General features: G+C 67.6%; 49 protein-coding genes, 1 tRNA gene and 1 pseudogene (1 of these 51 running past the window's edge). 30 read left to right on the forward strand and 21 right to left on the reverse strand.

The features are described from left to right. The 4 genes from P6F26_RS12275 to P6F26_RS12290 all read left to right on the forward strand — a co-directional run. Positions 1–541 (forward strand): COG4223 family protein (locus P6F26_RS12275; protein WP_278028988.1); only part of this gene is annotated, 541 nt, incomplete at its 5' end. A 13-nt stretch (positions 542–554) separates the two neighbouring features. After that, positions 555–2,099: a heme biosynthesis protein HemY gene (locus P6F26_RS12280; protein ID WP_278028989.1), complete on the forward strand. Its 1,545-nt coding sequence runs from the start codon at positions 555–557 to the stop codon at positions 2,097–2,099. Positions 2,100–2,140: 41 nt separating this feature from the next. Further along, positions 2,141–2,216, forward strand: a tRNA-Thr gene (locus P6F26_RS12285). Positions 2,217–2,459: 243 nt separating this feature from the next. Next, positions 2,460–2,930 carry a hypothetical protein gene (locus tag P6F26_RS12290; protein WP_278028990.1) on the forward strand — a complete coding sequence of 157 codons (471 nt, stop codon included), beginning with the start codon at positions 2,460–2,462 and terminating at the stop codon, positions 2,928–2,930. 60 nt (positions 2,931–2,990) lie between these two features. Here the strand turns inward: P6F26_RS12290 and P6F26_RS12295 are convergent, their stop codons facing one another. The 12 genes from P6F26_RS12295 to P6F26_RS12350 form a co-directional block, all read right to left on the reverse strand. Beyond that, positions 2,991–3,329: an Hpt domain-containing protein gene (locus tag P6F26_RS12295; RefSeq protein WP_278028991.1), complete on the reverse strand. Its 339-nt coding sequence runs from the start codon at positions 3,327–3,329 to the stop codon at positions 2,991–2,993. A gap of 36 nt (positions 3,330–3,365) precedes the next feature. Further along, complete coding sequence (locus tag P6F26_RS12300; protein ID WP_278028992.1) at positions 3,366–4,304, reverse strand: response regulator; 939 nt, start codon at positions 4,302–4,304, stop codon at positions 3,366–3,368. A 116-nt stretch (positions 4,305–4,420) separates the two neighbouring features. Continuing rightward, on the reverse strand, positions 4,421–4,801 hold the full coding sequence (locus tag P6F26_RS12305) for a response regulator (protein ID WP_278028993.1): 381 nt from the start codon (positions 4,799–4,801) through the stop codon (positions 4,421–4,423). Between the two features lie 37 nt (positions 4,802–4,838). Continuing rightward, entirely contained in the window at positions 4,839–6,515 is a 1,677-nt protein-coding gene (locus P6F26_RS12310; protein WP_278028994.1) for an ATP-binding protein, read from the reverse strand. Between the two features lie 148 nt (positions 6,516–6,663). Continuing rightward, positions 6,664–8,646, reverse strand: coding sequence for an ATP-binding protein (locus P6F26_RS12315; RefSeq protein WP_278028995.1), 1,983 nt, complete (start codon positions 8,644–8,646; stop codon positions 6,664–6,666). 303 nt (positions 8,647–8,949) lie between these two features. Further along, the gene (locus tag P6F26_RS12320) at positions 8,950–9,879 is read right to left on the reverse strand and encodes a metal ABC transporter permease (RefSeq protein ID WP_278028996.1); all 930 of its coding nucleotides are present in this window, start codon (positions 9,877–9,879) and stop codon (positions 8,950–8,952) included. Positions 9,880–9,883: 4 nt separating this feature from the next. Then, positions 9,884–11,095 (reverse strand): metal ABC transporter permease, encoded by a 1,212-nt coding sequence (locus P6F26_RS12325; RefSeq protein WP_278028997.1) that lies wholly within the window; start codon positions 11,093–11,095, stop codon positions 9,884–9,886. Then, positions 11,092–11,838 (reverse strand): metal ABC transporter ATP-binding protein, encoded by a 747-nt coding sequence (locus P6F26_RS12330; RefSeq protein WP_278029049.1) that lies wholly within the window; start codon positions 11,836–11,838, stop codon positions 11,092–11,094. The genes P6F26_RS12325 and P6F26_RS12330 overlap by 4 nt, the downstream gene beginning before the upstream one ends. Before the next feature lie 83 nt (positions 11,839–11,921). After that, a complete protein-coding gene (locus tag P6F26_RS12335) occupies positions 11,922–12,836 on the reverse strand; it encodes a metal ABC transporter solute-binding protein, Zn/Mn family (protein ID WP_278029050.1) in 915 nt (304 codons plus the stop codon). Between the two features lie 1,401 nt (positions 12,837–14,237). Beyond that, the gene (locus P6F26_RS12340; RefSeq protein ID WP_278028998.1) at positions 14,238–16,187 is read right to left on the reverse strand and encodes a methyl-accepting chemotaxis protein; all 1,950 of its coding nucleotides are present in this window, start codon (positions 16,185–16,187) and stop codon (positions 14,238–14,240) included. 66 nt (positions 16,188–16,253) lie between these two features. Then, positions 16,254–16,781, reverse strand: a complete 528-nt coding sequence (locus P6F26_RS12345; protein ID WP_278028999.1) for a chemotaxis protein CheD — start codon at positions 16,779–16,781, stop codon at positions 16,254–16,256. Continuing rightward, positions 16,778–17,791, reverse strand: coding sequence for a chemotaxis protein CheB (locus P6F26_RS12350; RefSeq protein ID WP_278029000.1), 1,014 nt, complete (start codon positions 17,789–17,791; stop codon positions 16,778–16,780). The genes P6F26_RS12345 and P6F26_RS12350 overlap by 4 nt, the downstream gene beginning before the upstream one ends. A gap of 139 nt (positions 17,792–17,930) precedes the next feature. Between P6F26_RS12350 and P6F26_RS12355 the strand changes: the two genes are divergently transcribed. The 7 genes from P6F26_RS12355 to P6F26_RS12385 are packed head-to-tail and all read left to right on the forward strand — an operon-like array spanning position 17,931 to position 23,123. Continuing rightward, positions 17,931–18,344, forward strand: a complete 414-nt coding sequence (locus P6F26_RS12355; protein ID WP_278029001.1) for an STAS domain-containing protein — start codon at positions 17,931–17,933, stop codon at positions 18,342–18,344. Next, a complete protein-coding gene (locus tag P6F26_RS12360; RefSeq protein ID WP_278029002.1) occupies positions 18,341–18,709 on the forward strand; it encodes a response regulator in 369 nt (122 codons plus the stop codon). The genes P6F26_RS12355 and P6F26_RS12360 overlap by 4 nt, the downstream gene beginning before the upstream one ends. A gap of 2 nt (positions 18,710–18,711) precedes the next feature. After that, the gene (locus tag P6F26_RS12365) at positions 18,712–20,982 is read left to right on the forward strand and encodes a chemotaxis protein CheA (protein ID WP_278029003.1); all 2,271 of its coding nucleotides are present in this window, start codon (positions 18,712–18,714) and stop codon (positions 20,980–20,982) included. Positions 20,983–20,985: 3 nt separating this feature from the next. After that, entirely contained in the window at positions 20,986–21,456 is a 471-nt protein-coding gene (locus P6F26_RS12370) for a chemotaxis protein CheW (RefSeq protein ID WP_278029004.1), read from the forward strand. Then, on the forward strand, positions 21,453–22,370 hold the full coding sequence (locus P6F26_RS12375; protein WP_278029005.1) for a CheR family methyltransferase: 918 nt from the start codon (positions 21,453–21,455) through the stop codon (positions 22,368–22,370). The genes P6F26_RS12370 and P6F26_RS12375 overlap by 4 nt, the downstream gene beginning before the upstream one ends. Before the next feature lie 25 nt (positions 22,371–22,395). Beyond that, positions 22,396–22,785: a response regulator gene (locus P6F26_RS12380; protein WP_278029006.1), complete on the forward strand. Its 390-nt coding sequence runs from the start codon at positions 22,396–22,398 to the stop codon at positions 22,783–22,785. A 59-nt stretch (positions 22,786–22,844) separates the two neighbouring features. Next, positions 22,845–23,123 carry a hypothetical protein gene (locus P6F26_RS12385; protein ID WP_278029007.1) on the forward strand — a complete coding sequence of 93 codons (279 nt, stop codon included), beginning with the start codon at positions 22,845–22,847 and terminating at the stop codon, positions 23,121–23,123. A gap of 566 nt (positions 23,124–23,689) precedes the next feature. On the opposite strand, the gene P6F26_RS12395 is transcribed toward P6F26_RS12385, so the two are convergent. Both P6F26_RS12395 and P6F26_RS12400 read right to left on the reverse strand, forming a co-directional pair. After that, the gene (locus tag P6F26_RS12395) at positions 23,690–24,031 is read right to left on the reverse strand and encodes a hypothetical protein (protein ID WP_278029008.1); all 342 of its coding nucleotides are present in this window, start codon (positions 24,029–24,031) and stop codon (positions 23,690–23,692) included. After that, entirely contained in the window at positions 24,028–24,366 is a 339-nt protein-coding gene (locus P6F26_RS12400) for a rod-binding protein (RefSeq protein WP_278029009.1), read from the reverse strand. Before P6F26_RS12400 ends, P6F26_RS12395 begins: the two co-directional genes overlap by 4 nt. Positions 24,367–24,479: 113 nt before the next feature. On the opposite strand from P6F26_RS12400, the gene P6F26_RS12405 reads away from it, so the two are divergent. After that, entirely contained in the window at positions 24,480–26,513 is a 2,034-nt protein-coding gene (locus tag P6F26_RS12405; protein WP_278029010.1) for a flagellar hook-length control protein FliK, read from the forward strand. Between the two features lie 15 nt (positions 26,514–26,528). After that, positions 26,529–27,191 carry a flagellar hook capping FlgD N-terminal domain-containing protein gene (locus tag P6F26_RS12410; protein WP_278029011.1) on the forward strand — a complete coding sequence of 221 codons (663 nt, stop codon included), beginning with the start codon at positions 26,529–26,531 and terminating at the stop codon, positions 27,189–27,191. A 1,185-nt stretch (positions 27,192–28,376) separates the two neighbouring features. Here the strand turns inward: P6F26_RS12410 and ubiB are convergent. Beyond that, the gene (gene ubiB / locus P6F26_RS12415) at positions 28,377–29,906 is read right to left on the reverse strand and encodes a 2-polyprenylphenol 6-hydroxylase (RefSeq protein WP_278029012.1); all 1,530 of its coding nucleotides are present in this window, start codon (positions 29,904–29,906) and stop codon (positions 28,377–28,379) included. 1 nt (position 29,907) lies between these two features. Beyond that, complete coding sequence (gene ubiE, locus P6F26_RS12420; protein ID WP_278029013.1) at positions 29,908–30,705, reverse strand: bifunctional demethylmenaquinone methyltransferase/2-methoxy-6-polyprenyl-1,4-benzoquinol methylase UbiE; 798 nt, start codon at positions 30,703–30,705, stop codon at positions 29,908–29,910. A gap of 110 nt (positions 30,706–30,815) precedes the next feature. Here ubiE and mutM point away from each other — a divergent pair, with 110 nt between their 5' ends. The 9 genes from mutM (at position 30,816) to gyrB (ending at position 41,044) form a co-directional block, all read left to right on the forward strand. Continuing rightward, complete coding sequence (gene mutM / locus P6F26_RS12425) at positions 30,816–31,682, forward strand: bifunctional DNA-formamidopyrimidine glycosylase/DNA-(apurinic or apyrimidinic site) lyase (RefSeq protein WP_278029014.1); 867 nt, start codon at positions 30,816–30,818, stop codon at positions 31,680–31,682. 76 nt (positions 31,683–31,758) lie between these two features. Beyond that, positions 31,759–32,535, forward strand: a complete 777-nt coding sequence (locus P6F26_RS12430; RefSeq protein ID WP_278029015.1) for an enoyl-CoA hydratase — start codon at positions 31,759–31,761, stop codon at positions 32,533–32,535. Between the two features lie 177 nt (positions 32,536–32,712). Beyond that, complete coding sequence (gene rpsT, locus P6F26_RS12435) at positions 32,713–32,979, forward strand: 30S ribosomal protein S20 (protein WP_278029016.1); 267 nt, start codon at positions 32,713–32,715, stop codon at positions 32,977–32,979. Positions 32,980–33,604: 625 nt separating this feature from the next. Further along, positions 33,605–35,053, forward strand: a complete 1,449-nt coding sequence (gene dnaA / locus P6F26_RS12440; RefSeq protein WP_278029017.1) for a chromosomal replication initiator protein DnaA — start codon at positions 33,605–33,607, stop codon at positions 35,051–35,053. A 176-nt stretch (positions 35,054–35,229) separates the two neighbouring features. Next, entirely contained in the window at positions 35,230–36,348 is a 1,119-nt protein-coding gene (gene dnaN / locus P6F26_RS12445) for a DNA polymerase III subunit beta (protein WP_278029018.1), read from the forward strand. A 37-nt stretch (positions 36,349–36,385) separates the two neighbouring features. Beyond that, positions 36,386–37,492, forward strand: coding sequence for a DNA replication/repair protein RecF (gene recF, locus P6F26_RS12450; protein WP_278029019.1), 1,107 nt, complete (start codon positions 36,386–36,388; stop codon positions 37,490–37,492). Then, a complete protein-coding gene (locus P6F26_RS12455; protein WP_278029020.1) occupies positions 37,489–37,929 on the forward strand; it encodes a VOC family protein in 441 nt (146 codons plus the stop codon). The genes recF and P6F26_RS12455 overlap by 4 nt, the downstream gene beginning before the upstream one ends. Beyond that, the gene (locus tag P6F26_RS12460; protein ID WP_278029021.1) at positions 37,926–38,552 is read left to right on the forward strand and encodes a LysE family translocator; all 627 of its coding nucleotides are present in this window, start codon (positions 37,926–37,928) and stop codon (positions 38,550–38,552) included. The genes P6F26_RS12455 and P6F26_RS12460 overlap by 4 nt, the downstream gene beginning before the upstream one ends. Positions 38,553–38,626: 74 nt before the next feature. Continuing rightward, entirely contained in the window at positions 38,627–41,044 is a 2,418-nt protein-coding gene (gene gyrB / locus P6F26_RS12465) for a DNA topoisomerase (ATP-hydrolyzing) subunit B (protein ID WP_278029022.1), read from the forward strand. A gap of 557 nt (positions 41,045–41,601) precedes the next feature. On the opposite strand, the pseudogene P6F26_RS12470 reads toward gyrB, so the two are convergent. Next, positions 41,602–41,792 (reverse strand): annotated as a pseudogene (locus P6F26_RS12470) (succinyl-CoA--3-ketoacid-CoA transferase); the annotation flags it as partial. 245 nt (positions 41,793–42,037) lie between these two features. Next, positions 42,038–43,615 carry a winged helix-turn-helix domain-containing protein gene (locus tag P6F26_RS12475; protein WP_347403043.1) on the reverse strand — a complete coding sequence of 526 codons (1,578 nt, stop codon included), beginning with the start codon at positions 43,613–43,615 and terminating at the stop codon, positions 42,038–42,040. 153 nt (positions 43,616–43,768) lie between these two features. Between P6F26_RS12475 and P6F26_RS12480 the strand changes: the two genes are divergently transcribed. Continuing rightward, positions 43,769–44,128: a hypothetical protein gene (locus P6F26_RS12480; RefSeq protein WP_278029023.1), complete on the forward strand. Its 360-nt coding sequence runs from the start codon at positions 43,769–43,771 to the stop codon at positions 44,126–44,128. A gap of 445 nt (positions 44,129–44,573) precedes the next feature. Here P6F26_RS12480 and P6F26_RS12485 read toward each other — a convergent pair whose 3' ends face one another. The 3 genes from P6F26_RS12485 to P6F26_RS12495 form a co-directional block, all read right to left on the reverse strand. Continuing rightward, positions 44,574–46,925, reverse strand: coding sequence for a heavy metal translocating P-type ATPase (locus tag P6F26_RS12485; RefSeq protein WP_278029024.1), 2,352 nt, complete (start codon positions 46,923–46,925; stop codon positions 44,574–44,576). A gap of 48 nt (positions 46,926–46,973) precedes the next feature. Continuing rightward, entirely contained in the window at positions 46,974–47,705 is a 732-nt protein-coding gene (locus tag P6F26_RS12490; protein ID WP_278029025.1) for a TVP38/TMEM64 family protein, read from the reverse strand. 139 nt (positions 47,706–47,844) lie between these two features. After that, positions 47,845–48,384, reverse strand: a complete 540-nt coding sequence (locus P6F26_RS12495) for a TOBE domain-containing protein (RefSeq protein WP_278029026.1) — start codon at positions 48,382–48,384, stop codon at positions 47,845–47,847. Between the two features lie 206 nt (positions 48,385–48,590). On the opposite strand from P6F26_RS12495, the gene P6F26_RS12500 reads away from it, so the two are divergent. From P6F26_RS12500 to glsA, 7 genes are all read left to right on the forward strand, one after another. Next, a complete protein-coding gene (locus tag P6F26_RS12500; RefSeq protein WP_278029052.1) occupies positions 48,591–49,586 on the forward strand; it encodes a pyridoxal-phosphate dependent enzyme in 996 nt (331 codons plus the stop codon). Then, entirely contained in the window at positions 49,579–50,742 is a 1,164-nt protein-coding gene (locus P6F26_RS12505; protein WP_278029027.1) for a M24 family metallopeptidase, read from the forward strand. Before P6F26_RS12500 ends, P6F26_RS12505 begins: the two co-directional genes overlap by 8 nt. After that, complete coding sequence (locus P6F26_RS12510; RefSeq protein ID WP_278029028.1) at positions 50,739–51,482, forward strand: maleate cis-trans isomerase family protein; 744 nt, start codon at positions 50,739–50,741, stop codon at positions 51,480–51,482. The genes P6F26_RS12505 and P6F26_RS12510 overlap by 4 nt, the downstream gene beginning before the upstream one ends. Positions 51,483–51,599: 117 nt before the next feature. Next, complete coding sequence (locus P6F26_RS12515; protein ID WP_278029029.1) at positions 51,600–54,806, forward strand: PAS domain S-box protein; 3,207 nt, start codon at positions 51,600–51,602, stop codon at positions 54,804–54,806. Continuing rightward, positions 54,793–55,185 carry a response regulator gene (locus tag P6F26_RS12520; RefSeq protein WP_278029030.1) on the forward strand — a complete coding sequence of 131 codons (393 nt, stop codon included), beginning with the start codon at positions 54,793–54,795 and terminating at the stop codon, positions 55,183–55,185. Before P6F26_RS12515 ends, P6F26_RS12520 begins: the two co-directional genes overlap by 14 nt. A gap of 44 nt (positions 55,186–55,229) precedes the next feature. Continuing rightward, positions 55,230–56,930, forward strand: a complete 1,701-nt coding sequence (locus tag P6F26_RS12525) for an ATP-binding protein (protein ID WP_278029032.1) — start codon at positions 55,230–55,232, stop codon at positions 56,928–56,930. 186 nt (positions 56,931–57,116) lie between these two features. Next, a protein-coding gene (gene glsA / locus P6F26_RS12530; RefSeq protein ID WP_278029033.1) for a glutaminase A crosses the window boundary here: on the forward strand, positions 57,117–57,671 show its 5' end (the start). The gene runs 1,278 nt beyond the window's last position; only the first 555 of its 1,833 coding nucleotides appear in the window; the start codon lies at positions 57,117–57,119; its stop codon lies off the right edge, out of view.

Here is a 57,671-nt window from a genome sequence, read left to right on the forward strand (position 1 = left end):
CGACGCCGCGGCCGCAGCCGCGCAGGCCGAGGCCGAGGCAGCCGCCGCCGAAGCCCGCGCCGAGGCCGCGCTGCAGCGCCTGCGCCTCGCCGTGGCCGAGGGGGGATCCTTCGCCGACGCTCTTGGCTCTGTCGCCGAAGTGGCCGAAGTGCCCGAGGCGCTTTCGGCAGCCGCCGACAGCGGCGTGCCCGGTCTCGAGGAGCTGCAGGAGAGCTTCCCCGCCGCCGCGCGCGACGCCCTTCCCGTCGCACTGCGCGAGACGGCCGGCGACGGCGCGATGGACCGCATCGGCGCCTTCCTGCAGGGTCAGATTGGCGGCCGCTCCATCGAACCGCGCGAGGGCGACGACCCCGACGCCATCCTGTCCCGCGCGCAGGCCGCCGTCTCGGAGGGGGATCTGCAAGCCGCGCTTGCCGAGATTTCCGCCCTGCCCGATGGCGCGCGCGCCGCGATGGCCGACTGGATCTCCGCCGCCGAAACCCGCGTCGCGGTCACCGACGCGCTCGACACGGTGGCGCAGTCCGTCACCGGCGCGAACTGAGGGAGGCGGGATCATGCTCTGGTCGTTGCTGAAAGTTCTGATCTTCATCGCCATCGTCGCGGGTCTCGCCATTGGCGTGGGATACCTGACCGAGTTGGACGAGGCCGCCATGCTGACGGTCGCGGGGCGCGAATTCGTCCTGACGCCGATCATGGCAATCGTCCTCGCGCTGGTGCTGCTGCTGGCCGTATGGCTTCTGTTCAAGGCGGTCGCGCTTCTGGTCGCCACGCTGCGCTTCCTCAACGGCGACGAGACGGCGATCAGCCGTCACTTCAACCGCCGCGCCGAGCGCAAGGGGTTCGAGGCGCTGGCCGAGGGGATGATGGCGCTGGCCGCGGGCGAAGGGCGCCTGGCCATCCGCAAGGCCGAGCGGGCCGAGAAATACCTGCACCGCCCCGAACTCACCAAGCTCATCCTTGCGCAGGGCGCCGAGATGACCGGCGACCGCAAGCTGGCGATGGAGACCTACAAGGCTCTGGTCACGGACGATCGCACCCGTTTCGTGGGCGTGCGCGGCCTGATGAAGCAGAAGCTCGAGGCGGGCGACACCGACACGGCGCTGAAGCTGGCGGAGAAGGCCTTGGCGCTGCGCCCCCGGAACGAGGAGGTGCAGACGACGCTCCTGCAGCTTCAGGCCCGCCACGAGGACTGGGCGGGCGCACGCGCCACGCTGTCCAAGGCACTCAAGGCCGGCAACCTGCCGCGCGACCTGCACAAGCGGCGCGATGCGGTCCTCGCGCTCGCCCATGCCCGCGAGGCGATGGCGCAGGGCAAGATCGCCGAGGCCACGCGCGACGCGACCGAGGCCAACCGCCTCGCTCCCACGCTGGTGCCGGCCGCCGCGATGGCCACGCGTCTCGCCATCGCCGAAAAGAACCCGCGCAAGGCGGCCAAGATCCTCAAGGCCGCCTGGGCGAACGAGCCGCATCCCGACCTCGCCGCCGCCTTCGCCGAAATCGAGCCGAACGAGACGCCTGCCGCGCGGCTGAAGCGGTTCCAACCGCTTCTGGCGAAGCATCCCGGCCATCCCGAGACGAAGCTTCTGGAGGCCGAGCTTCAGATCGCGAGAGAGGACTTCCCGGCCGCCCGCCGCGCGCTGGGCGACCTGGCCGAGACGAAGCCGACGACGCGCTCGCTGACCATCATGGCAGCGATCGAGCGCGGGCAGGGCGCCGAGGACCGTGTCGTGCGCGCATGGCTCGCACGGGCCGTCACCGCGCCGCGAGGCCCTCAGTGGCTGTGCGGCAACTGCGGGCAGGTCCATGCGGAATGGCGCCCCGTCTGCGCGAATTGCGAAAGCTTCGACACCCTCGCATGGGCGGAAGCGCCGCAATCCGAGGCCGCCCTCGCCGGCCCCGCCCAGATGCTTCCGATGATCGTCGGCGCGCTGGAGGACCGGAGGGACACGCAGGCCGAGGACGCCGAAACGGTGGAGGACGCCACGCCGCCCGAGACGGACGGCACGCGGGCGGCGGACGCCACGGCAGGCCCGGACGCGACGGGCGCGGAGCCTTCGGAAGACCGTTCTTCGGACACGGCGGCGGCCGAGCGAAATTAGGTCTCGCCAAGCGGCGCGGCCCTTGCTATGTCGCGCCCCGTGCCGGTGTAGCTCAGCTGGTAGAGCAACGCATTCGTAATGCGTGGGTCGGGGGTTCGAGTCCCTTCACCGGCACCATCCTTCCAAAGACGCCGATCCCCCTCGCGGGATGTGTCCGCGCTTCCGGAGCGGCGGCGATCTTCGCCGGGCTCAGGTGTGGCGTCGGCCTGCACGCGGCATTCGTCGCGGAGGACGCCGCCCGTGAGCTTGGAAATGTTGGCCCCCGGCCGGCTTCGCGACCAGTTTCCTTAACTTTGATAAAGGTTCGGAATTATTGGATTTGGTAATCTCCTCCCGTGCAACCACAGGAGACTTATCCAGATGAAGCGTATCCTGGTCATGGGCGCGACGCTGGCCGCTGCGGGCGTCGTCGCGGGGGTGGCGTCGGCCGAAACGGTCGGCGTCAGCCGTTGCGACAGCCAGATCGACGGCGGCTATTTCGCGCCCGGCCTGATGACGGTGGATGCCTCGGGCAACCGCCAGTTCTTCCCGGTGGGAGAGAACGACCTTACCGAAGCCATCGTGTTCGAGAGGGCGCTTGCCTTCGCATGGGTCGAGGCCCAGGGCCTGTTCCCCGAGGGCACGGTTTTCACGGACTATGACGGCTACATCTGCGGCGTGGCCAGCGAAGATGCGGGGAACCGGGGCGGAAACGATGCCGGGACCGACAGCGACAGCGATGGCGACGACACGTCCACTGACCCAGACGACGACGGCTCGGACGACGGTGACGACCGGGGCAACCGGAACCAGAACGAGAACAGGAACGAAAACAGGAACACCGGCGGCTGAGACCGGTGGCACCCACCCCTCGCCGGTCAGGTCCGGCGAGGCCAGGTCAGGCGGATCGCCTCAGGCTTCCTCGTCGAGGACGCGCTCCATCTCGTCGAGGAAGGCGTCGATGATCGGGCGCGAGGCATCCCAGCTTGGGGTTCTGCCCGGTGACATGAGGCGCTCCACCTCGAGCGCGCGGGCGCCCAGCGCCGCATAGCCGAAAGTCGCGGCCACGCCGACGGTCTTGTGGGCGTGCTGCGCGATCTCGGCCCGCTCGGCTTCGGTGGGGCAGATGCTTTCGGCACCGGCGAGGATGCACTCGATGGTCATGCAACGGTCCGCGACACGCTCGAGGAAACCTGCGCGCAGATCTTCGAGACCGGCCTTCATTCTGATGGTGGCTGCGGTGACGGTCACGGCGAAAGCTCCTCCTGGTGACGAGGCGGGACGGGATCAGGCGCTGGTGGCAAGGCCGAGGTTCTTGGCTTTCACGCTCGCGATCGCCTCGTCGATGATCCGCGTGGGCGACCCGAGCTGCATTGCGCGGATGTTTATCGGCGGACCGACCGAGATGGTGGGCAGCTGGATGTCGAGATCGCGGTAGATCTCCTGGAATTCCATGATGTACTCGCGCAACTGCGCGGCCAGCAGTTCGGGATCCTGTATCTCGGCGCGGGGCAGCAGGCAGACGAAGACGCCGCCGCCCGCATAGGCGATCATCCGGTTCGTCGGCTTCAGGCAATCCGCGAGGCAAGTGGCCACGTCGATCATCACCTCGCCGAAGACGTAGCCGCCCTCGAGGTCGTGGATCTGGCGCGCATTGGTCACGCGAACGCCGACCGCACAGACCGAAAGCGCCCGGAACATCCCGAGGGTCTTGAGGTAGTTGCCCATCGCGAAGAGATCGATGGCGCCGTCCACGCGCTTCAGCGGGATGCCGTCCATGAACCCGTAGGAGGGCGCTGCGAAAGCGTCGGTGCCAGGGCTGGAAAGGGCGATCTGCGCGCGCAGGCGTTCGCTGACCAGCCGCTCGATCACGCCCAGCCGGGCCTTGATCTCGACCGCGTCCACGGGCTTGGTCAGGTAGTCGGTCGCGCCAGCGGCGAACGCGGCGTCGATATGCTCGCGGTCGCCCATCGCGGTGTTCATGATGACGGGCGTGTCGCGGTATTCCTCGATCGAACGGATCTTGCGGCACAGCGCGATCCCGTTCATCTCGGGCATCTGGATGTCGAGAATGAAGCAGTCGAACCCGGCGGGCGTCTTCTCGATCAGGTCGAGCGCCTCCTGGCCGGACCCGGCCAGCACGAGGTCCTCGTGACCGAGACCCTGAAGGACCGTCTGGAACACGGCGAGGAAATCGGGATCGTCATCTACTGCAAGAATTTTCATTGCCGAAACCCATCTGCGGGGCGGAACACGGTTTGCATCCAAAGACCCATCAATTTGAATCGGTATCGATTAAAGCTGTCGGAAATTAGGCATAACTGGGGTCATGCAAGGCCTGCTCAGAGCCGCGCCCACGCGGTCCTGATCTGCGCCCCGAGCGTCATCGGATCGAACGGCTTGGTCACGACATCGAGCGCGCCGCGGTCGCGCAGGTCGCTGGTGACGCGGCTTTCGGCCTTCGCCGTCACGAAGATGACGGGGATGTCCGCACGCCCGGGTCGCGTACGGATGCTTTCCCACAATTCGGGCCCGGTCATGCCGGGCATCATCACGTCCAGAAGCAGGAGGTCGGGCTGCGTCTCGTCCACGGCTTCGAGCGCCGCGGGACCGGAATCGAACTGACGCAGCTCGAAATCATCCACGATCTGAAGCGCCATCCGCGTGATCTCGAGGATGTCGCCGTCATCATCGACGTGCAGGATCTTCTTCAGTTCTCGCATGGTGGTTTTTCTCGCGTCCATCCCGTCCGGCGAGCGGTCAGGCGACACTGGCCGCCTGATCCACCGTGTGAAGGCCGGCGGCAAATTCCTTTTCCAGTTCGAAATAGAAGACGGATCCCTTCCCGACCTCGGTCTCGAACGCGATGTGTCCCTTGTGGCGCGCCATGATCTCGCGGCAGATCGCGAGGCCGAGGCCGGTGCCCTGCTGCTTCTTGGAGTCGACGCCTTCCACCTGGGTGAAGCTGTCGAACAGGGTCTTGCGCGCATCTTCGGGGATGCCGGGACCGCTGTCCTCGACGCAGACGCGCCAGACCTCGCCGCGATCCTCGATCCGCAACGCGATGCTGGAACCCGGCGGCGAGAACTTCGCGGCATTCGACATGAGGTTCGACAGGACCTGCATCAGGCGATCGGGATCGCCGTTGACGAAGGCCGGCAGGGCCGGGTCCTCGACCACGAAGCGCACCTCGCATTCCGCCGCGAAGGCCGCGTTCGCCTCGGAGGCCTCGGCCAACAGGTCGCGCAGGTCGACCTTGCGCGGCGCGATCGCTATCTCGCCCGAGGAAAGCTTCTCGAGCACCAGGATGTCGTTGACGATCGCGAGCAGCCGGTCGCTGTTGCGCCGGGCCACGTTGACCATCCGCGCGGCGTCGCGCGACAGCTCGCCCACGACGCCCGACTCCATCAGGCGCAAGGCCCCCTTGATCGAGGTCAGCGGCGTGCGCAGTTCGTGGCTGACGGTGGCGACGGAGCTGAGCTTCAGGTGCTCGGCCTTCTTGCGCGCAGAGATGTCGCGCACGACCGACACGAGATTACGCCTTCCATCCGGCCCGCAATCGACGTGGGTCAGGATTTCGACGGGGCCCGCCATGTGATCGATCTCGATCCTCGAGATGTCCGTCTCGCCGGACAGGAGCGGGGCGATGTGGCGGCGGAACCGGCTTTTCTCGTCGTCCGTGAAGAAGTCGGACAGGGTGGCGCCACGAAGCACGCCAAGCGGCTGGCGCAGGCGTTCGCGCCCCTTCGCGTTGACGTAGGTGATGCGGAAGGTCTTGGCGTCGTAGATGTAGACCTCGTCGGGAAGCCCCTCGACGACCGCGTTCCGCCCCTCCTCCGCGCCTTCGGCCATTGCGCCCGAAAGGTCGGTCCGGATGGTGATCGTGTTCTCGAAGGCGCCGGTGTCGTCGAACCTTGGCAGGACGGTGGTCTCCATGGCGATCAGGCGCCCGTCCTTCGCCCGGATGCGCTCGGTGCCCTTCCAGATCTGCCCCTTCGAGACGATCTCGCGGACGCGGTCGCTTTCGGTCTGGCCGGCCTCGCCGGGGAAAAGCATCGTGGGCTTGCGGTTCATCACCTCTTCCGGAGCGTAGCCCAGCGTGTTCACGAAGTTCTCATTGACCAGCAGGATGGTTCCGTCGGGCTGCGCGACGCTGACGATGGTGTGCTCGTTCAGCGCCTGCTCCCGGAGGTAGATCGCGAGATCGCGCGCCGCGATCACGCGCTTGGCGGCGGCGTTGGGCTTGGCAAAGGACAGGCTGACGACGGTCACGAGCGCGACGACCGCCGATGTCACGACGAACAGGACGACGAACCCCTGCAGGCCCAGCGCGCTGATGCTGGGGGCCCATGACACGACGAACATCGTGACCACGAAAGAGATCGTGACGTCACTGAGCACCAGCGTCAGGGAGGACATCGCTTTCATCTTCGTCATTGACAGGCCCAAGGCTGGAAACGCGGTCTGTGTCGCCCGCGCGCCGACAGAACATGGCCCGAAAATTGAGGAAAATTCGGGCTTAAATAAGACACAACCGGCAACACATACGGGCATTGTTGAGGGAAGCGGGTGTCTGTTCCGGGGCTCAATCGGGCCGTCGATGGGTGCGCAACTCCAGTCGGAAGACGCTGCCTTTTCCGAGCTCGCTCTTCGCCTCGAGACGCCCCCCCTGCAGCTCCGCAAGCTCGCGCGCGATGGCAAGTCCGAGGCCGACGCCGCCATGCCTGCGGCTATCGGAATGGTCGGCCTGCCGGAAACGGTCGAAGATGAACCCAAGGTTGTCCTCGGCGATGCCGCAACCCGTGTCCTCGACCTCGACCCACGTGCGATCCGGCCCGCCGACGGCGCGCACCGTCACGCGCCCGGCCTCGGTGAACTTCAGGGCGTTGTCCATGAGATTGAACAGGATCTGGCGCAGGCGCATCGGATCCGCGACGACCTCGGTGCAATCGGTCTCGACGCTCAGGGCGACGCCCTTGCGCCTCGCGATCGGGCAGAACTGCTCGATCACGTCCCGCACGAGCGGGCCAAGCGGGATGACATGAGCGTTCAACCTGAAGTTGCCGTCTTCGAGCGATGCGAGATCGAGGATGCCCGAGATCAGGTGCAGGAGGTGCTGCCCGGACCTGTCGATCTGGTCGGCGTGACGGACGATCTCGGCCCTCAACGCCTCGAGCTGGATCAGCGCGGTGGCCCGGTCGCCCTCCTCGATCGCCTGCTTCAGCGCGACAAAGCCCGGCATGGTCTCGGGGTGCCCGAGAAACGCGTTGTAGCCAAGCACGACGGTCAGGGGCGTGCGCAATTCGTGGCTGACGGTGTTGAGGAACGTGGTCTTCGCGGCGTTCGCCGCCTCGGACCGCTGAAGCGCCTGTTTCAGCGCGGTGATGTCCACGCGGAAGCCCACGATGCTCCCCGAGGGGGTCCTCCGCTCGACCACGCGCGTCCAGCGGCCGCCGGCCAGTTCCTGCTCGATCGGGTCGCCGGGATCGCGGTGCTGCTCGAGACGCTCTTCGATCCAGTCCTCCTCGCGGCCGATGGCATCGACGAACTGGCCCGAGTGGGCCGCGTGGCGTATGATGTCCTCGAACCGCGCGCCTTTACTGATGGCGCCCGCCGCCTCGGCGTAGAACTCCTTGTACTTTCCGTTGAACATCAGCAGGCGGTCGTCGACGTCGAACAGCGCGAAGGCGTCCTCGAGCGCCTCGATCGCCTCGGCAAGCTGGGTCTCGGCCCTCTGCTTCCTGCCAAACGCCCAACTGAGCGCCCAGGTCAGCGTGAGGACGGCGACGGCGATCGCGGCGACGATCGCCCACATCCGGTTCGACGTCGGCGAGACCGTGGCCCAGCCGCCCACGGGCATCGCCGAGACGCTCCAGCGGACCCCCGGCCCGGTGACGGCGGTCCGCATGGGCGCGGCGTCCTCGGTCATGTCGGGGCCGAACAGGAGGGCACCCCGCGAGTCGTGCACCGAGATCGCGATCGTGGGCGGCACCCGGTCGAGGCCCGCCTCCTCGAAGAGACGCCGGGCATCGATGGCCAGCGAGATCACGCCCCAGGTCTCAAGCCCGTCCTGCGGCGCCGCAGGATCCGGCACGGCGGCGCGGGTGATGAAGCCCAGACCCCCCTGCACCAGCTCGAACGGTCCAGTGAGGATCGTCTGCCCGGTGCCGATCGCCTGCTCGACGCCCGGCCAGAAATCGGGTCGCGCCGCGAGGTCGAGGCCGATCGCGGCCCTGTTCGGTTCTTCGGGGTAGACGTATTCGATGACGAAGCCGGGCGCGGCGGCGACGTTGATGACGTCCGGCGCACTTCTCGTGAGCTGGCCCACGAGTTCCACGAAACGGCTGCGCGACAATTCCGCATCGGCGAGAAATGCGGCCGTCACGCCTTCCGAAATCAGGATCTTCTCCGCGATCTCGCGTTCGATCGCGGCGGCGGCGGCCGCGCTCATGCGCGTCATCTGAAGCTGCTCGCGGGCGCGATGGCGCTCGGCTGCCATGGCATCGAGCCCGATCCCGACGGCGAGAGCGACGAGGACGATCGCTATGTATCTGCCATTCCGATCCATACTGGTCACCGCACTTGCCGACCGCACGACGCCTCCGCATCAGCTCCGGCGACGGTCCGGACATTGGACAGCCGCCAGTGCGGAGTCTCTCCACCAATTCATGACGAATCGATGGCACGGACGTTGTTCAGGAAATCGTCGGCGTCACCCGCTTCGGCATTCCGAAAGACGAGTGACGGTCTGCTTGCTCCGCCGTACGCGGAATTCCGCCTTGGCCCGATCTGGCCGCATCAGAAATTCGCGGGGCTTTTGGATCCAATGCGAATGAGCGTCAAGTGAAAAAACGCATTGCCTTGAAAAGGGCTATTTTGAGTCCGGACCCGCCCCGGCCCGTTTCCGATGCGGGCCGAAAAGGCACGCAAGCCAGAGGATCGCGCCCGCAACGACTGCCGTCATGCCGGCCGCGCTGACGGCGTCCGTCCCGCCAAGCCAGAGGGGTCCGTAACCCGCCAGCACATACCCGAGCGTCGCGGAAAGCGCGGCGAAAAGGACCGACCACAGGACCTGCGTCTCGAGCCGCGATGTCATCAGGCGCGCGGCGGCGGGAGGGCAGATGAACATGGCGATCACGATGATCGAGCCGACGGCGTCGAACGCCGCCACCGCCGCCAGCGCCGCCGCGATCACCAACCCGAGGCCGAGCGCCGCCGCCGGAATGCCCAGCGCCTCGGCGAACCCCTCGTCGAAGGTCGAGATCTTCAGCCAGCGCCAGAACACCAGCGTCAGCACGGTGACGATGGCGCAGGCGACCGCCATCCGGCCCAGCTCGGGCGGAAGCGTCGCCAGCGCCTCGGGGTCGAGCAGCGAATGCCACCCCTCTGCCCGCAGCCAGATGAGCGACTCGAGGTTGCCCATCAGCGCGTGCTCGACGTCGAGATGCACCGAGGACGTGTCGGTCTGCTCCAGCAGGAGAACGCCGGCCGCGAAGAGCGTGGTGAAGACCACCCCCATCGCCGCGCCCGGCTCCACGCCGCCGACCCGCTTCACCAGCTCGATCAGGATCACGGCGACGACCGCCGCGCCGGCCGCCCCCAGCAGCATCGGGATTGCCGAGACCACGCCTGCCACGAGGAAGGCCACCACGATGCCGGGCAACACGACGTGACTGATCGCGTCGCCGATCAGGGCCTGCCGGCGCAGGATCAGGAAGTTGCCCGGTAGCGCGCAGGCGATCGCGGCGAACGTCCCGATCAGGATCGGCGTCAGCGAGAACTGGACGAAGTCGGCCCCCATGCCCCTAGCCTCCGACCGGTGCGGGCGGGCCGAGCCTGCGGTCGAACTCCCGGATCTCGTCGGCGGTGAACACTTCCTCGATTGGGGTCAGTCCGTCGTAGCGCCCGGTCAACCCGGCGTCCTGGTGCACCTGCCGCGCGACATCCCAGCGCCGCTCGTCCCGCGAGACCTTGGCGGCGGCGGCCCGCCCCTTGTCGGTGGGCACCCCGTCGCGCCGTATCAGCCGCTCGCGCTGCAGCAGGCGCAGCGTGTAAGGCTCGCGGACCGGATCGTGCCGTGCAAGCGCCAGAAGGCCCTGCCGGCGGTGGACGCGCGCCTGGAACTGCCTGCGTCGCAGGAGGGCGGCGGCAAGCCCCCGAACCGGCGCGAACAGCAGCGAGACCGTGAAGATCGCGGCCGCGACCAGAACGATGATCGGCCCGGTCGGAAGGTTCGGCGCAGAGGCCGAAACCGCCGCACCGACATAGCCCGAGACGCCGCCGACGAGTCCCGCGATCCAGAACATGCGATGCACCCTCTCGGTCCAGAACCGCGCCGCGACAGGCGGGATCACCAGAAGCGCCACGATCAGCACCAGGCCCACGACCTTCAGGCCGATCACCGTCACGGCAAGCACCGAGGCCATCATCATCAGGTCGATGCGCGACACATCGTAGCCCGCCGAAGCAGCGTAGTCCGCATCGAAGGAGACAAGCGTCATCGGCCGCCGCATCACCCATGTCGCCAGCACCGCAAGCGTGCCACCGGCGGCGATCACCATCGCGTCCTGGCGCAGCATTCCGGCGGTCGAGCCGAGAAGGAAGTCCTCCAGCCCCGCCTGCCGCCCTGCATTCATCGTCTGGATCACCGTAAGAAGGACGATCCCGATCCCGAAGAAGACGCCGAGGACCGCGCCGATGGCGGCATCCTCGGCCAGCCGCGTCCGCCGCACCATCCACTGTATCGCCAGAAGGCCCAGCGCCGCCGTCACGGCCGATCCGAGCAGGAGGCCCGGAAGGCTCCGCCCGTCGCCGCCCAGCGCGACCATCGCCATGAACGCGAGCCCCACTCCGGGCAAGGTCGCATGTGCCACCGCATCCGAAACGAGCGCGCGCTTGCGCAGGAACAGGAACGTGCCAGTGGCGCCCGCCGCCAGCCCCAGGAGACCGGCCCCGATGGCCACCAGCGCGGCATTGTATCCGGCCTGCAGCAAAAGCGCGTCGAGGACTGCGCTCAAACCGGCCCCCGCGCCATGGCGAGCTGATCGAGATGCGTCGCCTGCAGCCGGCCGCCATAGGCCGCGGCCAGCGCCTCGCCGGTGAAGGCCTCGGCGACGGGGCCCTCGGCGATGGCGCGCACGTTCAGGAGGAACACGCGATCGAAGTAGTCGGCCACCGTCGCGAGGTCGTGGTGAACCGCGACGACCGTCCTTCCCTCGGCCTTGAGGTGCTTCAGCACATCGACGATGGCGCGCTCGGTGGCCGCGTCCACGCCGGCGAAGGGTTCGTCAAGCAGGTAGAGGTCGGCGTCCTGCGCCAGCGCCCGCGCAAGGAACACGCGCTGCTGCTGACCGCCCGAAAGCTGCCCGATCTGCCGGTCGGCGAAATCGGCCATGCCAACGCGGCCAAGGCAGTCGCGCGCCGTCGCGTCCCAGCGCCCGGACAACCGGCCGAACAGCCCCACCTTGCGGTAGAGCCCCATCTTGACCACGTCGAGGACGCTTGTCGGGAAATCCCAGTCGACGCTCGCGCGCTGCGGGACATAGGCGATCCGGTCGCGCGCCTCGGCGAAGGGACGGCCGTGAACGCGCACCTCGCCCGACAGGCGGGGCACGATCCCGAGGCAGGCCTTCAGCATCGTGGACTTGCCCGCGCCGTTCGGCCCGACGATCGCCGTCATCGTGCCCTTGGGAAACGTGGCGTCGACCGAAAAGACCGCGGGCTTCTCGGCATATGTCACGGTCAGGCCGGCGACGCTCATCGCCGCGTCCGCCGCGGGCAGGCTTCCGGCGGCGGGTCCGATGCGCGCGGCGACGATGCGGCCGGCTTCGGGGCGCGGGGACGTCAATTCAGCAACCCCTGCATCCCCCGGTCGGGCACGTCGCCGCCCAGCGCCGCCGCGATCGTGGAGGCGTTGTGGTCGATCATGCCGATGTAGGTGCCCTCGTAGGAGCCCTCCTCGCCCATCGCGTCCGAGAACAGCTCGCCGCCGATGGCGACCTCGTGGCCCCGCGCGGCAGCTCCCTCCACGAGGGCGCGGATGTTTCGATCGGACACCGAGCTTTCGACGAAGACCGCCCCGATGCCGCGCTCGACCAGCATGTCGACAAGCTCCGCGATCCGCTGCAGGCCCGCCTCGCTTTCCGTGGAGATGCCCTGGATCCCCGCGACCTCGAAGCCGTAGGCTGATCCGAAATAATTGAACGCGTCATGCGCGGACAGGAGCACGCGGGCGTCCACGGGCACCGTCGCGAGGATGTTGGACGCGTATTGCGCCAGTTGCGCGATCTCCGCGAGATGCGCGTCGGCGTTGGCCCGGAACGCGGCCTCGGCCTCGGGATGGACCTCGATCAGGGCGTCGCGGATCTCGAGCACGACACGGGACCAGAGGTTGGGGTTCATCCAGACATGCGGATCGTATCGCCCTTCGTAGTCGTCGTGCCCGATCAGCAGGTTGCGCGGCAACGCTTCGGCGACGGCGACGACGGGCATCGTCCCGGCGAGATCGGCGAGGAAATCCTCCATCTGCGCCTCGAGATAGAGGCCATGCCAGAGCACGATGTCGGCGTTGGCCGCCGCGACGATGTCGCTGCGCGTCTGGCGGTAGGCATGGGGATCGACGCCGGGGCCCATCAGCGCCCGGACGTCCACGAGATCGCCGCCGACCTCGCGCGCGGCGTCCGCGATCATTCCGGTGGTGGCGACGATCTCCAGCCGCTCCTGCGCGAGCGCCGGCCCTGCTGTGGCCGAAAGCGCCATGGCCGCAACGGCGGCGAAAACCCGTGATTTCCGAAAAAACACCCCTTGCTCCTCTTCGTCATGCTCTTGGTCGCGCCAGAACCGCTGCCGTCAATTAGTTTTTAGTGCGACGCATTCGCAAAGTCAATGTTATTGCGAGTCATTCTCATAAAGGCCCGCTCATGATGGGCGGGGGGGAAAGGCACGCGAACAGCGCGACTGTCGGACCTTCCGCTTCACGGACTGTCCCGCGGCGACCTCAATGGGAAACGGTTAGAAAAGGTATGGCGGTGGATGCGGCCCCGACGGCGGACGATCCCTCAGCCATCGGCCGGAAACGACCGGTTCGACAGGCCCGAGGAGACACCTTGCGCACCCTCGATGTGCCGAGCCGCATCGCACCGGGACGATGCGCGCGGGACCCCGGCACTCACGATCAGGCGTCGCGGCCGCCCTCGCAGCGGCCTCGGCTGGGAAGCCGACGCCGCATGTCCATCCGACCTGCGATGCCGCTCTCCTGGCCCCGGCGCTTTCGATGGCAAGGAAACAGGCGGTTCGACAACGCAAGGGAGGCTTTCGCGCCATGTACAAGAGGCGAGCCGCGGCACCGCATCTGGGCGCGCGACCCGCGGCCAACTCACGAACCGGCGTCTTGGTCGATCCTGCATCGGTCCGGGCTCCGGGTCGGACCGCGCACGTCCACCCGGCCGGCGTTTCGAGGTGCTCTCGTCAGCCGGGTGAAATGCCTTGGAAGGAAACCCATGTTCGATCGACAAGATGCGGCACCTTCGCCGTGTCAAAGCGTTCAGCCGTGCAGTGCCGGGTCTGCGCGCGAACCACGGCCAGCTGATGAACCGGCATCTTGGTCCATCCCGCACCTGTCAGGGCTCCGGAGGGCACCGCGCGCACCCACCCGACCGGCGGTTCCAGGACTGTTCGAGTGCGCGGACATATGTCCCTGAGGAAAGACACTGGCTCGACAAGGCAAGGTGACATCCGCGCCATGTCGAGGGCGCGAGCCCTGCCCCTTCGGATCGACGCTTGCGGGTAGCGCGAACCACCTGAGAACACGCGGCCCGGATGGTCGGGCATCGGGAGGAAGCCGCCAGTTCTGTCAATCAAATCGGGCCTCTGCGCCATGTCAACGCGGTCGGCCCTGCCACGCCCGGTCAACACGCACCGCGAACGCGATGCCCGCGACGGCGTCGCATTCCGTCTCGCACCGGTCCCCAGCCCGAAGCAGCCTTTGCAGGTCCATCCAGACCGCACTTGCACGACCCGCCTTCGGTCCCGGCATTTGCCCTCTTGGCCAGTCACCCCGAGTGGACCCGCCAACGGCAGAGGGGCTCAGATCGCGGCGGCAACTGCCATCGCGAAGGCCCTGCATTCGTAAGCGCGGCTTCCCCGAGCTTCTGCCGGTTTTCAGAATTCGTGCCATGAACCGCCGCTGTTCACCGCTTGCTTCTGCGCGCGCGGCGCCTTGGCCGCCGCGTCGGCTGCGGCGCTCCAATCGGCGACCCGGGGTGTCACGTCGAGGTCAGGCGCATCGGCCGGACGTGCGGCGCCATCGGAAAATGACGGAGCGCCGTCCGCCTTCGCCGCCGCGCCATCGACGCGAAATCCCGCCAGGGCCGCAAGAAGATCGTCGGCCTGCGCGAGCAAATCGGCAGCCGAAGCCGTCGTCTCCTCCGCGACCGCACGGTTCTGCTGGGTCGCGTGGTCCAGCTGGTTGATGCCGGTATTGATTTCCTTGAGCCCGCTGGCCTGCTCGGATGCGGCAGATGCGATCTCGGCGACGAGGCTCGCGGCCCTCTGCGCACGCTCGAGAATGTCCGACAGGCTGCCGCCGGCCTTGTTGACGAGATTCGATCCGGCCTCGACCTGGCCCGCGCTTTCCGAGATCAGATCCTTTATCTCGCGCGCGGAATCGGAGGCCCGCTGCGCGAGCAGCCGCACCTCCGATGCGACCACGGCGAAACCACGTCCGGCTTCGCCAGCGCGCGCAGCCTCGACGCCGGCATTCAAGGCGAGAAGATTGGTCTGGAAAGCGATATCGTCGATGACGCCGATGATGCGGGTGATCTGCGCCGAGCTTCTTTCGATCCCCTGCATCGCCTCGACGGCCTGCCCGACCACGGATGCCCCGGTCTCCGCGCCGCCCCGGTTCTGTTCGCTTGCCTCCTTGGCGCCCGACGCGCTTTCCGCGGTCGATCGCACGCTGACGGTCAACTGGTTCAGGGCCGCCGCCGATTCCTCGAGCGTCGCAGCCTGGCTTTCCGTTCTTGCCGAAAGGTCCCTGCTCGCCTGGGTGATCGCCTGCGAGCGCTTTCGCACCCCCTCCGCGATGGAGGTGATCCGCCCCATCACGCCGCCGATACGGTCGATGACCGAATTGTAGCTCTCCCGCAGCGTTTCGTAGGTTTCAGGGAAGGGGTTGTCCGGCGGGCTTTCGATGCGCCGTGTCAGGTCGCCCTCGGCGAGTCGCGCGAGGGCGTTCTTGAGTTCGTTCACGACACGGATCTGTTCGAGCCTCTGGCGCTCCCGCTCCGCTTCCTGCGATGCCGCTTCGGCCGCAATTCGCGCGCCCGTCACAAGGTCTTCCCGCAGATCGGCAACCGCGCGCGCCATCCGGCCGACCTCGTCGCCGCTCGTGCGCCGTGGCAAGGTGACATCGAAGTCCTTGCGCGCCATCGCGGTCACGACCTTCGTGGTTTGCCGCAAGGGTCGCAGCATGACGAGCAGTGTTGTGACCGTTGCGGTGACGCCTACAGCGAGCGAAACGGCAAGCCAAACGGCGAGACGGCCCATCACTTCGCTCAGCGTTTGCGCCATCGATCCCTGGGGTATGGCGGCCGCGACCGCGCCGACCACCTGGCCAGACGGCGAAAGGATCGGCTCGTAGATCGTGAGAAACGGCTCACCGAGGACATCGGTATACCCGTCGAACCGGCGGTCGGCCACGAGCGCCCGGTGGGACGCGCTCTGGGCATCGAGCAGGGTTCCGGTGGCCGTCGTTCCATCTTCCTGGCGCACGTTGGTGAATTCCCTGCGGAACGCACCGATGGACCTGTCGAACGAGAAGAGCGTAAGCTGCGCGCTCGTGAGTTCGGTCAGCCGTTCCAGAAGCGCGACCGACACGTCGAGCTCCGTCCCGTTCCATGTCATGGCGGTGACGTGGCCCGGGCGGGCGCCGTCCAGCTCGATGCCGTCGCTGGATCCCGCGAGGCTGTCCGCGAAGACCCTGAGCGCCGTCTGCGCCTGGACCAAAGCGGTCTCCCGGACCTTTTCATAGGTCACCTTGTTGATCACGAAGATCATCATGCCCGCCATCAGCGTCATGGACAGCCCGGTAAGGATGGCCAGTTTGGGCACCAGGCTGAGGCTCCGGAATGGCCACATATTCATTCTCCTTCGATGCGGGTGCGGACCCGGGTCGGTTCAGAAAAGCTCGATCGAGCCGGATGCGCACCTCGGCCTCTCGCGCGCGATTTCGGCATTCTGCACGGCATCCTGCCGGTCGATCAGGAGCTGTTGCGCCCGGCCCGTCGCAGGCCAGAACCGGATGCGGCGCGCCTGCGCGCCGCCAAGACTGTGGGACTTGCACGCGATGCCCTCGTTGCTGAGGAACGCGAGCGCCGCCTCGCCGTTGCGGCGGCCGATGTCGGGAAGGTTCGGCATGATGCGCGCGCCGCCAAAGAGCTTTGCCTGCAGCCGCTCGCGTGCCGCTCCACGTTTCAACAGAGCGTTCACGAGTTGCTCCATCGCGGCGGACGCGTAACGAATGTCGGTGGCGCCGCCGGAATCGGGGAGCAGGAAGTGGTTCATGCCCCCGATCCCGCGCACCGGATCGTGAAGACAGGCCGAGACGCAGGATCCGAGGACCGTCTGCATCGTGGCATCGGCCGCGTCGGACACAGCCTGCTCGCCCTGGATCACGTGAATGTCGTGGAACGCGAGGCCGGTCATCGCACGACCTCCGTGCGCGAGGGGCGGTCGGTCATGCAGGGTGCCGATGACGGATCGCCCGACCCGATGAGCGCACCCGCGATTCGCTCCAGCGGAAGAACGCTGCAGGCGGCGCCGATCTCGACCGCCACGCGCGGCATTCCGTAGACGACGCAGGTCGCTTCGTTCTGGGCGATCGTCATGCCCCCCGCAGCCTTGATCCGGCCCATGCCGGACGCTCCGTCCGCCCCCATGCCCGTCAGAAGCGCCGCCGCCACCCGGCGCCCGTAGGGGGCCGCGGATTCGAACAAGACATCCACGGATGGCCGGTGGCCGTGACGCGGCGGATCGGCGCGGAGCCGGCAGCGAAGGGCCGCACCGCCCTGAAGCGACAGGTGCGTGTCGGAATCGGCCGCGACGTAGATGTGACCCGCCGTCACCGGCATTCCGTCCCGCGCGGCCAGAACGCGAGGCCTGCAGCGCGCGTCGAGCCGCGCGATCATTCCGTCGATGAACCCCGTCCGGATGTGCTGGACGACGAGGGTGGGCGGGCAATCGGCGGGAAAGCCCGTAAGCACGGTTTCGAGGGCGCTGACGCCGCCCGTCGACGCCCCCACGACCACCAGTCCGGGCATCGATCCCTCCGGCGCGGCGGCGATGCGGCCCTTCGCCCCCACCTCGACGCGCCCGAGGATTCGTTCCAGCCCGTCGCCTCCGCCGTATGCAGCAAAGTCCACGGACTTTCGGAATCTGAGCGGAAGCCGGTTCGCGCGTTCGTCGCCGTACATGACGAACGACGCCGACAGGGCATCGACGAGGTGCAGGAACATCGGCAACCCGGGATCGCCGGACAGCTCGACGGCCATGATGATGGCGTCGGGCTCCTGCGATTCGGCGAGATCGAAGGCCTCGGCCAGCGATGCGGCTTCGATCGCGCCTGCCCCTCTGAACTGCGTCAGGAGGCGTCCTCGCCTTGCGGGATCCGGATCCGCGACGAGCAGACGCAGACTGCTGGCTCTCGACTTCGACATCTGTGGCTGCCTTCGGATCACCTGGCGGAACACGTCGCCACCCGATTCCCTGCCACATCCCCGTAAAGAAAACCTTGCCTGCCCGAAGGCGGCGCGCAGGCCGGGCCAGGCCTCACGGGGCAACCAATCGTTAAGCGCCGTGTGCCTATCTATCGGTCGATACGCCGTCCGCGCCGGATTCGCTGCCTCGCCGCGCCGGGCGTTCCATGGCCCATTCCCGCACGGGCCGATTGTTGTTCGCGAAGGAGAGACCGAGTTGCAAGAGGTTCTCAAGCTCCCCGAAAGACTGGACGTCGCAGGCGCGAGGTCATTGCACGAAGCGATGCTGCCCATGCGCGGAGAGGCGCTGATGATCGACGCGGCGGCGGTGGAAAAGATGGGCGCGCTCGCCATCGAGGTGCTGCTTTCCGGCGCAAGGCAATGGGCGGAGGACGCGCGGCCGTTCTGCATCGTCGCCGCCTCGGCACCCTTCCGCGACACATGCAAGGGGCTCGGACTGACCGCCGAATTCCTCACCGGGATCGCGGACACGTTCGAGGGGAATGCGAAATGACCGTCAGGATCCTTGCCGTCGACGATTCCCCCACGATGCGTGGCCTGATCGGCGCCGCGCTCACTCCGAATGGGTTCGAGGTCCATTTCGCCGAAGATGGAATGGACGGGCTGGAGCGTCTGGCCGAGGCCTCGCCCGACCTCGTGATCACCGACATCAACATGCCCAGACTTGACGGCTTCGGCGTGATCGAGGGCGTGCGCAGGGACCCGGATTTCGGAAGCCTGCCCGTTCTCGTCCTGACGACGGAAAACGGCGAGGACCTCAAGGCACGGGCGCGCAAGGCGGGCGCCACCGGCTGGATCGTCAAACCATTCGACGACGAGCGGCTCGTCAGTGTGATCAACCGCGTTCTGGGAGTGTGACGATGTCGGGCCTCGACGAATTGCGGGTGTCCTTCTTCCAGGAATGCGAGGACCTGCTCGACAGCCTGGGCGAAGGCCTGAGGGAAATGTCGGAGGACGGCGAGGAACAGGACATCGAAACGGTCCACGCCGTTTTCCGCGCGGTGCATTCCATCAAGGGCGGCGCGGGTGCGTTCGGCCTCGACGACCTCGTGACGTTCGCGCACCTCTTCGAGACGGTCCTCGACCAGATGCGTTGCGGCAAGATGGCGACCTCGGAGAGCGTCATGCGGACGCTCCTGCGCGCCGGCGACATGCTGTCGGACCTGGTCTTCTGCGCGCGGGACGAACGCGCGCCGGAGGAATCGCGCCTGTCGGAAGTGCTCGCCGAACTCGACGCGCTGGCCGATGGCCATGGCGAGGACGACGAAGCACTGCCTTTCGAATTCGTCCCCAGCTCTCTCTCGATCGGTCCAATCGAGGCGGCGGAGGATGTCGACGACCCCATGATCGCGGAAGGCGAGTCAGGCACGATGTCCGGCCCCGCGGAATACCGGATCCATTTCAAGCCCAAAGGAGAGCTCTACGGAACGGGAAACGAGCCGCTCGCTCTGTTTCGTGCGCTGGACCAGATGGGCACCCTGGCGATCGAGGCGGACACTTCCGGCATCGCCAGTCTTGCTGACTTCGGCGCGGACCAGCCCGGCCTTTCCTGGACACTTCTCCTCGAGACCGAGGCGGCGCAGGACGAGATAGAAGCGGTCTTCGAATTCGTCACCGATCTTGCGGACGTGTCGATCCGGCGTGCCGCCAGGCCGGAGAATGCCGACACGCCCCATCTGATCCCCGCGACCGCGCCGCCCAACCTTGAGGACGGCCCTCCGGCGCCCTCGCTGCTCGCAGCCGACGCGCGGGAGGCCCCGGCACGCGATGAAATGGCAGGGAACGACCCGCCATCCGAGGCCGCACCCACCCCGGATGCCCCGACGGCCGTCGCCGCCTCGGCGACCGCTTTCGCCGGTGTCGATGCCGGACCAGACCAGCGCAAGCCGAAGGCTGCGGCCGGAATGGAGACGGGCAGCGCGACCGCGCCACCAGCCACGATCCGGGTGAATCTCGACAGGGTCGACCGGCTCATCAACCTGATCGGCGAACTCGTCATAATGGAGTCGATGCTCTCGCAGGCCGTCGAAAACGCGGGGCTCGCCGCGAACAGCGACGTGTCCAACGGGCTCGACGGCATAAAGCAGCTCGCGTCCGGCATCCAGGAAAGCGTCATGGCCATCCGGGCGCAGCCGCTGAAGCCCGTCTTCCAGAGAATGCACAGGATCATCCGCGAAGCCGCCGACGCGACCGGCAAGCAGGTGCGCCTGATCGCCAATGGCGAGGCGACAGAAGTCGACAAGACCGTTATCGAACGGCTGGTCGACCCCCTGACGCACATGATCCGCAATTCCGTGGACCATGGACTTGAAGATGCGGCGGTGCGGATCGCCGCCGGCAAGCCCGAGACGGGAACCATCACGCTATCCGCTGCGCATCGCTCCGGACGCGTCATCATCGAGGTTTCCGACGACGGGGCCGGGATCAACCGCGAGAAGGTGCGCGAAATCGCCGAGGCCAAGGGACTGGTCGCGCCCGGCACATCACTTACGCCCGCCGAGATCGACAACCTTCTGTTCACGCCGGGATTCTCTTCGAAGGAGGAAGTTTCGGCGCTTTCCGGGCGGGGGGTCGGCCTCGACGTCGTGCGGCGGGAGATCCAGGCGCTCGGCGGGCGGGTCACGATCCAGTCGGTATCAGGCGAAGGCACGACCTTCACCATCGCGCTGCCCCTGACACTGGCGGTGCTAGAAGGAATGCTGGTGGAATTCGGCGGTGAAATGATGGTTCTGCCCTTGTCCGCAATCCTCGAAACCCTTCGCCCCTCCAGCGCCACCATCCATTCGATCGGCCGCACCGGACGGGTGGTCGCGAACCGAGGCGAGCTCATTCCGATCATCGATCTCGCCGACGCGTTCGGCATCAAGAAGCCGGGTGACACCGCCGAACGCGACGTCCTTCTGCTCGTGGAATGCGAGGCTGGCCGAAGGGCCGCCCTCGCCGTGGACATGATCCATGACCAGCGCCAGGTCGTGATCAAGAGCCTAGAAGAGAATTACGGGGCCATTCCCGGCATTTCGGCGGCGACTATCCTGGGAGACGGGCGTATCGCGCTGATCGTCGACCCGGAGGAAATCATCGCTTCGGCCGCGCCCGACCTACCCGCCCCTCCCCTTGCAGCGAACGAGTAGACCATGCTTCAGAACAGCGCTCAGGAGACGCCAGGACAGCGTGACGTCGTCTCGTTCCGTCTGGCCGAACAGGACTTCTGCATCGACATCGGCGTCGTGCGGGAAATTCGCGGCTGGACGCCGACGACGGTTCTGCCCCACTCGCAGGACTACATGAAGGGCGTCGTCAATCTGCGCGGCTCGGTGGTCGCGGTCGTGGATCTCTCCGCCCGTCTCGGTTTCGGGCCGACCGAACCCTCGGCTCGCCATATCATCATCATCGTGATGATCGGCGACCAGACGATCGGCCTTCTGGCGGACGTCGTATCCGACATCCTGACGATCGACGACACGATCATGCGTCAGGTGCCGGACGTCGCTTCGGAAGTCGCGCGCGACTTCATCAGCAGCGTCGTGACGTTCGACGACGGACGGATGCTTCGCAAGATCGATCTCGCCCGTGTCCTGCCCGAGCTTGGAGCCGAACTTGCATGACACCCGAACCGATGTTCCCGGCTGCCAGACCAGACGCCGACGCGACCATGTCGGACGCCGATTTCGAAGGACTGGCGCGCCATATCCACGCCCAGACGGGAATCGTCATGAACGCGAGCAAGCGCACCATGCTCGTGTCGCGCCTGTCGCGCCGGCTTCGGAAGCTTGGGCTCCCGGACTTCGCGTCCTACCGCAAGCTACTCGAAACACAGGCCAACGGAGAGGAACGGCGTGAACTCATTTCGGCAATCACGACAAACGTCACGAGTTTCTTCCGCGAACCTGTCCATTTCGACGCTCTCGCGAAACTCGTCCCATCCCTCGCCGAACGCGCGCGGCAGGGCGAGCGGATCAGGATCTGGTCGGCAGGGTGCTCATCCGGAGAGGAACCCTACAGCATCGCGATGACGCTGATCGAGCATTGGCCCGGCATAGAAACCGCGGACGTGCGCATCCTCGCCACGGACATCGACCCGCAGATGATCGAAAAGGCGCGCAAGGGCGTGTTCGCCCAACCCCAGAATGGCCAGGAGACACTGCCGGTCCTGCAGCGCCACATGAAACCGCAGAGCGACACAAGGACGATCGCCGCGGCAAGCGCGCTGAAGGATCTGCTGAGGTTCGAGGAACTCAATCTTCTCGACCAATGGCCATTCAACGGGATGTTCGACGTCATCTTCTGCCGCAACGTCGTGATCTACTTCGACGCCGAAACGCGGCTGGGACTGTGGCGGCGTTTCGCGGAACGCCTTCATCCAGGCGGGACCCTCTTCATCGGACATTCGGAGCGCGTTGATGCCGATCTCGAGCCGATGCTGGCGTCCTCCGGCGTGACGCAATACCGCCGCATGCCGGATCCCGGGCCCGCGCCGGCGATATCGCCCGGCCGCGCGGCGGTGGCCTCGAGACGATGACCGGAACAGGATTGGAGACGCAGTCATGTCACTGAAAAACAGCTTGCAGATCATGGTGGTCGACGACATGTCCGTCAGCCGCGGCCTGATCGAAAACGCGCTCGAGGAAATCGGACTGCGGCATGTCGACTACAAGATGGACGGTGCCACGGCCCTCCGGAGCCTCGTCGCGAGCCCAGTCCATCTGGTGATCTCCGACTACAACATGCCGGGAATGGACGGTCTCACGCTGCTCGAGGCGCTGCGCCGGAACCGAAGCACGCACCGGATCGGGTTCATCCTGATCACCGGCCGCGCCGACAGGGAGGTGCTGACGCGCGGCCAGCAACTGGGCATGAACAATTTCCTGACCAAACCCTTTTCGACGCAAGGCCTCAGAACATGCATCGAACAGGTCGTGGGGACGTTGCATTGATTTTCGAGGATGGAGGGGGCGGACATCCCGCAACTGCCCCCGTTCCGCCCGACAGAACGGTGCGCGACGTCTTGCGGGCCTGCGTCATCGAGGCCGAGCGTCAGGCCGATGCGCTCGGCAGGATCGACAACGCCGTGGGGGAGGTCCTGGCCGCGGGGACACGTCCCGCTGACATGCGGATGCTGCAAACGGTGGATCTGTTGCGCCAGGAAGCCCAGGCCTTGTCGCGGATATTGCGCCTCGTGTCCGAGGGGCGCTCACCGGACGTCGTTCTGAGCGGGGCCGACCTCGCTGCGCGCATCCCGCTCGCGGAACAGCGCGCCCGGTTGACGTCGTGACCGCCGCGTGCGGAATGGCGGGCGGTGCGCCCTCGAGTGCCAGAGCCGAGAGCGCCGGTGCGCCCGCCCGGATAGCGCCGGATGGTGCCGCTGCGGCAGGATCGACCTCGCCCGAACGGCACCGCTGCCCGCCCAGGCGGCTTCCGGCATGATGCGCGCGTCACCGCACGACATTCGCGCTGAAATCCCGCGGGGGACGCGAGCCACCGGTCCTGAAGCCCGAAGCGGCCGAGCCACACCATGACGGGAGGGATTTCCGGGCCGAGGCCGATCTTCAAGCGCAAGAAGGTCGTCGCCGGCGGCGGTCATCATGGCGGGGCCTGGAAGGTCGCCATGTCGCCCTTCCTTTGAATTGCACGGCGCCTGTTTCGCGCCAGTCACCGGGATCCACCCGGATCCCGCCAATGTCGTTCTGACCTCTGCGACCCATGTTCCTGGGCCACGCCACCCGTCCGGTGCATCACCGACCATCGGCACGAAACCTGAACGAATGCCTAACGAGGCTGACGCGACCGGGCCTTCGCCCCGGGGAAAATCGTTAGAAGTCTCCGCAACCGGCCCCGCGCCTACCGGCGCGACAGGATCCGCCCGCCGGTCGGTGCGGTCGACGCGGACCGGCCCCTCGCGTCGTAGGTCGACAGGCTTGCGGCCGCGGCGCCGTCCCTCCGGTCGCGCGCGCGCGCAAGCCCGGCGCGCGCGGCGATCAGAAGCGCCGCGTTCTCCGCCGCAAGACTTCGCAGCCGCGCAAGTGCGTGCTGTCCAACACCCGGACCAAGATCCCGCAACGCGCGTTCGAAGCGCGGGACGAGACGCCCGAGGTCCTCGAGGCGACCGGCCCGCAATGCCGCCCTCTGTTCGTGCATGAGACGCTCGATCAGGCGGACGGCATTCTCCCCACGCCACGTCATCTCCGCCGCTCCGCGATCGGCGGCGGAACCGTCTCGACGGCAGCAGAGGCATCGCGCGACGCAAGCGCGCGAAACAGGTTTTCCGCCAATCCGATACCCCCCCGCTCGGCGAAAAGGCGCGCGTGTTCGGCCCGCAGCATCGAGGCGAACTGGCCTTCGCCCGCGCCGCCGCCGCCCAGCCCGTTTCGCCCCTCGCCCATGCCCGCGTGCTTCAGCATTTCGGCGATGAACGCCGCCTCGAGCTCCTGCGCGACGCGGCGCAACGCGGTGTCTTGCGCGGGTGTCGCGGGGACGCCCGTCCGTCGCGTCGCCACCGCGGTCGTGTCGAGTTCCATCGCTTGCCTCGCATTCGAACGGTTTTGCCGGAACATGACGGGCGCGGGTTAAGATGACGTAAGGAACCTTCGGGCATGAATGCCGGCAGTTTTCGGCGACCGGGACAACCAGCATGGAAGCCCTTTTCAACATGGCCGGCCGGCCCGCGGCCTCCTGCGATCCGTCAGGACGCAGCTCGGCACAGGCTGGCGCGGCACAGGCTGGCGCGGCCTTGCGCAGGTCGGATGACGCAATGGAGGCGCGGGGCTTTCGCGACGCCTTCGACGGCGGTGGCACGAACGCGGCCACTGCTCGCACCGGGCGCCCCCCCGCGCCTCCGAGTGAGGCAAAGCCGGTCGCAACTGCGCGGGGCGCGGCCTTCCCGGAGCGCAGCATGCATCCGGGCATGGCGGCCGGGCTGCAACACGCGCGCGCCAATTCGGGCGAGGCCACCAATTCCGGCGCGTGGAGGCCCGGAAATCAGGGACAGGACATCCTGGACCCGTCCGTTGACAGGCCGGGGGATACGGCCGGACAGGCGGAACCTGTCGAGGCAGGATCGGGCTTGCCGGACGGCGGCTCGGACACGATCACGGACGCAGGGCACACGCCAGGCGAGGGGTACGGGGCGGTTCCGGCAGCCATGGATACCCCAAAGATCGTCGCGGACATGACGTCGAAGACCGGGGCAATGGAGACCGTGAACCTCCAGTCAGCGGCGCCAGAGACCGAGGCGCGCGAAAGTTTGCCGCAAGACCCTTTCCTGACCGCCTCCGCGCGAGAAACCGCATCGCAAGCTCGCCCCGCAGGCTCGGGACTGGCAGCCGCCGCGGAACTCTCCTTCGGGAAGGATGCGGGGTCCGCGTCCGGCGACGCGGGCCTGTCCAACGACCGCCGAGCGGGCGGGCCCGTCGGGTTTCCGGGCGGAGGGGCCCGGCAGACGCCGCAAGACCTATCGATTCCCGGCATGGCGCGATCCGCCGGTTCGGCGCGGCCCGACACCGTAGCGACCAGGGAGACGCCCGCACCGGGGGATGCCCCAACGGCCACGGGGCCGGGGCGCGGTCCGGCCAAGCTCACCCTCGAGACTCGGCCAGAACCGGCATCCGGCGTATCCGCCCCCGCCCGGCACGGTCCCGGCGAGACGCCCGCGACACCAGACCCGTCAGGGCGACCCCAACAGGCCTCGCGCGGCCCGGAGGACGTGCGGTCCGCACCTGCATTGCCTGATCCATCATCCGCCCGGCGGACCGCTTTGGGGCCTGCCGTCGTCGGTCCCGGCGGCGTCCCGGCGCTTTCGCTCGCGGCTGCCGCAGCCGGGACCGCGACCACGCCCGACAAGGGGCCGCCAATCGTTCTCGGCGCCGCCGCGGCCGACCCTGCGGCCGTCCCCCAAGCAGACCCCTCGCCGGCCAGCGTCGCGTTACCGAGGTCGCTCCCGACCGGCCTACCGATACCATCCGGTCCGCCGGAAGGCGGCAAGGCGGAGCGGGATGCGGCGCGGACCGCCGGCGCGCAGCCGACGTCCGACCGCGCGGTCGTGCGCCTCGGGCCGGTCGGGCCGCCACCTGACACAACGCGGGCGATCGTCACCAAAGCGGTGCTCGCAACACCGCACGGATTGACCAGGGCGGCCGAGGCCGAGCGGCTTGCGAAGGGCCCGGCAGAACCCTCCGCCGCACCGTTATCCGTGGCACCGGCATCTCAGGCCACCACGTCCGCGGCGCCCGGAGCGGTCGGGGCATCCGGGGCGTCTATCGCCCACGGCGTGGCGCAGACCCTCGCGGCGAACCTTCCCGGTCCCGCCCGCGAGCCCGGAACCGGCGCCGTCGAGATCGCGCTCGACCCTCCGGAACTTGGCCGGGTGCGCCTCAGCCTTGTGGAGGTGGGCGGAACGATGGCCGTGTCCATCACGGCTGAACGGCCGGAAACCGCCGACCTCATGCGGCGGCACCTGGAGATCCTCGCACAGGAATTCGCCCGCTCCGGCCTCGACGCGCCGCAGGTCCGAATCGGCGTCGGGTCGGATGGCACGGGGCCGCCGGACGGGCGGCGCGAGCAAGCCGACGAGACCGGAACCGGCCCCGCGGCGCCGCCGGGGGGCGAACATCCAATCGCGCCCGGGGCGCGTGTCGCGCCACAGCGCGCGCTTGACCTGAGGCTTTGAAGGAAAGGCATCGCGATGGAAATCTATCCGGCGTCGCCCGGCGCCACATCCGGCAGAAACGCGCAGGCCGCATCGGCCCAAAGTGTCATCACGGCCGACTTCCAGACCTTTCTCCAGCTGCTCACCACGCAGCTCAAGAACCAGGATCCGCTCAATCCGATGGAATCGACCGAGTACGCCACGCAGCTTGCCACCTTCTCGGGCGTGGAGCAGCAAGTGCGCACCAACGAATTGCTCGAGACGCTGTCCAGCGGCTTCGGGACACTCGGCCTGGGGGAGCTGGGGGGCTGGATCGGGATGGAGGCGATGGCCGAGATGCCGGTCGCCTTCTCGGGCGCGCCGGTCCGTATCCGTGCTGACCCCGCCGACCGGGCCGACCGCACGGAACTGGTGGTCACGGACGCATCTGCGAACGTCGTCCAGAGGATCCCCGTGCCGCTGTCGGATGCGCCGTTCCTATGGACGGGCGAGGACCTGCAGGGGCGCAGGCTTCCGCCGGGCACCTACACGCTCGCGGTCGAGAACTGGTCGGGCGAGGATCTCGTCGAGACGCGCGCGGCCACCGTCACCGCCACGGTCGAGGAGGCGCGCCTGTCGGACGGGCGTGTCCACCTTACGATGCAGGGCGGCGTGAGCATCCCGGCCGATGCTGTAACGGGCCTGAAACGCGGCGGCTGAGACCAAACCCGAGGCGGAGACCCGGTCTCGATGCCCGGGGCGGGCGACCGCTTCGCACGATGGCCAACGCGGGACGGCGGTCCGGTGCCCGCAACGCGGTCGGCCCCAGGTCCTGCGCCCATGGGTCAAGGGATCGAGGGTCCGGCCCTACATGGTTCGGGCGATCGAGGGGTCCGCCGTGGAGGTGCTGTCGGCCCTCTTGTCCGAAGTCCCCGAGCTCGGCGGTCAAGGTCCCGGCGTATCGCCAAGCCCGCAGGCGATCGCACGGGCGCACGGGCGGCGATGGCGCAGGCCGGACAAACCCGAGGCGGGGACCCGGTCTCGACGCCCGGGGCGGGCGACCGCTTCGCACGATGGCCAGCGCGGGACGGCGGTCCGGTGCCCGCAACGCGGTCGGCCCGAGGTCCTGCGCCCATGGGTGCGGCGCCCACCGGCTCCAAGACCGATCCGTCAGACCACCGAAGGTCTGGTAACCCGGGTGAGCCAATCGAGGGTCCTTCGGCACTCGGGCCCGACGCCAGCCCCGCCTGCGGTATAGGCCTCCACGTATCGCCAGGCATGGTGGGGAACGCACCGGCGGCGCTGGCGCGGGCCAGACAGACCCTCGGTGGAACTCCGGCGAAGAGGTTCGATGTCGGCAGACGTTTGCGCGCCAGCCCATGCCGTGCGGCTGGCCGATGCCCCCAGCCCTGCCGGCCCGACGTCCGCCGCCTACGGGTCCTGCGCCAATGGTCCGGGAATCGATTTCGCGCTCCCGGGTCGGGCGAACAGGGGTCGGGCGCTCGGGGGGCGGGCGATCGAGCTGCCTTCGGCCCTCATGCCCGGCGCCACTCGGGTCCGGCGCTCGAGGTTGCTTCACCTCCGGACACTTCGCCCTTGGGTATCGGGGTCGAGGGTCCGGCACTCGATGGATCGGGAGATCGAGGGTTCGGCGAACAAGGTTTTTTCATCCCCAAGGCCCAGGGTCCCCAAGGCCTCCACGCACCGCAAGGCCCAGAGGCGGGCGTGGCGGCGATGGCCCGGGCCGGCCCCCGCCCCCGCACGCGCCGGGTGTCAGGTTCGCGATCGCTTGCGCCCAGCGCAGAGGCCTCGCATCGCGTTCATGTGGGGGGACCGCGGCGGCCCGCGACCGGTGGCGTCTTTCGGGCGGCGAGGGCGTCCCGGGCTGGCACCTACGGAGAAAGTCTAGAATTGCACGAGAAGTGCCGCGGCGGCCGCGGCGACGGCGGCGCCCACGCCGGCATACCCCAACCGCTCGCGCCACGGCGAGCGTTCGGGCCTGCGCGGCGGATTGGCCTGCGCCAGAAGCGCCGCCTCGGCCAGCTGCGGCAGGCGCGGTCCGAAGCGCGCCAGAACGCGCGCCGTCGTGAACAGGTCCCGAACAAGGGCCTTCGGGCCGATGTTCTCCTTGATGTATTCCTCGACCACGGGACGCGAGACGGTCCAGATGTTGATCTCGGAATCGAGCGAGCGGGCCACGCCTTCCACGACCACCATGGTCCGTTGCAGCAAGATGAGCTCGGTCCGCGTCTCCATGCCGAAGCGTTCCGTCACCTCGAACAGATACGCCAGAAGCCGTCCCATCGAGATCCGGCTCGCGTCCATGCCGAAGATCGGCTCTCCCACGGATCTGAGCGCCTGCGCGAACTCGCCCACATCGCGGTCGGCGGGCACGTAGCCGGCTTCGAAATGGACCTCGGCCACGCGGCGGTAGTCCTTGCGGATGAACCCCATCAGGATCTCGGCGTAGACGCGGCGCGTGTATTCGTCGATGCGCCCCATGATCCCGAAATCCAGCGCCACGACGTCGCCGTTGCCCGCGACCTTCAGGTTCCCGTGGTGCATGTCGGCGTGGAAGAAGCCGTCGCGCAGCGCGTGGCGCAGGAACATCTCCAGCACGCGCGCGGCCAGCGCCTTGCGGTCATGGCCCATCGCGTCGATCGCCGACAGGTCGGACAGGGGGATCCCCTCGGCCCAGGCCAGCGTCATCATCCGCCGCGAGGACATGAACCACTCGACCGGCGGCACGACGAAACCCGCGTCGTCCCTGGTGTTCGCGGCGAATTCGCCCGCCGCCGACGCCTCGATCCTGAGGTCGAGCTCCTGCATCACCACGCCCTCGAAATGCGCGACCACGTCGCGCGGGCGCAGGCGGCGGGACGCCGGCGACAGCGTCTCGACGAACCAGGCGATCAGGTAGAAGGCGTCGATGTCCGTGCGGAAGGCGCGCTCGATGCCGGGCCGCAGGATCTTCACCGCCACCGACCGGCCGCTTTCGATCAGGCGGGCCTTGTGGACCTGCGCGATGGACGCGGCGGCGACCGGTTCGGAGAATTCGGAGAACAGCGCCTCGAGCGGCATCTCCATCTCGTGCTCCACGACGCGGCGCGCCTCGGCCGTTGAGAACGGCGGCAGCTTGTCCTGCAGCACCTGAAGCTGAAGCGCCATCTGGTCGCCGACGACGTCGGGCCGGGTCGAGAGGATCTGCCCGAACTTGATGTAGGCCGGGCCAAGCGCCGTAAGCGCGCGCGGCACCGGGGGCACCCGCTCGTCGCCGCGCAGCCCCAGCCACTTGAAGGGCCAGCCAAGGATGCGGGCGGCGACGCGCACCGGCTTGGGAGCCTCCAGCGCCTCGAGAACCGCGCTCATCGCGCCAGTGCGCTCGAACGTCGCCCCGGTGCGGATCAGGCGCCAGATGTTGTGGGGGCCCTTCACCTCAGATCTTCCAGCCGGAATGCAGCGCGGCGATGCCGAAGGAGAGATTGCGGTAGGCCACCCGCTCGAATCCCGCATCGCGGATCATCGTGGCGAAGGTCTCCTGGTCGGGGAACTTGCGGATCGATTCCACGAGATACTGGTAGCTGTCGCGGTCGTTCGCGATGAGCTGGCCCATCCGGGGGATCACGTTGAACGAATAGAGATCGTAAAGCCTCTGGAGGCCGCCGTTTGTCAGCTGGCTGAATTCCAGCACCATCATCCGTCCGCCGGGACGCAGCACGCGAAAGGCCTCGGACAGCGCGTCGGGGATGCGGGTGACGTTCCTGATCCCGAAGCTGATCGTGTAGACGTCGAAGGTGTTGTCGTCGAAGGGCAGCGCCATGGCGTCGCCCACGACCCAGTCGAGCTTGTCGGCCAGCTGCGCGGCCTCCGAGCGACGCTCGCCCTCGCGCAGCATCGACTCGGTCAGGTCGAGCACCGTGGCGCTCGCCCCGGGGGCGCGGTCGAGGAAGCGGAAGGCGATGTCGCCGGTCCCGCCCGCCACGTCGAGAAGGCGCTGGCCGTTGCGGGGGGCGAGCCAGTCCATCATCGCGTCCTTCCAGACGCGGTGGATGCCGGCGCTCATGACATCGTTCATCACGTCGTAGCGGCTGGCCACGTTGCTGAAGACGCCGTGGACGAGGCTGGCCTTCTCGCCCTCTCCGACGGTGCGGAACCCGAAGTGCGTGGTGCCGTCGTTTTCGGCGGCGCCGGGCCGGGGCGCGTCGTCTTGGCTGTCGGATGGCGTATCGGTCATCGGGGGCTTGTGCTCCGGCTCGTGTCGCGCCTTGTTATAGGACCGCGCGCCGGGGCTGCAACGCGGCGTTCCATCCCGGTCCCTTCCACGACCCGCAAGGATTGCCCGAGTTGCCCGAACTCCCAGAGGTTGAGACAGTCCGCCGAGGCCTCGCGCCCGTGCTGGAAGGCGCCGTCATCGTCCGGGCGCAGGTGAACCGGCCCGACCTGCGCTGGCCGTTCCCCGATCGCATGGCCGAACGGCTGACGGGTGTGCGGGTCGAACGCCTCGGGCGGCGGTCGAAATACATCCTCGCCGATCTTTCCAGCGGGGAAACGCTGATCGTGCATCTGGGAATGTCGGGGCGGATGATCGTCTCGGGGGGGATGGCGGACCGCGCCGCGCCCGGGGTCTTCCACCATCATCACCCCGCCCCCGAGAAACACGACCACGTCGTCCTCGACACCGATGCCGGGATGCGCGTCACGTTCAACGACTCAAGGCGCTTCGGGGCGATAGACCTGATCGCCACCGAGCGGGCGGCGGAACACTGGCTGCTGGCCGGCCTCGGCCCCGAGCCGCTTGGAAACGCCTTCAACGACGCCGGCCTCGCCGAGCGCTTCGAGGGCAGGAGGACCCCGGTGAAGGCCGCGCTTCTCGACCAGCGCATCGTCGCGGGCCTTGGGAACATCTACGTCTGCGAGGCGCTGCACCGGTCCGGGATCTCGCCGCTGCGCCATGCCGGTCGCATCGCCCGCCCGCGTGTCGCCCGGCTGGTGGGCGACATCCGCGACGTGCTGTCCGAGGCGATCGAGGCCGGCGGATCGTCGCTGCGCGATTACCGGCAGACCGATGGCGATCTCGGGTATTTTCAGCACAGTTTCCGCGTCTATGGCCGCGAGGACGAGCCCTGCCTGAAGCCCGCCTGCCCCGGCGTCATCCGCAGGAAGGTGCAATCGGGACGATCGAGTTTCTACTGTCCGGTCTGTCAAAGATAGGTTGAACCCGCCGCGTGCGATGCTAACCCTGCGCTTCTGAGCATACCCTGCGCCCAACAGCCGGAGTTCCCGACGCATGGCCTACGAAACCCTGATCGTCGAGATCGAAGATCATATCGCGCTCATCAGGCTGAACCGCCCTGACGCGATGAACGCGCTCAACACGCAGATGCTTGGCGAGCTGTCGCGGGCGCTGACGTCGGCCGACGAGAACGACAAGGTCCGCTGCATCGTGCTGACCGGGTCGGACAAGGCCTTCGCGGCGGGCGCGGACATCAAGGAGATGTCGGGCAAATCCTTCGTCGAGGCCTTCACCACGGACCTCTTCGGCGCCGAGGTCGAGCAGATGCTGCGCGTCCGCAAGCCCATCATCGCCGCCGTCTCGGGCTACGCGCTTGGCGGCGGATGCGAGCTTGCCATGATGTGCGACTTCATCATCGCGGCCGACACGGCGAAGTTCGGGCAGCCCGAGATCAACCTCGGCGTGGTCGCTGGCATCGGCGGCACGCAGCGCCTGACGCGCTTCGCCGGCAAGTCGAAGTCCATGGACATGCACCTGACCGGACGCTTCATGAACGCCGACGAGGCCGAGCGCGCGGGCCTCGTGAGCCGCGTGGTGCCCGCCAAGAAGCTGATGGAGGAGGCGATGGGCGCCGCCGCCAAGATCGCCGAGAAGTCGGCCCTGACGGTGATGGCGGTGAAGGAGGCGGTGAACCGCGCCTACGAGACGCCGCTGCGCGAGGGGCTTCTGTTCGAGCGGAGGCTTTTCCACGCGCTCTTCGCCACCGAGGACCAGTCCGAGGGCATGTCCGCCTTCCTCGAAAAGCGCGAGCCCCAGTTCAGGGACAAATAGGCGCCCACACCCGGCGCATCGCGTTCGGGGCTTCCCTTTCGCGCGGAATTCGCTTATGCGCCGCGCCAGACATGCGCGTGAGGCCCGCTCTGGCCGGAGTGTCCCGGTCGTCGAACCGGGCTTCGGGTTGTCCCGCGTCATGAACGTATCGAAGACCTGAAGAGAGAGACTCACGCCATGGCGAATTCGCCCCAAGCCAAGAAACGCGCCCGTCAGAACGAGCGCCGCCTCGCCGTCAACAAGGCGCGCCGTTCGCGTATCCGCACCTATCTGCGCCGCGTCGAAGAGGCCATCGCCTCGGGCGATCAGACCGCCGCCGCCAGCGCCCTGCAGGCCGCTCAGCCCGAGCTGATGCGGGGGGTGACGAAGGGCGTCATGCACAAGAACACGGCATCGCGGAAGATGTCCCGCCTGGCTGCCCGCGTGAAATCGCTCGGCGCCTGAAGCGGCCATTCATATCCTTGTTTTAAAGGCGCTCACTCATGTGAGCGCCTTTTTTCGTCCGGAATTTTCCTGCTGACTCTGGCCGCTTCGGACACCGCCGAGATTCGAAATCGGAATGGCGCTGAGTCAAGCGCGAAGATGTGTTGCGGGGGGCATCCGAGTCCCGCTAGCTTCGGACAGCGATTCAGACGCCTGGGGGGCGGATGGAGCGAGCACGGGCCTTGCCCGGGATGACGGTGGAGCCGGATGGACAGGATCGGCGCCGCCGGTGGTGGAAATTTCCTCCGCATCCCGACGCCGGCCCGGTGAAAAAGGGGTGAACACGTTGCGGTCGGGCCGGCTTGTCGGCGCGAGGGCAATTTTCCCGTCACAAGCTCGCAGCATCAGCCTCCACGATCATGAGGAATCGGTACGAAGCGACCGCGAGTCGGCATTGCCGGCGCGTCTTGTCGCGTGTTCGCTTCGTGCCGGGTCCGTTGCGGGCGATCCTGATGCTGACGCTTCGGCGACGCCGGTGGGTGCGAGGTAAGAGAGTGCTTTGAATCACCTGCATAGGTTCAATGCAGGGAATCGGGTTATGATGGCCGGATGGCAGCGGCCGGGAAAAAGAAAAGAGGAACCGGGAATGACGAACGAAACGTGGGGCCAGGTACGCTCGGAACTGATGAAGGCCGTCGGGAAGAACAACTTCTCCGCATGGATCGACCCGATCAGCTTCGATCGCATGGACGGAAGGACGGCCCTGTTCCACGTTCCGACGACGTTCTTCGGTTCGTGGGTCTCGCAGAACTTCGGTGACGTCATCCTCAGGCACCTCAACTCGGCCGGCGTGGGCGTCGACAGGGTGGAGTTCCGCGTGGGTGCGCCGACCGCGAAGGCCGTAAACGCCAACAGCCAGCCCGCGCGCGCCGTCCCTGCCATGGCCGAAGCCCGCGAACTCGAACCCGCCGCCGTGGCGGCCCCGGTCGCGCGCCGCGCCCTGCCCGATGCCGCGCCTACCCTGCCGCCATTCCGCGCCCGTTCGACCGACGACGTTCCCGGCGCGAACCTCAACCCGCAGTTCACTTTCGAGAATTTCGTCGTGGGCAAGCCGAACGAGCTTGCCCATGCCGCCGCGCGGCGCGTGGCCGAGGGGCGCGACGTGACCTTCAATCCGCTGTTCCTCTATGGCGGCGTCGGTCTCGGCAAGACGCACCTGATGCACGCCATCGCGTGGGAGCTTCGGTCGAACTTCCCGGAGGCCGACATCCTCTACCTCTCGGCCGAGCAGTTCATGTACCGCTTCGTGCGCGCGCTCCGCGAGCAGGACACCATCGGCTTCAAGCAGATGTTCCGCTCGGTGGACGTTCTGATGGTCGACGACGTGCAGTTCATCGCCGGCAAGACCTCCACGCAGGAGGAATTCTTCCACACGTTCAACGCGCTGGTCGAGATGGGCAAGCAGATCGTCATCTCGGGCGACCGCGCGCCTGTGGACATGGACGAGCTTGACGGCCGCATCGCCTCGCGGCTTCAGTGCGGCCTCGTCGTGGACATCCACCCCACCGACTACGAGCTTCGCCTCGGCGTTCTGCAGCACAAGGCCGAACGGATGCGCGCCCGCAATCCCAAGGTGCACATCGCCGACGGCGTGCTGGAGTTCATCGCGCGCAAGGTCTCGTCCAACATCCGCGTGCTCGAGGGCGCGCTGACGCGCCTCTTCGCCTTCGCGGATCTCGTCCAGAAGGACATCACCATGGACATGGTCCAGGATTGCCTTTCGGACATCCTGCGCGCCACCGACAAGAAGGTGACGATGGACGAGATCATCAAGAAGACCTGCGAATACTACAACATCCGCCAGGCCGACCTGATGAGCTCGAACCGGTCGCGCGCCATCGCGCGGCCGAGGCAGGTGGCGATGTTCCTGTGCAAGAAGCTCACGACGCGGTCGCTTCCCGAGATCGGGCGCAAGTTCGGCGGGCGCGATCACACCACGATCCTCTACGGCGTGCGGAAGATCGAGGAGTTGATGCAGGTCGACAGCCAGATCGCCGAGGACGCCGAGATCCTGCGCCGCACGCTGGAGGCCTGAGGCCGCAGCCGGCCGCGCGGCGCGAGGCAGAAATGACCCGCACCGCGCCTGCATCCGGGCGACATCCCGATCAGGGATTGACGTGGACAGGCAGACTGGGAAACTCCCGGAAAATCACTTGTGCTTGCGGGGGGAGAGGCTAGTCTCGCCTCCCCGCGACTTGTCGGAGCCAGGGCATGAAACTCTCGATCGAGCGCGCCGCACTTCTGCGCGCCGTCTCTCAGGCGCAGTCCGTTGTGGAGCGCCGCAACACCATCCCCATTCTCGCCAACGTGCTGATCGAGGCCGAGGGGAACACCGCCAGTTTCCGCGCCACCGACCTCGACATCGAGGTGGTCGACAAGATTCCTGCCACGGTCGAACGCGCCGGCGCGACCACGGTTTCGGCGGTCACGCTGCACGAGATCGCACGCAAGCTTCCCGACGGCGCGCTGGTCAGCATCAGCGAGGACAGCGCCGCGGGCCGTCTGACGGTCGAGGCCGGGCGATCCACGTTCCAGCTCGCCACCCTCCCGCGGGAGGACTTCCCGGTGATGACGGCGACGGAATATTCCGCGAACTTCTCGGCGCCCGCCGGCCTTCTGCGCAGGCTTTTCGACAAGTCGAAATTTGCCATCTCCACCGAGGAGACGCGCTATTACCTCAACGGCGTCTACTTCCATGTCGCCGAGGGCGAGAACGGCCCGGTCCTGCGCGCCGTGGCGACGGACGGCCACCGCCTTGCCCGCATCGATGCGCCGCTGCCCGACGGCGCGGCGGGGATGCCCGGCGTCATCGTGCCCCGCAAGACAGTGGGCGAGATGCGCAAGCTGCTCGAGAATGACGAGGCCGAGATCGCCGTGTCGGTATCCGAGACGAAGATCCGCTTCGCCACACCCGAGATCACGCTGACCTCGAAGGTCATCGACGGCACGTTCCCCGACTATTCGCGCGTCATCCCCGCCGGCAACACCCGCCGGATGGAGGTCGACGCCAGCGACTTCGCCAAGGCGGTGGACCGCGTGGCGACGGTGTCCTCGGAACGGTCCCGCGCGGTGAAGATGGCGCTCGACGAGGACCGGCTGGTCCTGTCGGTGAACGCCCCCGACGCAGGCGCCGCCGAAGAGGAACTTGCCGTGGCCTACGGCGACGAGAAGCTCGAGATCGGGTTCAACGCGAAGTATCTCCTCGAGATCGCAAGCCAGGTCGACCGCGAGAACGCCGTGTTCATGTTCGCCTCGTCCGCGGAACCGACGCTGATGCGCGAAGGCGACGACCTGAGCGCGATCTACGTCGTGATGCCGATGCGGGTGTGACGCCGCGCTTCCTTCCGAACCAGACGACGGGGCGGCCATGACGCCCCATGTCGCCACGCTCGCCCTGTCGCATTTCCGCAGCCACCGGCGCACCCGGCTGGAGTGCGACGGGCGCCCTGTCGCGCTGTTCGGCCCGAACGGTGCGGGCAAGACGAACCTCATGGAGGCCGTGTCGCTGCTGTCGCCGGGGCGCGGGTTGCGGCGGGCGACGGCGGACGAGATCATCCGACGCCCCGAGGCGATCGGCTGGAAGATCCGCGCGGACCTTGCGGGCCCCGGCCTCGGACACGAGGTCGAGCTTGCCGCCGAGCCGGACATGGCGCGGACCGTGCGGATCGACGGCAAGGCGGCGCCGCAGGTGGCGCTCGCCCGCCTGATCCGCATCGTCTGGCTGGTTCCCGCGCAGGACAGGCTCTGGATCGAAGGTGCGGACGGACGGCGGCGCTTCCTCGACCGGACCGTGATGAGCTTTCTGCCGGACCATGCCGAGGACGTGCTGACCTACGAGAAGGCGATGCGCGAGCGCAACCGCCTGTTGCGGGAGGAGGCGCGCGATCCGCACTGGTATCGCGCGCTCGAGGGCCGCATGGCCGAGGCCGGGGCGGCGATCACGGCCAATCGCCATGCCGCGCTGGAACGCCTGTCGGCGGCGCAGGACGGGGCGGCGACGGCCTTTCCCGCGGCGCTCCTGTCACTGGAAGGCGAGGCCGGGCCCGCGGATGCCGAGGGCCTGACCGAGCTTCTGGCCGAGAACCGCGGCCGCGACATGGCGGCGGGCCGCACCCTCGTGGGCCCGCATCGCGCCGATCTCGGTGCGATCTACGTCGACAAGGGCGTGCCCGCGCGGCAATGCTCCACCGGCGAGCAGAAGGCGCTTCTGATCTCTCTGGTCCTGGCGAACGCGCGCGGTCTGAAGGCCGAGACCGGCGCCGCGCCGCTGGTCCTGCTGGACGAGGTCGCGGCCCATCTGGACGCCGGACGCCGTGCCGCGCTTTTCGACGAGATCTGCGCGCTGGAGGCGCAGGCCTGGATGACCGGTACCGGGCACGAACTGTTCGCCGAGCTTGGGGACCGGGCGCAGCATGTGGCGATCACCGAGGAGGACGGCCAAAGCGTCGTCCGGCTGCAGGAGCACGCGCCATGACGGATCTTCCGATCAACCGCATCACCCTCGTCACGCTCGGCGTGGCCGATCTCGCACGATCGCGCGCCTTCTACGCCGCCCTCGGCTGGCAGGAGACGAAGGCGGTGGACGGGGTCGTGTTCTACCAGATGGACGGCATGGTCATGGGGCTCTTCGGGCGCGACGAACTTGCCGCCGACCAGGGCCGGCCGGGCGCGGCGCTTGGAACCGGCGCTGCAACCTTCGCGCAGAACTTCCACGGAACGGCGGATGTAGACGCGGCGTGGGTTCGTGCGCTCGATGCGGGCGCCAAGGCGCTGAAGCCGCCCGAGCCGACGCTCTGGGGCGGCTATTCGGGCTATTTCGCGGACCCCGACGGCCATGTCTGGGAACTGGCGCACAATCCGCTCTGGCCGCTGGACGAGACGGGTCGCACCACGATACCGGACACGCCATGACACTGACCGTGCCCCAGATCGCTCTCTATGCCGGGGCGCTTTTCGTGCTGTTCCTCACGCCGGGGCCCGTGTGGCTGGCCACGGCTGCGCGGGCGCTGGCGCATGGCTGGGTCGCGGCGATCCCGCTGATCCTGGGCGTCGCGCTGGGGGACGCGCTGTGGTCGCTGACGGCGGTTCTCGGCCTCGCGTGGATCGTCGGCAGCTACGACTGGGTGATGGAGGCGTTGCGCTGGGTCGCGGTGGCGGTGTTCGCGCTGATGGGCTGGCTGCTGATCCGCAACGCGCACAAGGCGATCTCCGCCGACAGCGCGCTGACACGGCCCGGCGCGATGGCCGGGTTTCTCGCTGGCGTCGCCGCGATCCTCGCCAATCCCAAGGCGATCCTGTTCTACATGGGGATGCTGCCGGGCTTCTTCGACCTGACCGCCATCACCGCCACCGACATCGCCATCATCGCGGCCGTGTCGATGTGCGTTCCCCTCGTGGGCAACACTGGTTTCGCATGGATCGTGGACAGCGCGAGGCGGCGGTTCTCGTCGCCCGAGCGGCTGGCGCGGATCAATCGCGTCGCCGGAGGGCTTCTGATCCTCGTGGCTGTGGTGATCGCGGCCTCGAGCCCCTAAATATTGGGTCGGAAGGCGTGACAATCATCCGCCCGGCCGGTATAAATCCGGCAGCGAAAAAGGCAGAGCACCACATGGCAGAAAACGCCCCCGCGCCCAACGAATACGGCGCCGATTCCATCAAGGTTCTCAAGGGACTGGAAGCTGTCCGGAAGCGTCCGGGCATGTATATCGGCGACACCGACGACGGCTCGGGCCTGCACCACATGGTCTACGAGGTCGTGGACAACGGGATCGACGAGGCGCTCGCCGGCCACGCGGACGCCGTGACGGTGACCCTGCACCCCGACGACAGCGTCTCGGTCAGCGACAACGGCCGCGGGATCCCCGTGGGCATCCACGAGGAAGAGGGCGTCTCCGCGGCCGAGGTCATCATGACCCAGCTGCACGCCGGCGGTAAGTTCGACCAGAATTCCTACAAGGTGTCGGGCGGCCTGCACGGCGTCGGCGTCTCGGTCGTCAACGCCCTGTCCGACTGGCTGGAGCTGCGCATCTGGCGCGACGGCAAGGAACACTACGCGCGCTTCGAGGGCGGATTCACCGTCACACCGCTGGAAGTCGTGGGCGACGCGGGCGGGCGCACCGGCACCGAGGTCCGTTTCCTCGCGTCCACCGCCACGTTCTCGAACCTCGACTACTCGTTAAAGACGCTGGAGAACCGGCTGCGCGAACTCGCCTTCCTGAACTCGGGCGTGAAGATCGTGCTGGAGGATCTGCGCCACGCCGAACCGGTCCGCGTCGAGCTGGAATACGAGGGCGGCGTGCGCGAGTTCGTGAAATATCTCGACCGCTCGAAAAGCCCGATGATCCCAGATCCGATCTACATCGAGGGCGAGCGCGACGGCGTCGGCGTCGAGGTCGCGATGTGGTGGAACGACAGCTACCACGAGACGGTGCTGCCCTTCACCAACAACATCCCGCAGCGCGACGGCGGCACGCACATGGCCGGCTTCCGCGGGGCGCTGACGCGGACGATCAACCTCTATGCCAATTCCTCGGGGATCGCGAAGCGCGAGAAGGTGACGTTCTCGGGCGATGACGCGCGCGAGGGGCTGACCTGCGTCCTGTCGGTCAAGGTGCCGGACCCCAAGTTCAGCTCGCAGACGAAGGACAAGCTCGTCTCCTCCGAGGTGCGCCCCGCCGTCGAGGGCCTCGTGAACGAGAAGCTCGGCGAATGGTTCGAGGAACATCCGGCCGAGGCGCGGATGATCGTCGGCAAGATCATCGAGGCCGCACTCGCCCGCGAGGCGGCGCGCAAGGCCCGCGAACTGACCCGGCGCAAGACCGCGATGGACGTGGCCTCGCTTCCCGGCAAGCTCGCCGATTGCCAGGAGAAGGACCCGGCCAAGTCCGAGCTGTTCCTGGTGGAGGGCGACAGCGCCGGCGGCTCGGCCAAGCAGGGCCGGTCGCGTCAGAACCAGGCCGTCCTGCCGCTCAAGGGCAAGATCCTGAACGTCGAGCGCGCGCGCTTCGACCGGATGCTGTCCAGCCAGGAAATCGGAACGCTGATCACCGCGCTCGGCACCGGCATCGGGCGCGACGAGTTCGACATCAAGAAGCTGCGCTACCACAAGATCGTCATCATGACGGACGCCGACGTGGACGGCGCGCACATCCGGACGCTGCTTCTGACGTTCTTCTTCCGCCAGATGCCCGAGATCATCGAGGGCGGGTATCTCTATATCGCGCAACCGCCGCTCTACAAGGTGACGCGCGGGCGCTCCGAGGTCTACCTGAAGGACACGCACGCCTTCGAGGATTACCTGATCGCACAGGGGATCGAGGGCGCGGTGCTGCGCCTGACGAACGGCGAGGAGATCGCGGGGCAGGACCTTGCCCGCGTGGTCGAAGGCGCGCGCCACTTCAAGCGCATCCTCGAGGCGTTCCCCACGCATTACCCCCGGCGCATCATCGAACAGGCCGCCATCGCGGGCGCCTTCGATCCCGGCGCGGCGGACGCCAACCTTCAGGGCGTGGCCGAGGACGTGGCGCAGCGCCTGGACCTCGTCGCCGTGGAATACGAACGCGGCTGGACGGGGCGCGTCACGCAGGACCACGGCATCCGCCTGTCCCGCGTCCTGCGCGGCGTCGAGGAGATCCGAACGCTCGACGGCGCGGTTCTGCGCTCGGGCGAGGCCCGCAAGCTTTCCGAGGTGAGCAAGCAGACGCGCGAGGTCTACCGCGATCCCGCCCGGCTTGCGCGCAAGGACCGCGAGCAGTTGATCCACGGCCCCACCGAACTTCTGCAGGCGATCCTCGACGAGGGCGCGAAGGGCCAGCAGATGCAGCGCTACAAGGGCCTTGGCGAGATGAACCCCGACCAGCTTTGGGAAACGACGCTGGACCCCGAGGCCAGGACGCTCCTGCAGGTGAAGATCGACGACCTCGCCGAGGCGGACGACATCTTCACCAAGCTGATGGGCGATGTCGTCGAGCCGCGCCGGGAATTCATCCAGCAGAACGCCCTGAGCGTCGAGAACCTCGATTTCTGAAGCATTGTAGGGACGCGCATATCTTTTCGCGGCGCGCATAAGGATTCGCGAATTTTTCTGTGCGCCACAAGGAATCTTAAATATTCTTCAAAGGCTTAGACGGAAGCCTTGCTCAACGACGCTGCCCACGCCCTGAATGCGCTGAGTGGCAATGGCAACGGCGAGAGCAGGTCTGCCTTTTCCGTTGCCCCGTCCATTTTCGCCCATTGCCCATGAGGGCCTGTTGCTACTGCCCATTCGCGCAAGGTTGCCGGAGCGGCAAGCTGCGCGTCTTCGCCACAGGCCGGACGTACAACGATCGGTTGCGTTCGTGCAGGAGGGGCCACGGCATGACGAAATAGGGCGGGGAGCTGCCATTCGCTGCGTTGGCAGAATGATTTCTGGAGCGGGAATAGCGGTCATTCACCGCGTTCGAAACCCATAGCGTATTCATGGAAGGACGCCGATCGGAGCCCTCACTCAAGGCTGAACAAGATCAAACATCATTGGGGCTCTCATGATCCAAAGGAACCGGACATGTGCCAGTCCCCTTCGATCCCGTTGTCTCCCTCGTGATCTCAGACAATGGTGGCTTCCGTCGCGGCGCGCAGGTCATCGTGGCTGACGCCCGGCGCGGTCTCGACGATCTGGAGCCCCTTGTGCGCCACGTCGAGCACGCCGAGGTTGGTGATGATCCGGTCCACCACGCCCTTGCCGTCAGCGGCAGGGTGCATTGCTTCAGCACCTTGGACGCCCCGTGCTTCGTCGTCATACTGAAATGCTGCGATGCGGCCCATCATTTCGGTCATTCTCTGCAGTCGCGAAACCCTTTGATGTTGGAGCTTACTCTATCCGCACAGTGCGGCCTGCCCGCCGTTCGCTGAATGATCAGCTCTCGGCTTGGCTCAGGACCTCAAACCTTTTCTCGCCTCGCACGAATGACCTGCGCCCAAGGACCATTGGCGCTGCCAAAAAGAACCGGGGGACGAGTTCGCAATATTGCCCGTGCGCATCTCACAGGGGCATGCCCGCTGCTTCCAGCGCTGCCAGCCAGCGATGTGCCAGACCCGGCGCCGTCCACATGCCTGTGATGACCGCCCGTTCCCGCGCCACTGTCCAGTTGGGGTTCTCTTCAAGGAAGGCCTCAATCGCGGCCTCGGCCCTGTCCGTGTTGCCAAGGCAGTGGTGAATCGCGGCCAGCGTCTTGTTCGCGGCCACGGGCATCGCAGGCTCGGCTGTGAATGTGTCGAGCGCCTCCTGGCAGTCGCCTATCTGCCACTGGATCCGTGCCTTGGTCCAGTTGGTATCATGCCCGTAGATCGGATCGATCAACTCGATGGCGGCGATCTCTTCGAGCGCGTCTTCCGTGTTTCCGACAAAGGCCAGCGCTTGCGCCAGGGCGTTCCGGGCGAATGATGACGACGGGTTCAAGTCCACCGCGCGGCGAAAGGCGCTGATGGCGCCTTCGACATCGCGGTTGAACATCAGCACGCGCCCCAGCGCGTGAAAGGCGAGAAAATTGTTCGGGTCGAGTTCCACGGCCCTGTGGGCAAGTTCGTCCATCCGCTGGCGGATCGCGTCCTCATCCCCTTCGACCCAGCCGTAGCGCAGCCCGATGCGAAGCGACAGGGCCTGGCCCAGTGGGCCCCAAGCGGACTCGGGATAGTCCCTGATGGATTGCTCCTGCTCCGCGATGTTGATCAGGAGGCTATCCCGCGAGAAATTCCTCATGATCCGGCTTTGTGCCGCGTTCGAGATCAGCAGGGCGTTGACATCACCGTCCGCCATTCGGGGCTCGGCCATGTCGACGACCGTTTCCCCCACCGCGCTGGCGATCCTGCGGCTGATCCGACTGCTCGCGCGCAACAGCCCGTCCAGGGGCACGTCGAATTCGTCGGCCCAGAGGTTCCCCTCCGTCACTCCGTCGATGAGCCGGGCCGTCGTGCGCACGCGCGTCCCGTCGTATTGCTGGCTGCCTTCCAGCACGTAATCGGCGCCGAGCCGATCGGCGATTTCAGACACGGCGAGTTCGGAGTCGCGGAAGGTGAAGCTGGACCGCTGGGAGATGATCAGAAACTGCGGATAGCGTGCCAGCAGGGTCGTGATGCTGTCGCTTACCGCGTCGCTCAGGTAGCCTTGGTATTCCGGCGGGCTCACATCGTCGAACGGTAGGATTGCGATCACCGGCGGCCCTGGCGGTGCAGCGGGTCGCAGCAGGGTGAAGGCAAGGCCGCAGAGGCCGAGCACCATGACGATGAGCAGGGCCAGCCTTCGCGACCGTGGCGACCGAACAGGTGCGGCGGCGGGCGGGACCAGCCGATACCCCTTGCGCGGCACGGTTTCGACGATGCGCTTGTCTTTGTCCTCCAGGGCTCGCCGAATCTCGGCGATGCATTGCGCGACGCTGTCAATGGTTACCGCGCGGCCCTGCCAGACCACTTCGATCAGCGCATCCTGGCTGACCGTTTCACCCGGCACCCTTGCAAGTGCCATGAGCACCTCGCGCGACTGGTGCCGCAGGTCCAGCTCCTTGCCATCATGGGAAAAAAGCCGCCCGACGGAGCGATCGAGAACCGCTGTCCCAAGGTCGATTTCAGAGGATTTCGAGTCTCTTCGTTTGACGAAACGCGCCTCCCCGACCTCCGATCAAGGCCATCACCGCCCCGCATCTCGGTATTGGCCTGTCCTAAGAAGATACCCTGCCGGGCAAATGATACTGAACCCGACCCCAAAAGGAAGCGAGACATGAAACTCACGAAACTGACCCAGGCCGCGATCACCCTCGTCTTCGCCACGACCTGCGCCGCTTCGGCGGACCAGTTCGCGATCCGGACGAACGAACCCGTGTCCGGCGCATCCAATGGTTTGCTCGAAACCTTGGATATCCGCGAGATCGATTCCGTGGAGATCAACGGCGTCCATTTCATCGTGCTCGAAGCGAAGAACGAGGGCTATGTCGAAGCCTACATCTTCGGGCATGGCATCGATGCCAAGGCCCTCTACCGGCTTGAGGCCGACTGGACCGGTGCCGGCCTATCCTCGCTGCCCGTGGAAGCGCGGGGTGCCTTCTTCGAGGAAACAACCTGCGAGTTCTGCACAAGCTGAGGCATTCGCCTCGGAACGCAGACCTATGGTCGCTCTCTCTTCCGAGATCCGATCCGTCTGAAGATGAGCGGAATAGGGCACCGTCCAGCATTCAGGAGGGAGCGGCTGTTCGGACAGCCGCTCTCGAACCATTGCAATCTTTCGCTTGCAATGACGGGAGTGGGCTGGTGGCCGACCTGCGGCGTTGCAATCTTGCGGGTCTGCTTCCGATTTTCCGGCCAGCTCGCGCCGCGTTCGCAGCGAATGATCGCTTCCCGCCCAAACTTCGTACACAGGAGCACTGATAGGCAAGGGCTTGCCGATGCACGACATCGGTCGACAGCGATGTGCGGTCGGGTTCCCGCGATGCGAAAAAACATTCGCGCCCCTACAGGCAGGGTCGTCCCGCCCCGGCAACCACCGAAAAGACCCTCGAGCCGCCCGGGACTTCGCCTCTGCCGCCGCATCACAGGCGCACCCGCCGCAGCCTGAGCGCGTTCGAGATGACCGAGACGGAGGACAGGCTCATCGCTGCCGCAGCGATCATCGGCGACAGGAGGAGGCCCACGAACGGGTATAGGATACCGGCCGCGATGGGCACGCCCGCCGCGTTGTAGGCGAACGCGAAGAACAGGTTCTGCTTGATGTTGCGCAGCGTCGCCTTCGCGAGCTTGCGGGCGCGGACGAGGCCCACGAGGTCACCCCGCAGCAGGGTGATCCCCGCGCTTTCCACCGCCACGTCGGCGCCGGTGCTCATCGCGATGCCGACGTCGGCGGCGGCCAGCGCCGGGGCGTCGTTCACCCCGTCGCCGGCCATCGCGACGCTCGCCCCGTTCGCGTGCAATTCGTCCACCAGCGCCTTCTTGTCCTCGGGCAGCACGCCCGCGCGCACCTCGTCGATGCCAAGCTGCCGGGCGACGGCCTCGGCGGTCCTCTGGTTGTCCCCGGTGGCCATGATGACCCGAAGCCCCAGCGCATGGAGCTCGCGGATCGCGCCCGCCGTGCTCTCCTTGATCGGGTCGGCGACCGCGACGATGCCGGCAAGGCCGCCGTCCACCGCGACGAACATCACCGTCTTGCCCTCGGCACGAAGGGCGTCGGCGGCGTCCTCCGCACCCGCGGTGCCAAGGCCCATCTCCTCCATCATCGCCCGGTTGCCAAGCGCCACGACACGGCCCGAGACGCGGCCGCGCACGCCCTTGCCGGTCACCGCGTCGAAGTCCTCGGCACGGGGCGCATCGACGCCGCGTCCGGCCGCGCCCTCCACGATCGCCTCCGCAAGCGGATGCTCCGATCCGCGCTCGAGCGCCGCGGCGAGGGTCAGAACCTCGGCCTCGTCGTGTCCCTCCAGTGCCGCGACGTCGGTGAGCCGCGGCTTGCCCTCGGTCAGCGTCCCGGTCTTGTCGACGATTACCGTATCGACGCGCGCCATGCGCTCCAGCGCCTCGGCGTCCTTGATGAGGACGCCCGCCTGTGCACCGCGTCCAGCCGCCGTCGTGATCGAGATCGGCGTGGCGAGGCCCAGCGCGCAGGGGCACGCGATGATGAGGACGGAGACGGACGAGGCGATGGCGAAGGCAAGCGCGGGCTCGGGGCCGACGGAAAGCCACGTGAAGAAGGCGATGATCGCCACAGCCACCACGGTCGGCACGAAGATCGCCGAGACCTTGTCGGCAAGTCCCTGGATCGGCGCACGGGAACGGCGGGCGCCGGCGACCATCTCTACGATCTGCGACAGCACCGTATCCGAACCCACCTGCGTCGCGCGGATCGCAAGCGTGCCGTTCTTGTTGATCGTGCCGCCGGTGACGCGGTCGCCCCCGGTCTTCTCCACCGGAACCGGCTCGCCCGTGATCATGCTTTCGTCGATGGAGGAGCGTCCCTCCACCACCTCGCCATCCACGGGCACGCTGTCGCCGGGCCGCACCCGCAGAAGGTCGCCCTCGACGATGTTCTCGAGCGGCGCGTCATATTCGGTACCGTCGGGCAGGATCCGCCGCGCCGTCTTGGGCGCGAGATCCAGAAGCGCGCGGATCGCGTCGCCCGTCCGTTCCCTGGCGCGCAGTTCCAGCACCTGCCCCACGAAGATCAGCGCGACGATCACGACGGCGGCCTCGAAATAGGTGCCGACGCCCTCGCCCATCCGGTATTCCTCGGGAAAGACGCCGGGGGCGAAGGTCGCGAAAAGCGAATAGACGTAGGCCGCCGAGACGCCGAGCGTGATCAGCGTCCACATGTTGGGCGACATGGTGCGGATCGAGTCCCAGCCCCGCCGGAAGAACGGCAGCGCCGCCCACAGGACGATTGGCGTGGCCAGCACGAATTCGACATAGACCGCCAGCCGGTGGCCGATCCAGCTGCGCACGTCGAGCGCCACCATCTCGCCCATCGTCAGGATGATGAGCGGCACGGCGGCCGCGGCGCTGATCCACATGCGCCGGGTGAAATCGGCCAGTTCCTCGCTCGGCTCGTCGGTCGGAACCACCGGCTCCAGCGCCATGCCGCAGATCGGGCAGCTTCCCGGCCCGTCGCGGACGATCTCGGGATGCATCGGGCACGTCCAGACGGCATCGGGACGTGCGGCCGGCGCCCGGTTCGCCGCGTTGCCCGAGGCGTAGAAATGCGGGTCGGCCTCGAAGGAAGTCAGGCAGCGGTCAGAGCAGAACCAGAACGTCTCGCCGCCGTAATCCCGCGTCCGCGCCCCTTCCGTCTTCTCGACCTGCATTCCGCAGACGGGGTCGGTCGCGGTATTGGCGCCGGGCGTCCCGTGATCGGTGTGGTGATGACGATGGTGGTGATCGTGGCTGTCCGAGGGCATGGGAGTCTCCTTTGGACACCCAATCTAAACCTTCCAGTCATGGGAAGGTCAAGGGCTGCGGTCGCCGGGCTCCTCCGCTCGTCTCCGCGCGGCGTCCCGTCCGCGCCGCGAGGTCCTGCGGACGGCGAGGAACAGCAGCGGAACCGCGGTCGCGATGCCAAGTCCGGCGGCAATCCAGCCCGACCGCCCGAAATCGCCCTGCATCGCCGCGCTTCCGAGATGGGCGAGGACGAAGCTCGCGGGGAGGATTCCGGCGAGCGTGGCAAGCGCGAAGCGCCAGGCGTGAAGCTGGCTCAGGCCCGCGGCGTAGCTCATCGCGTCGAAGGACACGAAGGGCAGGAGGCGGCTGACGAAAACGGTGAGCGTGAGGGCGTTCTGCGACCCCAGAAGGCCGTAATCGGCCTTGTCCCCGAGAAGGCGCTCGACCGCGCTGCGGCCGAGACCCCGTGCGATCAGGAAGGCGATCAAGGCGCCGATCTCGGCCCCGATCGCGACATAGGCGGTGCCGGCGTAATGGCCGTAGGCGGCGCCGGACGCCATGGCGATGGGCGCGCTTGGAAGCGGGCTCGCGACGACGGCGACGATCATGAGCCCGATCACCGCCAGCGGCCCCCAGGCGCCGGCCGACGCGACCCACGCCTCGATCGCCGCCTGGTCGATGCGGTCGGCGAAACGCACCGCAAGAAGGATCGCGGCCACGAGGACCGGCACGGCCAGCGCGGCAAGCCACAAGTGCCGAAATCGCCCACCGTGTCCATCCGTTCGCGTGTCGCCGCGCATCCGCTTCATCCTGCCTGCCGAAGGAGAGGGTCGCAGACCACGCCGGCAACATGAAGCCCATAAGCGCCGTGATCGGTTTCCTGATCGGCTTGAGGGCGTTGGGAAGACCGCCGTGGCGCGGGTTCCGCCCGCGGCGCGATCAGGCGCGAAGCGCGCGGCGCTCGGCATCGAACCATGCCACGCCGAGAGGGTCCGCCCAAAGGTGCACGATCTGGCCCGGCGCTGGGCGCGTGCCATGACCGGCGCGCAGCACGAGACGGTCCTCGCCCAGCCGCAGATGCACAAGCGTCTCTGCCCCGAGGGCCTCCACCAGCGTCACCTTCGCGGCAGGTCCCGCGTCGGCCAGCCTGAGCGCCTCGGGCCGGATGCCGACCGAAGCCGCACCCGTGGCCGCCGCCATCCCGAGCGACGCGATCGCCTGCCCGGCGGGCGAGCCGAGGTCGCAGACTTTCATCGGAGGCGCCCCGATGAACTCGGCCACGAAGGCGCTGGCCGGCCGTCCATAGAGATCCATCGGCGTGCCGATCTGCTCGATCCGGCCCTCGGACATGATCACGATCCGGTCGGCGAGGCTCATCGCCTCGATCTGGTCGTGGGTGACGAAGACGAAGGTGGCCCCGAGCCGCGCGTGCAGGTCCTTGAGTTCGATCCCCTGTTGTCGTGACCGAGCGGGAACCACAACCGCCAGCGTAACGGATTCGCGTCCGTTTCGTCACAGGTCGGATAAGTCTTCCGCCCCTGCCGGGCGCAGTCATGCCCGGACACCACGCGGGCTTTGGCCGCCGCGGCATTCCCTGCTAGGGTTCCGTCCGGGCTGCAGGGGGCGACGCGGTGGATTTCTGGACGAACGCGCTGAGAGGGCGGGGCATCCCCTCGCTCGCACCGATGCCCGCCGACGACGAGGCGCCGGTCGGCGAGCTTCTGGCGCTCTGCCCGGCGCATGGGGCGACACCGATGCTCGACCTGCCCGATCTTGCGCGCGACTGCGGGGTCGGCGCGCTCAGCCTCAAGGACGAGCGGGGGCGCATGGGGCTTGGCAGCTTCAAGGCGCTTGGCGCGGCCTACGCCATCGCGCGCGAGGCGGCGCTTGCGCGCGGCGGCGACGGAGATTGGGCGGACGTCCTGTCGGACCGCGCCTTCGTGACCGCGAGCGCGGGGAACCACGGCCTGTCCGTCGCCGCCGGGGCCCGCCTGTTCGGCGCGCGTGCGATCGTGTATCTTTCGGCATCGGTGCCGCATGGCTTCGAGGACCGGTTGCGCGCCAAGGGCGCCGAGGTCCGCCGCACGGGCGAGACCTACGAGGACAGCATGGCCGCGGCCGAGCGCGCCGCCGACGCCGAGGGCGCCACACTGCTGTCCGACAGTTCGTGGCCCGGCTACACCGAAATGCCGCATGCCGTGATGGAGGGCTACCTCCAGATGGCGGCCGAGATGGCCGCGCAGATGCGGCAGGCGCCGACCCATATCCTCCTGCAGGCAGGCGTGGGCGGCATGGCCGCCGCTGTGGCCGCCCATGCGCGCAAGGTCTGGGGCGACGCGCCGACCATCGTCGTCGTCGAACCGCAGGCCGCACCCGCGCTGATCGACAGCGCCAGGGCGGGCGGCATCGTCACCACGGAAGGTCCGGTGTCGTCGATGGGCAGGCTCGATTGCAAGACGCCGTCGATGATCGCGCTGGCGGGCCTTGCGCGGGACGCCGACACCTTCGTGACGATCGACGAGGCGGATGCGGCGGACGCGGTGCGGCGCCTCGCACGGATGGGGATCGGGACGACGCCGTCCGGGGCGGCGGGACTGGCCGCATTGATCCACGGGCTTCCCGACATGCCTTCGGACGCGCGGGTGCTGGCGATCCTGAGCGAAGGGCCCGAAGTTGGATGACGGTGCGGTCCTTCGCGCGGACGAGTTCAGCGCGCGCTGCGCCGGGCTGCAGGCCGCGATGGCCGATGCCGGGCTCGACGCGCTTCTACTCACGACCGCGTCCGACATCTTCTACGTCACGGGGTTTCTGACCCGCTTCTGGGAAAGCCCGACGCGGCCATGGTTTCTCGTCGTGCCGGCGCGCGGCGCGCCCGTGGCCGTGATCCCGGCCATCGGCCGCGATCTGATGGCGCGCACCTGGATCACGGAGATCCGCAGCTGGAATGCGCCGGACCCCGTCGATGACGGCGTCACGCTTCTGTCGGGCACGCTTTGCGACCTTGTCCCCGATGGCGGACGCATCGGCGTTCCCATGGGCCCCGAGACGCAACTGCGGATGCCGCTTGCGGATCATGCGCGCGTGGCCGCGGGGATCGGCGGGCGCAGCTTCGCCGACGCGACGGACCCCGTGCGCCGCGTCCGCGAGATCAAGTCGGAGGGCGAGATCGGCCTGATCCGCAAGACCTGCTCGATCGCGGGCGCGGCCTTCGCGCGGGTGCCCGAGTTCACCCGTGCGGGCCGGCCCCTCGCCGAGGTCTTCCGGTCCTTCCAGATCGCCCTTCTCGAGGAAGGCGCAGACTGGGTGTCGTATCTCGCGGGGGGCGCGGGGCCGGGCGGTTACGGCGACGTGATATCGCCAGCCGACGGCCGGCCGCTTGCCGCGGGCGACGTCCTGATGCTGGACTGCGGGGCGGTGCGGAACGGCTATTTCTGCGACTTCGACAGGAACTACGCCGTCGGACGGGTCGACGCGGCGGCGCAGCGTGCACATGCCGCGCTGCATGAGGCCACCGACGCGGCGCTCGGCAAGGCGGCGCCGGGACTGCGCGCGAGCGATCTGCACCGGATCATGCACGACAGCCTGCGCGAGGCCGGTCAGATACCGCTTGGCGGCAGGCTCGGCCACGGCCTCGGGATCGCGCTGACGGAATGGCCATCGCTTACGGAGCGGGACGACACGCCCCTGCGTGAGGGGATGGTCCTGACGCTCGAGCCGGGGGTGGAGATCGCGCCGGGCCGGATCATGGTCCACGAGGAGAACATCGTGCTCCGGGCCGAAGGATGCGAGCTGTTGTCGCCCCGCGCGCCGGCGCAGCTTCCGGTGATCGCCCCATGAGCGATTTCGCTTACAGGCTGACGCCTGATGGCGAGGCGCTTCCAAGGATCGGCATCGTGGTCCTTCAGGTCGACGAGACGAGCGAACAGGACCTCGGGCGCCTCATCCCCGGCGACGCGGTGCAGCTGCATGTCACGCGCATCGCCTCGGGAACCGAACTCACGCCCGAGACCATCGAGAGAATGGGCTGCGACCTCGGCGGCGCCGTGAGCCTTCTGCCGGACGTGCCCTTCGACGTCATCGCCTATGCCTGCACGTCGGGAACGACGCTGATCGGGCCCGCGCGCGTCGAGGCGACGCTGCGTGCGGTCCGGCGCACGACGCATGTCACGACGCCTCTGACCGCCGCGCTGGAGGCGTTCGGCCATGTCGGCGCGCGGTCCGTCGGCATCGTCTCGCCCTACATCGCAACCGTCGCCGGACCGATCCGCGCGGCCTTTGCCGCCGCGGGCTTCGAGGTGCCGGTCTCGATCTCCTTCGGCGAGAAGCTGGAGGCCAACGTCGCCCGCATCGATCCCGAAAGCATCGTCGCCGCGGGCCTCGAGGCGGCAAGGTCCGCGACGGTCGACTGTCTTTTCCTCTCATGCACCAACATGCGCACGCTCGCGGTGATCGACAGGCTGGAGGCCGAGACGGGGCTTCCGGTTCTCAGCAGCAACCAGACGCTTGCATGGCACGCGGCGCGTCTGGGGAAGTTCGCCCTCGCAAGGTCCGCGCCCGGACGTCTGTTGCGCGACTGAGGCAAGGCAGGCGCGCAATGGCCGTTCCGCGATACTTCGGCGTTTTCATACCTTCTCCTTAAATATGTCTCAAACCGAGGTCAGTTCAGCTCTTCGTTGAATTCGGAGAGAACCTCGATGGCCCTCAAACTGACGCTCAGCGCCGTGATGGCAGCTCTTGCGATCTGCGGCTTCGTGTTCAGCCTGTCCCTGTTCAACTCGATCTCGTTCGTGTTCGGCTCCATCGCCGCCCTCGTGGCCCTGCGTGTGATCGGCCTGTGGGCAGGCGTGGCGATCGCGGCCGTCGGGGCCTCCGTGACGCTGTTCGCGTGGGGCCACCCCTACGCCCTGCTGATCTTCACGTTCGAGGTCCTTTTCGTGGGCCTGCTCCTGCGGCGCTTCGACAACATCGCGCTTCTGGATGCCGCCTTCTGGGTGCTCATCGGCTTTCCCCTCGTCCTGCTGACCTATGGCGGCGCTCTGGACATGGCGTTCGGAAGCGCCGCCTTCATCGGATTGAAACAGGCGATCAACGGTGTCTTCAACGCCGTCGCCGCCGGTCTGATCCTGACGCTGCTGCGCATGGTCTGGCCGTCCCTCGGCTTCGATCTGCCGAAGGTCTCGTTCAGTACGGCGCTGTTCTACGTCATGTCGTTCGTCGCGATCTTCTCGGCCGCCGCGCTGGTCACGCTGGACAACCGGCGAGGCTACCAGCGCACGGTGGACCGTCTTTCCTTCGCGATGTCGACGATCGGCCAATACACCCTGATCGCGCAGGAGGACCGCGCCGGAGAAGCTGTCGCCCGCACGGCGATGACGGCCGAACTGACCCGGATGCTGAGCGCGTCGAGCGACGAATTCGGGTCGCTGAGGAACTTCTCCATCGCGATCGCGGGACCGGACGGATCCCACGAGGACCTTGTCGGAACCACCCGAAGCTTCGGGGACGACGGCGTGATCTTCACCGACGCCTCGCGCCTCGAACAATGGGAGCCGACCGGCGAGATGGCCGAGATGCTCCGGTCCCGCGAGGGCCGCTACCTGATGCGGCTGCCGCTTTCGTCGCCCGAGGGCGGAGAGGTCCGGGTGGAGTTCGCCGCAGCCGCGCTGATCAACATCCTCGAGAACGACGCGCGCCAGAGCCTCCTGCTTCTGGCCGTATCCGTGGCCTTCGTGATCCTGCTGTCGCGGATGTTCATCAACTGGCTGTCACGGCCCCTCGCGCAGCTCGCGGTCCTCGGCATCGACCTTGCCCCCGCGATCGCCTCGGGGCGGCGTCCCCGGATCCCCCCGGTCACGAATATCGTGGAATACGACGTCGTCGCGAACACCCTTCGCGCCTTGTACGAACGCCTCGGACAGATGTTCAACGCGCAGGAAAAGCTGGCGCGCGAGCTGGAAGAGCGCGTTCGCGAACGCACCGCGCAGCTCGATCTCCTGTCGCAGGTGGCGCGCCAGACGACGAACGGCGTGGTCGTGACCGATGTGGAGGGCCGTGTCACCTGGGTCAACGAATCCTTCGAGAAGCTGACCGGCTATTCGCTGGAGGACATGCGCGGCAAGATCCCCGGCAAGATCCTTCAGAAGGTCCGCCCGACCGAGGCGACGCTGGAAAACATACGCACCAGTCTTGCGCGGCGGCAGAGCTTCCATGTCGAGCTGCTGAACCACACGAAGGACGGCCGCCCCTACTGGATCGAACTGCGCTGCAACCCGATATGGGACGCGGAGGGCAACCATACCGGCTTCATCGCGATCGAGAACGACGTCACGGCCCGGCGCGAGACGAGCCGCGCGCTGGAGCAATCGCTGGAACGGCTGCAGCTTGCGACCGAGGTTGCCGAGATGGGCATCTGGGCCTTCGACACCGGCACCGGCCAGATCGAGTGGAACGACCAGAATTACGAACTGCACGGGATGGACCCCGGGTGCGACATCGCCTCGAAATGGCTCGAGAGCGTCCATCCCGAAGACGCCCTGATCCTGTCGGATGCCTTCACGCGGCTGGACGAGGCGCATTGGGGCGACTTCAATTTCGAGTTCCGCGTCACTCATCCCAAGCGTGGCGAGCGGATACTGTCGTCCATGGCGCGTATCGTCCGCGAGCGCGGCGAACACGTCCGCGTGACCGGCGTGACGCGCGACGTCACGGACGAGCGGCAGTTCAACGAAAAGTTGCGCCGGGCGGCGCAGCACACCGAGGCGATCCTCAACAACGTCGTCGATGCGATCATCGCCATCGACAGCGATGGCAAGATCTTCTCGTGCAACCGCGCGGCCGAGGAGATCTTCGGCTACACGTCCGAGGAATTCATCGGGCAGTCCATCTCGATGATCATGCCCCGGAAACATTCCGTTCAGCACGACCAGTATCTGCGCAACTACATCGGCGGCGGCGCGCCCAAGGTCATGGGCAAGATCAGCCAGTTCGAGGCGGTCCGCAGCAACGGGGAAGTCTTCCCGATCGAGCTGGCCGTGTCCGAGATCGAGGAAGGCCCGGGACAGGACCGCATCTTCATCGGCATCGTCCGCGACATCACCGAGCGCAAGAAGGTGGAGCGGATGCAGTCGGAGTTCCTGGCCACGGTCAGCCACGAGTTGCGCACCCCCCTGACGTCGATAAGCGGCACGCTTTCGCTTCTGAAGGGCGGCGTCATCGGCACGCTCGAGGCAGACGGCACGGCCCTCGTCGAGGCGGCCGTCAGCAATGCCAAGCGGCTTGGCGTCATGATCGACGACATGCTCGACCTGGAGAAGCTGACGCAGGGCAAGATGGAGATCGTGCTCGCCGACGAGCCCCTCGGCGAGGTGGTGCGGCACTCCATCGATCTCAATCGCAGCGTCGCGGGCGAGTATGGCGTGGTGCTCGAGCTGGAGCAGAACGTGCCGGACTCGCTGATGGTCAAGGTGGACGCAGAGCGCGCGATACAGGTCCTGACCAATTTCCTGTCCAACGCGGTCAAGTATTCCGAGCCGGGCGGGACCGTGACCGTGCGCGCCGACCTCAATGGGCCTCTCGCGCGGGTCAGCGTCATCGATCGCGGCCCCGGCGTGCCCGAGGACAAGCAGGCGATCCTTTTCCAGAAATTCGCCCAGGTGGACACCAGCGACGCGCGCCGCCATCGCGGCGTCGGCCTCGGCCTCGCCATCACGCGGGAGCTTGCGACCGGGATGGGGGGGCAGGTCGGCCTCATCTCGAAGGAAGGCAAGGGGTCCGAGTTCTGGGTCGAGTTCCCGCTGGCGGGCGGCGACGACACCGCCGTCTCTCATGGCCGGCGGCATGTCGCGGTGGCCAAGGTCGCGAACGGCGCTGAAACCAGGGGGGTGACGCATGGACACGCTTGAGAGGATCCTGTTCGTCGAGGACGACCCCGACGTCCATCCGCTGATCGAGCTGGCCCTCGAGCGTCTCGGCGGCTTCGAGGTGCACGGCTTCATGTCGGGCGAGGAAGCGGTGGCGCGGGCGGCGGAAATCGACCCGCAACTGGTCCTTCTTGACGTCATGATGCCGGGCATGGATGGCCCCGAGACGTTCAGGGCCCTGCGCCGGCTTGACGGGTTCGCCACGAAACCGCTGGCTTTCCTGACCGCCAAGGTCGCCCGCGACGACATCGACCGCCTTCATGCGCTGGGCGCGGCGGCGGTCCTGTCGAAACCCTTCGATCCCATGACCCTCGCGGCCCGGATCCGCGACATTTGGGCGACGCACCACGCAACCGCATGACGGGCGCCGGCACGCAGGGGCCGAACACCCTGCCGGAGCCCCGGATGACGCAGCCGCATCGCACCGACCTGACCGACCCCGCCACTGTCGAGGCCTTCGACAGGCTGACCCGGCTTGCATCGCAGCTGCTGGGGGCGCCGGTGTCACTCCTGTCCGTCGTAGACGAGGCCGCGGACAGGCAGGTCTTCAAGAGCCAGTCGGGCCTGCCCGAACCCTGGGCAAGCCTGCGGGAAACGCCGCTCAGCCATTCGTTCTGCCAGCATGTGAAATACCGCTCGCGCCCGCTTGTGGTGCATGACGCACGGCAGCACGCCACCCTGCGCCACAACCTCGCGATCCGCGACCTAGACGTCATTTCCTACCTCGGCTTTCCGGTTCATGACGAGAGCGCCGCGGCGATCGGGTCGTTTTGCGTCCTTGCGCCGGAACCGCGCAAGTGGACGGATGACGAGATCGCGACCATGGAAGCGCTGACCGCGACGATGGACGAGCTTGTGCGGCAGCGCATCGCGCTCGACCGGGAAGCCGGGGAGCGACGACGCCTCGAGGCCGGTCTCGCCGAGGCCGAGGCCTCGCTCCGGACGCGGGAGGAATTCTTCGCCTTCATGGGCCACGAACTGCGCACGCCGCTGACGGGGATCATGGCGGGCGCGCGCCTCGCCCTGCACGAGGTCGAGACCGGCGGCGGCGCCGGCAACGCGCTTGTCGGCAAGACGCTGGGGATCGTCGTATCCTCGGCGGAGTCGATGAAGCGGACGCTGGACGATCTTCTCGACATGTCCAAACTCGACGCCGGCGCGTTCGAGATCGCGCCGCGCGGCTTCGACCTCGGGGCGCTCGTGGACAAGGTCACGGGACTTCAGGAGGGCGTGGTGAGGGACAAGGGCATAACGCTCGCGGTGGAGTGGTCGCTGCCCCGCACCCTGAGCGAAAGGATCGGCGACGACTACCGGCTGGAGCAGATCCTCCTGAACCTGCTGTCGAACGCGATCCGCTTCACCGACGAGGGCGGCGTGACGCTGAGCGTGGCCGGCGGCGAGGACGACCTGCGCGTGGAGCTGCGCGACACCGGGGACGGCATGTCGCCCGAGCAGTTGAAACGGCTTTTCGTGCCCTACCGCCAGGCGGACGCCGCCATCACCCGGACGAGGGGCGGCAGCGGCCTCGGGATGGCGATCGTGAATCGGCTGGTGCAGGCGATGGGCGGCAGCATCGAGGCCGACAGCACACCGGGCGAAGGCACGCGCATTGCCCTCGTCCTGCCAATGCCCGCCGCCAGCCATCGACCCGAGATGAAGGACGGGCCGCACGCGGCCGCCAACGCCGCGACCGCACCGCTGGAGGGGCGCCGCATTCTCGTCGTCGACGGGCACGATGCGTCCCGCACGGCGACGGCTGACATGCTGAGGGGGCTCGGCGCGAGCGTGCAGACGGCCGATGCGGCGGACGAGGCCGTTGCCCGCGCGCTGTCGCCCTACCTCGACAGCGTCGTGATCGGGGTGGACGCGCAGGACGCGGCCGGCCTCGGCATCATCCGCACCTGCCGCGCCGCCGAGGCGCAGTCGGACCTTCCCCTCGTGCGCGCCGTCGCGCTGGTGCCGGAACGGGCCCGGGATCTTGCCGTCGTCTGCGAGGATGCCGGATTCGATGTCTGCCTCTCCCTGCCCACGACCGCGGCCTCGCTCGTGGCCGGCCTGACCGATGCGCCGCCCGCGGGAAGCGGGGCGAACGCCGTCGGGACCTGACCCGGCCCCGCCGATTCCCTGCCCCGCCGTCCGGTCTTGAACTGCCCGTTATTACGGCAGACGGCTTAATAATTGGGCGCGCGGCGTAGCAGCCCCTTGCGACGCTCCCGGACCATGGTCCGCAACTTTTCCACCATCCAACGAAGGACTAAAGCTCGGGCCGGGTTCGGACGCGGGAGGATGGGGATGCCAGGCAGCGAGGTATCGCCTTTCAAGGATTACTTGCACCGGCTTCATGCCGAGTTGATCGGAATGACCGGCGGAGAGGTGGCGACCTACATCCCGGAACTCGCAAGGGCCGCGCCCGACAGTTTCTCGATCTCCTTCGCCACGATCGACGGCAACGTCTATTCCGTCGGCGACAGTGGCGGCGCCTTCTCGATCCAGTCGGTGTCCAAGCCCTTCGCCTATGCCGGGGCGCTCCGACGGCTGGGGCAGGCGGCGATCCTCGAGCGTGTCGGGGTGGAGCCCACGGGCGAGGCGTTCAATTCCATCGTGCTCGACGAAAAGAAGAACCGCCCCTTCAACCCGATGGTCAACGCGGGCGCCATCGCCATCGCGTCCCTCGCGGAGGGCGAGACGCGCGACGCGCGCGTGGCCGGGATGCAGGCGTTGTTCTCGGAGTTCGCGGGCCGGCCGCTGGAGATGGACGACGCCGTCTACCGCTCGGAAGTCGAGACCGGGCACCGCAACCGCGCGATCGCCTACCTGATGCTGAATTCCGGCATGATCGACGGGGAC

The sequence above is a fragment of the Roseicyclus salinarum genome, from assembly GCF_029624655.1.
GTDB lineage: Bacteria > Pseudomonadota > Alphaproteobacteria > Rhodobacterales > Rhodobacteraceae > Roseibacterium > Roseibacterium salinarum.

What these genes read in the sequence shown, in the direction of transcription:
- rpsT (WP_278029016.1), top strand. Translation starts at nt 32,713, where the DNA reads ATGGCGAATTCGCCCCAAGCCAAGAAACGCGCCCGTCAGAACGAGCGC.
- P6F26_RS12525 (WP_278029032.1), top strand. Translation starts at nt 55,230, where the DNA reads ATGACGCAGCCGCATCGCACCGACCTGACCGACCCCGCCACTGTCGAG.
- P6F26_RS12370 (WP_278029004.1), top strand. Translation starts at nt 20,986, where the DNA reads ATGCTTCAGAACAGCGCTCAGGAGACGCCAGGACAGCGTGACGTCGTC.
- P6F26_RS12300 (WP_278028992.1), bottom strand. Translation starts at nt 4,304, where the DNA reads ATGAAAATTCTTGCAGTAGATGACGATCCCGATTTCCTCGCCGTGTTC.
- P6F26_RS12400 (WP_278029009.1), bottom strand. Translation starts at nt 24,366, where the DNA reads ATGGAACTCGACACGACCGCGGTGGCGACGCGACGGACGGGCGTCCCC.
- P6F26_RS12320 (WP_278028996.1), bottom strand. Translation starts at nt 9,879, where the DNA reads ATGGGGGCCGACTTCGTCCAGTTCTCGCTGACGCCGATCCTGATCGGG.
- P6F26_RS12520 (WP_278029030.1), top strand. Translation starts at nt 54,793, where the DNA reads ATGGACACGCTTGAGAGGATCCTGTTCGTCGAGGACGACCCCGACGTC.
- gyrB (WP_278029022.1), top strand. Translation starts at nt 38,627, where the DNA reads ATGGCAGAAAACGCCCCCGCGCCCAACGAATACGGCGCCGATTCCATC.
- P6F26_RS12310 (WP_278028994.1), bottom strand. Translation starts at nt 6,515, where the DNA reads ATGACGAAGATGAAAGCGATGTCCTCCCTGACGCTGGTGCTCAGTGAC.
- P6F26_RS12330 (WP_278029049.1), bottom strand. Translation starts at nt 11,838, where the DNA reads ATGAGCGTCGCCGGCCTGACCGTGACATATGCCGAGAAGCCCGCGGTC.
- P6F26_RS12350 (WP_278029000.1), bottom strand. Translation starts at nt 17,791, where the DNA reads ATGTCGAAGTCGAGAGCCAGCAGTCTGCGTCTGCTCGTCGCGGATCCG.
- P6F26_RS12395 (WP_278029008.1), bottom strand. Translation starts at nt 24,031, where the DNA reads ATGACGTGGCGTGGGGAGAATGCCGTCCGCCTGATCGAGCGTCTCATG.
- P6F26_RS12455 (WP_278029020.1), top strand. Translation starts at nt 37,489, where the DNA reads ATGACGGATCTTCCGATCAACCGCATCACCCTCGTCACGCTCGGCGTG.
- recF (WP_278029019.1), top strand. Translation starts at nt 36,386, where the DNA reads ATGACGCCCCATGTCGCCACGCTCGCCCTGTCGCATTTCCGCAGCCAC.
- P6F26_RS12430 (WP_278029015.1), top strand. Translation starts at nt 31,759, where the DNA reads ATGGCCTACGAAACCCTGATCGTCGAGATCGAAGATCATATCGCGCTC.
- P6F26_RS12375 (WP_278029005.1), top strand. Translation starts at nt 21,453, where the DNA reads ATGACACCCGAACCGATGTTCCCGGCTGCCAGACCAGACGCCGACGCG.
- P6F26_RS12315 (WP_278028995.1), bottom strand. Translation starts at nt 8,646, where the DNA reads ATGGATCGGAATGGCAGATACATAGCGATCGTCCTCGTCGCTCTCGCC.
- P6F26_RS12360 (WP_278029002.1), top strand. Translation starts at nt 18,341, where the DNA reads ATGACCGTCAGGATCCTTGCCGTCGACGATTCCCCCACGATGCGTGGC.
- P6F26_RS12380 (WP_278029006.1), top strand. Translation starts at nt 22,396, where the DNA reads ATGTCACTGAAAAACAGCTTGCAGATCATGGTGGTCGACGACATGTCC.
- dnaA (WP_278029017.1), top strand. Translation starts at nt 33,605, where the DNA reads ATGACGAACGAAACGTGGGGCCAGGTACGCTCGGAACTGATGAAGGCC.
- dnaN (WP_278029018.1), top strand. Translation starts at nt 35,230, where the DNA reads ATGAAACTCTCGATCGAGCGCGCCGCACTTCTGCGCGCCGTCTCTCAG.
- P6F26_RS12485 (WP_278029024.1), bottom strand. Translation starts at nt 46,925, where the DNA reads ATGCCCTCGGACAGCCACGATCACCACCATCGTCATCACCACACCGAT.
- ubiE (WP_278029013.1), bottom strand. Translation starts at nt 30,705, where the DNA reads ATGACCGATACGCCATCCGACAGCCAAGACGACGCGCCCCGGCCCGGC.
- P6F26_RS12480 (WP_278029023.1), top strand. Translation starts at nt 43,769, where the DNA reads ATGAAACTCACGAAACTGACCCAGGCCGCGATCACCCTCGTCTTCGCC.
- P6F26_RS12335 (WP_278029050.1), bottom strand. Translation starts at nt 12,836, where the DNA reads ATGGCGCTTTCGGCCACAGCAGGGCCGGCGCTCGCGCAGGAGCGGCTG.
- P6F26_RS12460 (WP_278029021.1), top strand. Translation starts at nt 37,926, where the DNA reads ATGACACTGACCGTGCCCCAGATCGCTCTCTATGCCGGGGCGCTTTTC.
- P6F26_RS12280 (WP_278028989.1), top strand. Translation starts at nt 555, where the DNA reads ATGCTCTGGTCGTTGCTGAAAGTTCTGATCTTCATCGCCATCGTCGCG.
- P6F26_RS12490 (WP_278029025.1), bottom strand. Translation starts at nt 47,705, where the DNA reads ATGCGCGGCGACACGCGAACGGATGGACACGGTGGGCGATTTCGGCAC.
- P6F26_RS12410 (WP_278029011.1), top strand. Translation starts at nt 26,529, where the DNA reads ATGGAAATCTATCCGGCGTCGCCCGGCGCCACATCCGGCAGAAACGCG.
- P6F26_RS12365 (WP_278029003.1), top strand. Translation starts at nt 18,712, where the DNA reads ATGTCGGGCCTCGACGAATTGCGGGTGTCCTTCTTCCAGGAATGCGAG.
- P6F26_RS12405 (WP_278029010.1), top strand. Translation starts at nt 24,480, where the DNA reads ATGGAAGCCCTTTTCAACATGGCCGGCCGGCCCGCGGCCTCCTGCGAT.
- P6F26_RS12290 (WP_278028990.1), top strand. Translation starts at nt 2,460, where the DNA reads ATGAAGCGTATCCTGGTCATGGGCGCGACGCTGGCCGCTGCGGGCGTC.
- P6F26_RS12510 (WP_278029028.1), top strand. Translation starts at nt 50,739, where the DNA reads ATGAGCGATTTCGCTTACAGGCTGACGCCTGATGGCGAGGCGCTTCCA.
- P6F26_RS12345 (WP_278028999.1), bottom strand. Translation starts at nt 16,781, where the DNA reads ATGACCGGCCTCGCGTTCCACGACATTCACGTGATCCAGGGCGAGCAG.
- P6F26_RS12515 (WP_278029029.1), top strand. Translation starts at nt 51,600, where the DNA reads ATGGCCCTCAAACTGACGCTCAGCGCCGTGATGGCAGCTCTTGCGATC.
- P6F26_RS12305 (WP_278028993.1), bottom strand. Translation starts at nt 4,801, where the DNA reads ATGCGAGAACTGAAGAAGATCCTGCACGTCGATGATGACGGCGACATC.
- P6F26_RS12500 (WP_278029052.1), top strand. Translation starts at nt 48,591, where the DNA reads ATGCCCGCCGACGACGAGGCGCCGGTCGGCGAGCTTCTGGCGCTCTGC.